Raw genomic sequence first — 57671 nt, forward strand, 5'->3', positions numbered from 1 at the left:
CGCTAACTCAAATTATTCGTTCCAAGCAGAAAGCGGCCCAGCAGGACGCCGATTTCCTTGCTTCTTAATGATGTAAAACTTTTTACTGTCCAGTGAGGCAAGTATGAATAAGAATATCCCTTTGCTCGAACAACTGAAGGGCGGACACGAACGGATTGCGATTATCGGTCTTGGTTACGTGGGACTGCCTATCGCCGTTTCCTTATCGAAGAAGATGAATGTCATCGGATTCGATATCGACATCCGCAAGATCGAATCTTACCGAAGCGGCATCGATGTTACCGGAGATTTGGGAGCTGGCGCCATCGCGGCAAGCAACGTTCTGTTCACTTCCGACGAAAGCGAGCTTGACCACGTGCAATGCTTTATCGTTGCCGTGCCAACACCGGTGCAGAGCGGCAATGTTCCGAACTTGAAATATTTGAAAAATGCCAGCCGCTTGATTGGCCGCAAGCTGAAACGCGGCGCTGTCGTCATCTATGAATCAACGGTCTATCCCGGGGTAACCGAGGATATCTGCATCCCGATTCTCGAATCCCAATCAGGATTAAGCGCAGGCTTCGACTTCAAAGTCGGCTATTCACCGGAACGCATTAATCCAGGCGATCGCGAGCATCGATTGGAAAGCGTTGTAAAAATCGTATCCGGTATCGATGAAGAAGCTCTCGAGATGATCGCTTCACTCTATGAGCTGATTGTCACGCCAGGCGTATATCGAGCAGAAAGCATCAAGGTAGCCGAGGCGGCCAAGGTTATCGAGAACGCGCAACGGGACATTAATATTGCCTTCATGAACGAGTTGTCCATGATATTCAACCACATGAACATCGATACCAGACAAGTGCTTGATGCGGCTCAAACCAAATGGAATTTCCTTCCTTTTACACCCGGACTGGTCGGTGGACATTGTATCGGCATTGACCCTTATTATCTGACCTTCAAAGCCGAAGACGCCGGCTTCCCGTCGAGACTCATTCTCTCCGGCAGACAAATCAACGATGGAATGAGTACGTATGTTGTCCAGCAATTAATGAAGCTGGCCGTACGTCTGCAGTTAGATATGAAGAGCATCCGTATCGGCATATTAGGCGTGACGTATAAAGAAAATTGTCCCGATACGCGAAATTCGAAAATAATCGACATGATCGATGAATTAAAGGATTACGGCATCTCTCCCATCGTCACAGATCCTGAAGCCGACAAATGGCAGTTGCGCGACGAACATGGCATAGAGTTAACCCCGCTTTCCGAGATCAACTCGCTTGATATCATTGTGGCAGCGGTGCCTCATCGGGTATTCGTTGAGATGAATGCTCAGCAATTCAAATCCTTGTGTCGCGATAACGCCAACAAGCTAATGATTGATATTAGGGGCGTGCTCCCGAAACGGGATTTCGAAAATATGGGGTTCCATTACTGGAGCTTGTAGAGGAAAGGGATAGCCATGGCGATTTGGAGAAAACACAAGCATGAAACGAAAGAGATTCTTACAGCCTCGCGCGAAGACCGTCGAGCCTTGCCTAACGTTCCAGACCCGAAGAAAACCAGATCGGCATCCGAACGCAGAGGTCAACGCTCCTTCGAAGAGAGCTCGGAAACCTCCGATGCATATTTGCAAGGCATTAGAGCCTTAAGTCTCCGGTATATCGCTGATTTTGAGGTTTTGATTTCGAGAAGAAGCATGAAGAAGGGATCAGCCATCAAGGCCAAGGCTGTCGATATCTCGACTACCGGTATCCTGCTGGAGCTGAATGCCGAATCGAACCCCTTCAGTCCAGGTAGCAACGTAACCGCCCGATTCAATATTCCTTCCGGAACGATGCCCGAAGGCTTCGAATCGGCCGTCAGAATAGACGCCAAGATCGTGCGGCAGTTTGCCCGCCCGAACGAAGACGGGGAAGAGAAGCAACTGATCGCCCTGGAATTTGAGCAGCCGCTCAACGAATATTTTCAGAAGAAAAGATGGAGCTATTCGGTCTACACCGCAAGCGCGCTCCTCTTCTTCTCAGCCTTCTTCATCATCCTGCTGCGGGCGGAGAGCGTTATCTACTTCAAATACAATATCACTCTCTACTTGTACAGCATTACAGCCGCAGCATTCCTGCTTTCCCGATACGGGTTCGGCGCACTGTACCGGGAAGTTCCTGTGGATCCCCTGTACACGCCGGGAGTCTCCATAGTCATTCCTTGCTTTAATGAGGAGATGTGGATCAAACGGACCATTCTTAGCTGCATGAATCAGGATTATCCGATCGATAAGCTGGAAGTCATTATCGTCGATGACCGTTCGACCGACCGTTCTATCGAACAGATTGAAGAAATTATCACCATTATTCATCAAGAGGCGGAACGGTTTCAAACGAAAGAGCGATTGAAGCTTGTCATTATGGAAGAAAACGGGGGCAAGCGGGAAGCCTTGGTGAAAGGCGTGCAGCTGGCCAAGCATAATCTGGTGGTTTTCGTCGATTCCGACAGCTTTCTGGAGCCTGACGCCATCAGGCATCTTGTTCAACCGTTTCAGGATCCGAGGATGGGAGGCGTCGCGGGCCGTACCGATGTAGAGAACAAATACACAAATGCGGTTACGAAGCTCCAGACCGTCCGTTATTATATCGCGTTTCGGATTATGAAGGCCGCGGAATCCTGGTTTGACTGCGTCACCTGTCTGTCGGGCCCCCTATCCTGCTATAGGAAGGAGCTTATTGTACAGCATACGGACGCATGGCTGAACCAGACCTTTCTAGGCCAGAAAGCAACCTTCGGCGATGATCGGAGTATGACGAATTTCATCCTGAGAACGCATCGAACCTCGTATCAAGATTCGGCGATTTGTTCAACGATCGTGCCGTCGGACATGTCGGTGTTCCTGAAGCAGCAGATGCGCTGGAAGCGCTCGTGGCTTCGAGAATCGCTTAGGGCGGGCCTGTTCATCTGGCGCAAGGAGCCGTTTATGTCTTTATTTTTCTACATCGGCATTCTCGTGCCCATCGCAGCTCCCGTCATCGTGGTCTATAACCTCGTCTATGTTCCGCTTTGGCATCATATCTTCCCAACCACCTTTCTGACAGGACTATTCATGATGGCGGCGCTCATGAGCCTGGCTCATCTCCTTTTGCGGAAGAGCAGATTGTGGGTGTACGGACTCGTATTCTGCCTTTTCTATGAATTGGTGCTGCTGTGGCAGATGCCGGTTGCCTGGGTAACCTTCTGGAAATCCACCTGGGGCACGAGAGAAACGCCGCAAGACGTTGAGGCCAATAATCGAAAGAAAGCGCGGAAGCAAAAAAAATTCCGTTTTCTTCGTTTCTAATTGACGCGTTCGATGAAGTGAAGGGAGTGAGAACATTTATGGCCAAGAGAAGCAAGGAGGCTGTGCTGGATCTGAATTATCGCAGAAAAAACAGAAGAAAAACGATTCGCAGCGGCATTCAACTGGCGATATTGCTTGCCGTCCTTCTTCTCATTGGCAACGCCGTCTTCCACGTTCAGCAGTATCAAGAGCCCCATAAATCAAGCTGGACGAGCAACGGCGGGTTCATCGCCTTATCCTACTTCGGCGTCGATCGAACGGGCACTGCGGCGCTTATTGCAAAAAAGCAATTGGAGAAGCAGCTTAAGGCGCTCTATGATCAAGGCTATGTAACGATCTCCCAGCAGGATATTATCGATTATTATACGCAGGGAGCGCTGCTTCCGGAGAAAGCTCTGTTCCTGGCCTTCGAAGACGGCCGCAATGATTCGAGCCTGTATGCTCAGCCGCTTCTTGAGAGATATAACGACAAAGCCACTTTTCTATCTTATGCGAACAATTTGGTCGACTCGGACCGAAAGTTCGTCAAGCCGGACGAGATGATGAAAATGATGAAGAGCGGCTATTGGGAGCTTGGCAGCAACGGCTACCGCTTGACCTATATTAATATCCATGAGAAGGACGGAGCATTCATCGGGATGCTGGACGAGAACAAGCTCCCGGATAAGTCGAAGCTGAGCGATTATAATCATTATCTCATGGATTTTCTTCGGGATGCGGACGGCATTCCCGTGGAGGATCGCGAGGAGATGGAGACGCGAATTGCTGCCGATTATTCCGCAATGCGCGAGGTTTACTCGGACAAATTAGGATACATGCCCAAGGTCTACATGATTATGCATGCCAACGCACTCCATAAGAGCATGAACAGGCTTGTTGATCATGCCAATGCGTCTGCCATTAAGAAGTTGTTCGCCATACACTTCAACCGGGAGGGCAATGCCTGCAATTCCGCCGACGGCAATCTCTATGATCTGACTAGAATTCAGCCTCAGCCCTATTGGCAGACGAATCATATGCTTATGAAGGTGCAGAAGGACTGCTCGCAGATAATGAGCTTCATCGTCGGGGACGAAGAACGGGCGAACGATTGGACGTCGCTAAGCGGCGTCGCTGAATTTGTCGATAATCGCATCGCTCTTACCTCCCCCGCAGGCGGTGCGGGAATCTACGCGCTGGAGAACAGCAGCGGCTACCGTGATGTATCGCTGCAAACAGAGCTTGCAGGCGATGAAATGGGCACGCAAGGCGTATATCTCCGATACAATCCGGCTCAGGCTTCCTTCCTGCGGGCGTCGATCGCCGATAACAAGCTCGTTATCGAGCAGAAGAAGCCCGAAGGAGAGGCGGAATCGCTCTTCTCCGCTCCGCTGAAGGAAGACCAGGTGGAGCATCACCTGACGATAAGAACATTAAAGGTTAGGGTTCAGGGAGAACGACTATCGGCGTGGGTCGACAATCAAGAGTGGGCGAAGGACATTAAGGTGGATGGAAGCATCGCGGATGGAGAAATCGCGATCTTCTCAGCGGCGAGCACGTTAAATGAAAAGGATGATATATACGACGGCGTGTTCGACAATTTCGAAGTAACAAGCCTGAGCTCGGGCGACCTCTTGTACAGCAATACCTTGACCGGAATAGAAGGCGCGCTCCATCGTCTCCAAGAAGCGTACAATCGCATTCTTGACTGGGCCATCGACACCTTCTAGGGCAGCAGCAGAAGAAAGCCCTCCATTGGCTTATCAGCCGGAGGGCTCCTCGCTTCCTGGACTCGCCTGGACTCGCTTAGTGTTCCTCGCTCACAGCGCCGGCTTCCTTCTTCCCAAGCCCCAGCTTCATGACCAGCGGCTTAATCGTCAGCCCTTGCACGAGCAGCGAGAACAGCACGACGCTGAAGGTCAACACGAGCACGTCCTCGCGCCCGTCGAAGGACGGCGGCAGGCTGAGCGCCAGCGCGATCGACAGGCTGCCCTTGAGTCCGCCCCAATTCAGCACGCTCTTCCAGGCTCGCGGGAAGGGCCTGATGAGCGATACACTGAGATAAAGCGCCGCGGTCCGACTGACCAGCACGACGAACACCGCTGCCAGCATGATCCACCATTTCTCATAGAAATCGACATTCTTGATCTCCAGCCCAATCATCAGGAAGATGAAGGAGTTGGCGATCAGCGTAATGACGTCCCAGAAGGAATTGATGTTCATCTTCGTCGTGGAGGACATGCCGATGCGCGCGCCGTAGCTGCCGAAGATCAGACCCGCCACCACTACCGCGATGACGCCGGACACCTCGAAATGCTCGGCGATGAAATAGCTGCCGAAGAAGAGCAGCATCGAGAAGCCGATTTCCAGCGGATAATCGTCATAGAAGCGAATGAGCTGCGAGAACAGGAAGCCCATGACCGCTCCCACGACAATGCCGCCAAGCCCGAATTGCAGGAAGAGCAGCACGCCCTTGCCGACGCCCGTCCAGCCCATCTCCATATAGGAGAGTAGATAGATCGACGAAATCTGGAAAAGCACGACCGCGATTCCGTCATTGAACAGCGACTCGCCTTCAATAATCGTCACCACCTGCTTCGGCACTCCCAGCGACTTGAAGATGGAAATCACGCTGATCGGATCCGTCGCGCTCATGAGCGCGGCGAAGGTGAAGGCCACTATAAGCGGCAGATCCATCACATAATGACCGATCAAGCCCACGAACAGGAAGGATAGAAGCGTCCCCCCGAACGCCAGCGCCAGCACAGGCTTGCGCTGCTCGATGAGATGCTTGACCGGCATCTTCAAGGTGGCGTCTCCAAGCAGAATCGGCAAGAACAGCGATATAATGACCGCCTGGAACACATGGGACTGCGTAATATAGGTTTCCGCCTCCTCCAGGAAGGGGATATGCGTAATGCCGAGCAGCAGCCCCACGATAACTAGCGCAATGGAATACGGCTGATTCACCTTCTTCGCAATCGCGATGACGAACATCGAGATCGCAAGCAAGACCAGGAGTTGAATAAATGTGTCGTTGAATAAATGCATGAGTCACCTCGTCGTAAAATGGTTTCCATCAAAAGTTTAATACAATTAAAACCATCTTACTTCATTGGCTATCAGCTTTCCATTCCAATTGACAAATTATGCGCTCATTTCTCCTCCCCAGGCAAAATTTCAAACTGCTCCAGCATCTGTCTGAATCTGGCGCCATGCCCTTCGGCCGCTTCGAGGAAATAATTCTCGGTCAGCACGAAGCTGCCCTCGCGTTCATTGCTTGTCACATAGACCGTAATGACCTTGCTGTTCCATTCCTGACCGTCGATTGCATGAATGCGATAGCCCTTCACCGGCTCCTCCACCTGTTCAATTTCGCGTACATCGGTATACTCTCCCTTGAGGCTCTCCGCGATTTCCCCCGCAAGCGCCTCGGGCTTCTCTCCCGTATTCTGCTCAATCGTAAGCGACACTGCGGGATAGCGCTCCGGCAAAGGCTCGATCGTCGTAATGACATCCTTATCCTGCCCCTCCACCAGCTTGTAGCGTTCTTTATCGTAATAGATGACATAGTGGCTCGCCTCGTCCTGATGCAGCTTCCCCTGCGTCTCCTCTTGCTGCCCTTCGATGGAGATGTCGATCTTCTTCTGCGGCGCGAACCACTGCTCTACGCTCTTCATCATCGCCGTGCCCGCCGGCATGGTCAGGAAGGCTGTCAACGCGACCGCCGCCGCAGCGGCTCCAGCCGTTATTTTCCACCCTGTATGGCGCTTCTTCTTACCTATTCTTCCTTGTCTGCTTGTTTCCATAGTACGCATATTCATGTCGGCTCCCCCTTGATGTTCGCTATTATTCAATTCATGCCCCGCCTCACGCGGCTCCTCTTCTTCATCCAGTCTGGCCTCTATCTCTTCCCATATGCTATCCTTCAGCTCTTGGGAATAGCCACTCTCTTCCATGAGATGCTCTCTAAGCTTCCGATCCATACGTCTCTCCTCCCAGCGCGCTTCTCATCAGCTCGCGCCCCTTCAGCAATCGCGACTTCAACGTGTTCACATTCAGCTCCAGCATTTCGGCAATCTCTTTCTCCGAGTAATTGTGCAAATATTTCAAAATAAACGGGATGCGGAATTTGTCTTGCAGCGCGTCAAGCGCCTGCCCGATATCGATGGCCGCCTCAGCATTGCCCGGATTAGATTCAAGCCGCTCCACATGCTCTCCAAGCGGGAAAGCCTTCTTCTCTTTCTCCATCACCCGAAAGCATTCACGCAGCAGAATGCTGTACAGCCAAGGCTTGAAGGGCTTGCCTTCATCATATTGCGCGATGCTCTTGTACACTCTGACGAACGTCTCCTGAACGACATCCTTGGCCCACTCCCTATTCCTGGTCACAAGCACGGCAGTCCGCATCGCATAATCGAAATGCGCGTTGTAGAGCTCCCGGAATGCCTGGCGATCGCCCTTCAGCATTCTGCGCTTGATTTCCATCTCCACCCTGTTCACCTCTTTCGCCGCCTTCTTACTAGGTATTACCCGATGAATCCCGAAAAAGTTTATTTTGTTTCAAAACAGAAATCCGTGCTAAACAAAAAATATACCTCCAAGACCAGCGAGGACGGCATAATTACATTCCTTGGCATGCAAAGAAGCAAGCTTTAGCAGCTTGCTTCTTCATTCTCATCCATTTTGTAACCAGAACGTAACTTATGAAATCATTATAGTTCGAGCTTCTCTACTGCTCTGCAAGCCCAGCTCAATCAATCTGACGGCGGCCGAGGCTTCCTCCGGCTTTACTGCCAGATCAGCTTTACCATGAATATGATCGGCTATATTTTGATAATAATGCTGATATCCGCCTGTCAAGGTTTGAATGCTTCCCTGTAATCGCAACTTACCTGCCATTGTATCAAGCTGTCCCCAATGCCCTTCTGAATCAACGGCATATCCAGCATCCTTTGGCGTAAGATCATTCATAAGCATATCCTCTTGCGGATCCTCACCATACTTCACGAATGAGCCTAATCTGCCGTGAATCGCATATCGCGGTCCCTTCTTGCGAGCAAGCAAAGAAGCATGAAGTCTAACCTTCAACTTGCTTGCATAACCAAGCGTAACCTCGAAGCCGTCATCCGCTTCTGCGCCTTCTCGCTGCGTACGAATATCAGCCGTGATGGAACTCGGCATGCCGAACAAACTGAGAGCTTGATCCATGAAGTGAACCCCAAGATCGTAGAATACGCCTGAACCAGGCAGTTCACCGTTATTCCTCCACTTGCCCGGTGCCGCATTCGGAGTGAAGCGATCCCAGCGAAATTCTGCTTCGACGATTTCCCCCAGCAACCCTTGCTCCAGCAATTGCTTGACGGTCATATAATCTCCATCCCAGCGCCGATTGTGGAATACACTAATAACCTTGCCCATATCTTTTGCCAGCGTTATAAGTTCTTCCGCTTCTTCGCTTGCTGCTGTGAACGGTTTCTCGACAATGACATGCTTGCCCGCAAGTAGTGCATCCTTAGCGAATGTGTAATGATTGGTGCTTGGTGTAGTAATCACTACAATATCAATAGCAGGATCCTTGTATAATGACTTCACATCTCTTTCAATTTCAATCCATGGATAACGTTCCTTCGAAAGCTCGGAGCTTCTCTCCACAACCTTCGCCAAGTACAAATCCGGCACTGCAGTTATAATCGGGGCATGGAATGTTTTTCCAGATAAGCCGTAGCCAATTAATCCTACTTTTAATGCACGATCTTGATTGTTCATGCTACATCTCCCTTTTATTCCCTCTTTTCTTCCATAAACCCTTGAGATACTTGGCAAAAGTCCGAATCGGGAGGTCGTCTCATGCCTCATCTCCGAGGAGTTCGTCCCCGCAATCGCGGGCCCAGCGGAACAAGGCTCCGCGCAGACGCGCCCTCACCGCCGCGAGGCGAGGCTCGCCAGCAAGGTTGTTCATCTCCAAAAGATCTTCCTGTAAATCGTACAGCTCATCATCGGCATGAGGATCATAGATATACTTATACCGCTTCGTAATGACGGCGCGGCGAATGTCACCGATGCCCGCGTTGCCGGAATATTGCGAGAAAACTGCCCGATCATCGTCCGGCGCGGGCCCGCCTCCAAGGGCGGATGCGAGTGACAAACCGTCCAGTTGATCCGCCGCCTTCAATCCGAGCAAGTCCAGCAAGGTCGGCAATACGTCCAGATGCGACATAACACCGTCGTACCAGCGGAGCCGCGCACCGGGCGTCTTGATCAGCATCGGTACCCGAACCGCTTGCTCGTACATCTCCATCTTCTGGTACATGGCGTGCTGGCCCAGGTGATCGCCATGATCGGACATGAACAGAATGATTGTGTTCTCGTATGCGCCGATCTCCTGCAGTGTCCGGATGATGCGGCCGACGCACGCGTCGGCCAGCTGCGTCAAGCCGAGATGTGCGGCCCAAGTTCTTCGCCACTGCTCCTCAGTGATGCCCTCTGCCAGTTGTGCCGGCACGCCCAGACGGCGGTTTCGAGGTTCGCCCGCTGCGGGAACACCGATATTGGAGGGGAGCTCAATGGCGGAAGGCCGGAAGCGCGATGCGTACGGTTCAGGCACGGCAAGCGGAGGATGCGGCGCCCAGATGTTTAGGAACAGAGCAAACGGGCGCTCTTCGGAAGCGCTTTTCCGAAGGAATGCCTCCGCCTGCCGCGTGAAGAAGACATCCTGATGCTTCTCTAGCGGACCGCTCCACACCGATGGCAGCGCACTGGAATAGCTTCTTCGTTCGTAAGCTCCGTTACGCATCTCCATCACCTCACGCTTGCTCTCTGGCGAAGGCGAAGACGCAGCCTCCGCCCCCCGTTCACCAGCGATGCGCTTGTAATCCGCCAAGTCCATGTACGCGTCGAATCGCGCACGCGCACGCAGCTCCGGACGGAGACGAATATGCTGAACGCCGAAGTGGCCAAGGCGATAACCCGCTTCACCCAAATATTCATGCATTGACCGATGGTCGCTTGCCGTTTCCCCACTCCAATCGTTTACGAGCACACCAGTGCGCGCCGGATACTTGCCGGTCGCCAGCGCCGTGCGCGCCGGTACACAGAGCGGCGTACTGCAGTAGGCTCGGGAGAACACACAGCTGTCTGCCGCCAGCCGATTCAGATGAGGCGTCACCTCCATCCCATCCTGTCGCATGAACAGCGTATCGGACCGCTGATGGTCGGTGGTGATCATCACGACATTAGGCTTGGCCACCGTGCCCACCGTCACTCCCAATCCTTCGTATTTTCCCGAACTGTCTCCGTTAGCTTCGCCAGGCCGACATCGTTCATTTCCTTGACGTACGTGTCCCAATCGGCGTCGATGTCTTTACGTCCGGTAACAAAGGCGATCTGCCAGTCGTCGAACTTCTGATCAATCGCCGGAATGAGCTCGGCCGCGTCCCCGTACGTTATATTCGTGATTGGCGGCGCGATGCCGTACTCCATCGTATAGTCGAAATGCTCCTTGAGCACTCCCTCCACGTTGCCTGCCGCCGCCGAATAATCAGTCGTCATGGCAGTCAGATGGCCGAGCGCCGGCAGAATATCCCTCTGGTAAGCGTCAGTTGTCACCATCTTGCCGTCCACCAAATTGTAGTGAATCCCCTCTATGCCAAAGTTCAAAATGTGAATGCCGTCATCGCTGTGCATCCAATCGAGCAATGCGGCGACGCGGGCCAGAAAATCTTCATCCCTTCCTTCCGCAACCGCCACGACCGGATCAACGTAATCAGCCGTCACTCCCGTCAACGGCCCCTTTGGTCCTGCCGGATTGGGGATCAGCACGGACACCTTCGCGTTCGGGTTGTTCTTCTCCAAGTCCTGTACCGTTTGGTTATACCGGTTCGCTCCAACCATGTACAGGCCGGACGCACCGCTGACGAACTTGGCCTTCTCCTGCGTCTCGTTCGCGGTAAAGATCTCTTTGTCGAGAAGTCCCGACTGGTATAAATCTGCGAGATACTTGAGGTAATCCTTGAATTCAGGCATCACCTCTACGTTGATCCACTCGCCGTTTGGCTTCGCCCAGACTTTCGCCCCCGTGAACGACGGCTGGATCGAGCCGATATCTGCCATGCCGAAATTGGCTGTTAGCGGAACCGTATTTTTCCCGCCGAGATTGTTGTCCTTGAAAGCCTGCAGCATCGTCTTTAATTCGTCCATCGTCGTCGGCTGTTGAAGTCCGAGCTGATCAAGCCAATCCTGCCGAACGACCATCATCGTCCCCTGCTTGCCCTTGTCCGACGGTAGTTGAAAGACGCCGTCCGGCTCCCTGAACTCCTCTGTCCCTTCTCGAGCGATATAGGACTTCAGGCCTTCCAGATTGTACTTTTCTGCATACTCCGCGAAGTTCATCAAGTAACCGTCTTCATACAAATGGTTGTAAATGTGTGCGGAGGCGAGCGGGTAGCGGAAGATGTCCGGCATATCGTCCGCCGCGATCTTGAGCTCCAGGTTCGTCGCGTATTCCTTGGCGAGAATCCGTTCGACCTTGAAATCAATGTTGAATTTCTCGTCGATGTACTTGATAATCTCATCGTTCGGGTCAATGTCCTTCGGTCCCCACTGGAACATCGTAATCGTGTAGTGCTTGTCGAAATTTACCTCGGAGCTTCCGTTCGCTGGTGAAGCCGGAATAGCCGACGAAGATGATGCGGTTGCGCTTTCCGAAGGTTCTGTTCCGGCGTTCCCGCTTGAACAGCCGACCGTTACGGCACCTAATGCGACGAGAAGAACCAAAGGATACAATCTGCTTTTCCAATTCAAAACAACCACCCTTTCCCTTGTACGTTAATGTGATCACTGTATTTCGGACCGAAGACATACTTAACAGCTTTGCAGCGATATGGAAAAGCCATTCACCTCCTTAACGGCGCGGACAGCTGCCGGACATGAGCATTACCCTTTTATTGCTCCGATCATCAGTCCCTTGACGAAGAAACGCTGAACGAATGGATAGATCGACACAATTGGTACCAGCGCGACGACAATGTTGGCGAGGCGCATCGTATCCGAGGAATAGCCCTGCTCGCCGGATTCCATCGCCATCAGACTCTCGAGATCCGAGCTGTCCGAGACGAGCCGTTGCAAATATTCCTGCACCGTCTTCAAGTGCTGATCCGTGATGAAGAACACCGACTGCATGTACGTGTTCCAGAATGAAACCGCATAGAACAGACCGATCGCGGCCAGAATCGGCTTTGACAGCGGAAGCACGATCGTGAAGAAAATGCGAAAGTCGTTGCATCCGTCGATCCGCGCGGCCTCCTCCACCTCCTTCGGGAACTCCAGAAAAGAGGTTCGCATAATGATCAAGTAGAAGGTATTGATCATGTATGGCAGGATATATACCGCGAAGTGATTAATTAGCCCCATGCTTCTGTAGTTCATGTAATCTGGAATAAGTCCCGCGTGCAGGAACATCGTCATGACGATGAGCGCCATTACGACAGAGGAGCCTCTGAATGGCTTGGACAGCCCATAAGCCGAATATGCGGTGAAGAGCAAGCCGACCGTCATGCCGACAATCGTGATCAGGACTGTGACGCGCAGATGAATGAAAATCGTGCCGTCGGTGAAAATTTGGACGTACGACGCCAGCGTCGGGTTCTTGACGAACAGCTTCAACTGCGAGGACAAGAATTCCGGCTCCGTCATGAAGGATGCGGCGACAGTCTGCCAGAACGGATACAGCATAACGATGCAGACCAAAGCGATAGCGGATGCATTGATGCCACCCCACAAGCGTTGTTTTTTCATATGCGTTATTCGCACTCCTCTCTCATATGATGCCTCGATGCCCGAGCGCCTTGGCCAGCCGATCCGCCCCGAACACCATAACGCCTGCGATCAGCGTCTTGAACAGGCCGGCAGCGGCGGCCAAGCTGTGATTGCCTTGCTGCAAGCCGACGCGATACACGTAAGTATCGATGATATCGGCCACGTGAATGACCATCGGATTGCTCAGCACCAGAATTTGCTCGAAGCCGACATCGAGCAGATGCCCAACGTTGATGATAAATAAAACGACTATCGTCGAGGAGATGCCGGGCAGCGTAATATGCCTGATGCGCTGCAATTTGGAGGCTCCGTCGACGTAGGCCGCCTCGTACAGCGTCGTATCAATTCTCGCCAGCGCCGCCAGGTACAGAATCGTGCCCCAGCCGGCCGTCTTCCAAACGTCCGAAGCGACGAGCAAGCTGCGGAAGTAATCCGTGCTTCCGGTGAAGTAAATCGGTTCATGGCCGAACGCGACAATCACATTGTTGATCAGGCCGTTGTGCACGGAGAACAGACTGTACACAATGCCGCCCAGCACAGCCCAGGAGATGAAGTGCGGCAAATAAAGAATCGATTGGCTGATGCGCAGAAAGACGTCGTTGCGGATTTCATTCAGCATAAGTGCGAGCAGAATCGGCGCCGGGAACCCGAATAGCAGCTTGTAAAAGCTGATGAGCACCGTATTGAGCATGGCCTGGTGGAAGTCCACCGATTGAAACAACTCCGTAAAGTGCGTGAATCCGACCCAGGAGCTGTCTGCGATCGGCCGCGTGATGCGAAAGTCCCGGAAAGCGATCTGGATGAAATAAAGCGGCCTGTATTTGAATACAACATAAAAAACGACAGCCGGCACGATAAAAAAGTAAATTTGACGCTTCGATAGCCATTGCCGAACGCCTGCAACGGTTGACCGCATAAGAAGAACCTCCCTTAATCTGTGAACGCTTTCAAGCAATGTCATTATTATAAGGGAGCAAAGCAGCAAAGAGTAGTAGGCGGTTATTGGTGAAAAGATGTCGTTTTCCGCACTCGTTTCCGCAGGCTTGCTTGTGAAAAACCGTCAGGACATAGCGTCCTGGCGGTATGTTGGGGTTTGAGCATATGGGGTTTACTTCGAGGTCCGGCTGGCCCGATATTCCCGGGGACCCTGCTTGCGGTGCTTCGTGAACAGCTTGCTGAAATGCCGTTCATCTGTATATCCGACCTGATTGGCGATTTCGTACACCTTCTTATCCGTCCCGACGAGCAACTCGCAGGCGATCTCAATCCGCTTGACGATCAAGTAATTGGAGAAGGACTTCCCGGTATATTCCTTGAACTTCGACGACAAATACCCCGGACTGAAGTGAAACCGCAACGCAACCTCCTCAAGACGCAAATTGGCGGCGAACATCTCGTCGACGTACTCCTTGACCGCCGCGATGCTCTTGTACTTCGCCTCTCGCACGCGCTCGTGAAGAAGCCGGCAGCGGCGCGTCACTGCGTCCAGCACGGCCTGCTCCAGATCGATCAGAGAGTCGATGCTGCCAAGCCGCTCGCTTTCCTCCGTACTTCGTCCACCGCCGCTGGTTTCGTCTTTCAACGCCTTGTCGAATTGCAGGAACAGCTCCAATGCGAACGCTTGCATATCCGCCACGGAGATATCCTTGCTGCCATACGCATCGGCGAATACCCTCTTGACCCATTCGGTCAGATGCGCTTCGTCTCCGGCGTAAACCCAGTTGATCCATCCGATTCGGCTGATCATCGCGTATTCGCCCTGTTGCCTGCCGTTCCATTCGCCATAGTGCAGGCAGCGACCGGGCTCGCCGCGGAAGTACAAATAGTCGATCGTCCGGAGCGCTTCTCGGCAGCCTTCCGGAATATCTGCGGCGGATGCCTTAACCCCGCTGATCCCGACGTAGAACCGCGTGCCCGGCTCACCGCCGCGCATCGCCTCCGCCATCGTCTCCATTGCGATGCACACCTGGCCGAGGAACGCTGTTCCGTCCGCATCTTCTGCCTCCTCTATGAAGATGAAGTGCAACGATTCGCGGCCGGCGCCCGCCACATAGCGGAGATCCGTATGGCCGGGTACAGCCCTGCACCCGTTCATCCGGGCCGGATCGTCAAAGCGCACGCTTGCGAAGCCGTACATCCGCTCCTTCGCGCCAGGCTCGGGCAGCGTCGGATCACGGCCTCGCAGCAGCTCCGCAAACTCATAGTTGCTCTTGTATTCCAGCAGCCGGCCGTACCGTTCGTTATCCTTCCGGCGCCGCTCCAGCAAGCTGCGCAGCCGGGACATCGCGGGCTCCAGCTCAGTGAGCATGTCGATCTTCAGAATGTAATCGAACGCCCCCTGCTTCAGTCCCTCCTTGGCGTACGAGAACTCGTCGAAGCCGCTGAGCAGTACGACCTCCGTATCCGGACGCTCGCGCTTAATCGTAGTCAGCAGTTCAAGTCCGCTCATGCCGGGCATCTTGATGTCGAGCAGCACGACGTCTGGCTCCAGCGCGCGGAATCTGGCCAACGCCTGCTCGCCGTCCTTCGCCACGCCGACCACCGCAAAGCCAAGCCCCGCCCAGTCCAGTGAACGAACAAGACCTTCGCGTATAATTTTTTCGTCGTCGGCGATCAACAACGTATATTCTTTCATTTTGGTTCCTCCCCTTCAGAGCCCAGCCGAGCTGTGATGGTCGTCCCTTCACCGGCCCGGCTTTCCAGCGTTAGGCCATAGCCGGGTCCGTATTCCAGCACGATTCGCTCATGCACGTTCGACAATCCGTAGTGAGCGGTCTGATATTGGCTGTTCATGCTCTCGACCGCTTCTTCCAGTGCATCCCCGCTCATCCCGAGCCCGTCATCCGCCACCATCAGCACGTAATCCGTCCCGTCCCGCCGCCCACCGATCCGTATCGTGAGCGGCCGGTCCTTGCGCATCGCGTGATGGATCGCGTTCTCGACAAGCGGCTGCAAAATAAACTTGGGCACCTTCCGGTTCAGGTCCGAATCGTCAATTTTCAGTAAGCAAATCAGTTGCCGGTCGAAGCGGATATTCTGAATACCGATATAATGGCGGACATGCTCCGCTTCCTCGCCAAGCGGCACGAGATCTTTTGTTCCGTATAGCCCCGTCTTCAGAAACTTCGCGGTCGCCACCAGCATTTCCGCAGCCTCCTGTGTTTTCCCTTGCCGCAGCTGGAGCAAAATTGACGTGAATATATTTTGCAGAAAATGCGGATTCACTTGCGCTTGCAACGCTTTGAGCAGCAGCTTTATGATCCGCTTGTCCATCTCCGCATTCTCTTCTTCCTTCGTGCGCAGCTCGTCCGACACATCCTCGAGCCGCTCCAGCATCAGATTAAACTTCCCCGCCAGCACGGTAAATTCAAAGTCCCGCTCCTTCCCTTCCAGACGGATCGACTGATCGTCCGTATACCGCTCCATCACCCGAATCGCCCGGCGGATCGGAGCAGTCATGCGCCGACCAAGCAAATTTGAAGCGAGGACCAGGACGCCCAGCATGCCGATCATCTCCAGCATGTACAATAGCACGATCTTGTATAACTCTGCCCCCCAGGAGACGGGCATGACGAAGCCGAGCGTCCAACTGCCCTCCTGCATGGGAATCATTGTAAGCAGTTGCCGGGCGCCGCCGCCCTCGATATAGGCCGAGCCCGGCGTCTCGCCTCCCATCGCTCCGAACCCCTGCAGCAGGCTGCCGATGTCCGGCACGCCGACCGGTCTCTCGACCAACCGCGGCTCGCCCCCCGCTTCCTTCAGCATCACTGCCGTTGCGGACGAACCCTCGCTGCCCGTGAACACATCCTCAATACCGAATTCAATATCGCCCAAATATTCGAACGCGTGCGACCTGTCCGCCGCACTGCTCAAATACCTCATGCTTCGCTTCATCCTTAGCAGCGGCCTCTCGGCAACGTCGATGACTTCCACCTTGCTGTTACGCCATGCTTGTTCTTCTTCCTCGGCGGGAAGTGCTCGGTTGGCGCTGGAGTACAGCAGCCGGTGCCCGGCGTCGTAAACCGCGATATAATTCAAACGCTTGTCCACAACCCCCTTGCGCATAAGCAGTTCCGCAAACTTGGCGTCGAGCCCGTCGACATCCTTGGATCGGTTGGCGGCGAAGGCCAGCGCCTGGAACTCGCGGTTGAGTGACAAATATTGAATATAGGCGTCATAAGCATTAATGTCGCTCTCGATCCCTTGCGCCGTCGTCTGGAACAAATTCATCGCGTCGATGCGCGAATCGGCCTCGGTCATCCCTTCAAATTCTCGGAAGGAGAGCAGAATCATCGCCATGACGGGCAGAATGATGATGCCGTAATAGAGAAAGATTTTTCGGTATACGGTCCCGTGTCCCTCATAGGTCGTCATGTAGCTTCGCAGCGGTTCGCGGTCTTCAAACCCCTTCACCAGACGCAGCCTGTCAATAAAATCGTAGATGGGCCGCAACATACGCCGGGTCAGGACAAGCGACAATAGAGTGAAGCCGATATAGATGACCCCGCCGATCCACGCCAGCCTCACGACGATGCGATGCAATCTGCCGTCCGCCTCATCCCCACTCTTGACAAAGGCATACCATTCGCCCTTCACGGTTTCCAGCGTGGACACGATATCGCCGTCCTGCACTGAAGTGACCGTCTGCCCGTTCCAGCCGGCTTGCGGCAGTCGGACGGATGCGAGCGGCCAGTCGCCACCGAAGAGAACTCGGCCGTTGCCATCCAGCTTGCTCAGCTTCAAGCCGTTCATCTCCAGCAGAGCTTGCTCATTCAGAACAGCGGCCATATAGACGCCTTTATCCGTCTTTTGTACGATAAGCCGCTGATGGTTCAGCCCGTCCCCATCGAATCGCCAGCTGTTCTGCAAATTTTGCAGCAGGAAGTCGGTCGCCTCTTCTTGGGAAGCATCCGGAGCCAGTTCTCCGGTGTAGGCAATCAACTCGTGCTGCAGCGAAGTTCCCAGCAGCAAGTATTTCTGGTAAAGAAATATAGCTTGAAACTCCTTATTCGAGTATAGAAAGGTGCTCAAATCCGGGTAAAATTCAAACGTATCTTTCAGCGCGGCCAAATTAACATCGTCTATGCCCCTGAAATTTTGCATAAAATCATCCACGAAAAATCGATACTTCTCTTCGCTCTTCGTCGTCAATTTCTCAAGCGTCTCGACGTTGACCGCCAGTTCGCTCTCGTTTGTGGTCATCATCTGCCGCAGAATGACATTCTTGGATACGGTAAAGCTGATTAGGGCCGCTAGTGACATGAAGACGGCCATCAGCAAGAGGAACAAGCCGTTCAATTTCGCCCGAAAAGTCACCTGCACCCGCTGTCCGCCTCCTTATGAAACCGATTTCAAATTTATACGAATTGGCTCATGTCGCAACTCATCCGAGTCAATCTTAACATGCGCGGTCTCATTCAACAATACTGCGCAGCCCATGTGAAAAACGTAGAATCCGCTTACAGGATGAACGAAAAAGAACCGACGGGTTACAACTCCGAACGGTCCTCTTTCGCAATCAAGAGCGGAAAGTCATCGCACACAATGCATTTATTTCAATGCATCGATAATCATTTTAAATATTTCCAAATCTTTCTTGAAATCCTCCGGTGATGTCTTCGGCGGTAAGTCCTTCGTGATTACGTTATACAAATAGTCCAATTCTAACGTATAAGGGTCTTTTAACGTCGGACGGATCACAGAAGTTGAGAACGTCTCCCCGATCGTTTCATTGACTGTTACTTTCGTTGGTAAATGTCGAATATAAGGCGTATCGTACTCTACTTTAACGGATTTATTGCTTGCATATACCTCCAAGTGGGCATCAAACCTCCCTTGCAGATCCGTTCCGGTTTCGAACGTAACTGCAAACTGTTCATAATCCAGAATAGCAGTCAGAAAAACACTCCCGTTGTTCGTCATTTTTGCCCCGACTACCCTGCTAGGCATGCCTAAAACTTCCCTCATCAACGACAAGTCATGGCTGGACAGCCCACAAAGCAAAAGATATAAACGGAAGTAAGGTGAACTACGCTCCAAGCCAGTCGCTTCCAGTACCATTTGTTCCGTGCGTTTCTGCTTGTCTGCCTTCAAAGCGTCTGGAATATCATCAAAAGACACTACGTGACTGGTCGGTTTTACAAAGCTTGAGTTCGGACCGATTATATCTCTGACCCGAACATATTGAATACTGTCCATCTCTTTAATTAACTGCACCGCTTCTAAGAAGGAAGCCGCGTATCTCCTCATGTAACCGACCATTACTTTGACATTGTTCCGGTCCCGGGCCGCAATAATCGCATCGGCTTCTTTCTCGGTCAGACACATCGGCTTTTCAATAAATACATGTTTATTGTTATTCGCAGCCGCAATGGCACATTCAGTATGGTATTCGTTGCTGTTTAATACGAAAACAACATCCAGATCGGCTTGCTTGACTAATTCCGAAGCGTTCGTATAGAGGTTCGTCACCCTATATTTTTCTCCCAAATAAGCAACCAGCTTAGGGGAAATATCGCATAATGCAGCAATCCGGTATTGATGAGGAAGCGCCTCCAGTACAGGTAAATGGATAACCTGAGCCACTTCGCCAAGTCCAATAACTCCTACATTTAAAATCTTTTGTGTCATATTCTGGTTTTCTCCTCTATTTTCACTTTTAAAAGTATAGTGCGGCGATAATAAGTGTCTAATTAATTTCCAGTAAAGGCTCCTCCGTCGGAAACTCTCTGCTGAACAGCGTAACACCTGTCTGAGAGTCCCCCACCTCGTGTACTTTGAGCAGGATCGAGATGACTTTATCGTTCATATGGCTATTTACATAATCAGTTATATCAAATTGATATTCCGCTTTGGCCGTAGTGCTCACATTCGGTATCTGTCCCAATAAAGTTCCTTCCTGCGGGGCATTATTCCATGTAATGGAGTTTTCATCCCACGTATTGTCTGATACGGCATACACATCAATCGTGCGCGAAGCAGCGGTTCCCGTATTTCTCACAAACAGCCTTAACATCGCTTTTGAGGTGCTTGATTCCTCATAATCGCCAAAATCAAATTTGATGTACGATTTCCGATTGTAATTAACGGAATCGTTTTTCAGCAACAATGAAGTTTCCGAACCAAAATTGGTATCCGAACTCGTGCCATCGCGTACAAAGGCGTCTGCTACTGGCGTTAAATGAGCAGGCGGTTTAATGGACAAATAAGGACGAGCGCCAACATTTTCATGGCTGCTAAAGCTGACTCCGGTTTGGCTGCCGCCGATTCCATCATTCTCAACAATAAAAGACGCGGTCTGACTATCCATATGATTGTTGATATAATCGGTGACATCAATGCTGTACCACTTTTCCGCCGTCGTATCAACCGTAAAGCTGGCAACTAGGCTGCCTTTTGGCGGAGCATTATTCCAGTTGACCAAAGGATCAGACCAACTCAGATCGTCGATGGCATATATATTTATCGTCTGCGAAGTGAGAGGGGCTGTCTTCACATACAGATTCAATGATGCCTGACCTGTTGTACCCGCATTGAGCGGGTTGAAATTGAATTTGAGCAGGGACTTTCGGTTATATCCTACCGAATCTTTTTTGACAGTTAATACATTGGATGAACCGAAATTCGTATCGGCATAGGAACCGTCTCGAATCGTAGAATCGTCCCTGGGATAAAATATTTGGTTGGCAGAAAGGTCATTTTGCTCAACGGCATAGATGTAATCTCCGCTTCTTGAATAGCCCGTGGTTGTCCCATTCAACTTGACATTGGTTACATTTGGCGCATAGATGGCTATTCCCGAAGTTGTGCTCGTAGTCGGTACAAGTCCTTCTCCCTGAATGGACAAAGTAGTTCCGTTCCAGGCGACTGCCATGTCTCTGATGACACTGCTGCCATAGTCCAGGATATTTGTCGTATTTTGCTTTAAAGTTGATCCGGATTTAATGATAGCGGATTTCAAAATGCCGTTGGCATCCTTTTGAACATAGGCCATCTTCCCATCAAACTCGAAGTCTCCAAAAACGTAAGACGATGTCGGTTTCACTTCATGGGATAAATAATAGTACCCGATGTCGCCGTTATTGCCGTTATCAAGATTAATTTGTATCGCCGTAGCGGTTGTGATCGAAACATCCGGCGATAATGTGAGCCGATTTACTGAGACATCCCGATCTGTATCCGTTGACGTCGTTGGATATAACACGGTGTCAAAGGTAATATCGCCGCTTGCATTTTTGACATAGGAACCGTAGACTGCGTTTGTCACAACAGCCAAATCGTCGGAATAATACCCCGTAGGCAAAGATGACGTCAAAGATGACGGATCTGCCGGTACGATCTGGATATTAGCAGAATCATTGAAATGTGTCGCGATTTTGGCCGTACTCGAATCTAGTGAAGCGTTTGCATTCGGCAACATATGCCAGGTCTGTTCATAATGATTGACGCCGGAGCCGCCTGAAATATAATCGGAGACAATCCAGAAAGAGGGCTTGATAAACAATACGCTTCGATCCGCATTGAACCCTGGATAAGCCGTTGTATTGTCGCCTTCGTAAAAATCAAAGGCCCCGTTGGAGTTCCAAGATTTAATCTGTCCTTGAGATACAATGGTTTGGCGGGTATTGTTGATCTCAATCGTGTTTTGAGCCTGTGTTGTTGTCCTGAGCCAGTTGGAAGCCTCGTCTCCGCTGTAATCTTTTCTTCCAGTATCGACAAGGAGACGTTGTCCATAAGCGTATGCGGTAAGCGCAAGATCATCCGGCTGGGAATGACTTCCCGAACCTGATCCGTTATTGATAGATAAATACAAATCATTATCGGACCAGCCTGTCCGCATGATGCCCATTCTCTGCAAATCGGGATATAAAATTGAAGTCCAATAGGGCTCCGTGCCACTGCTTCCGGCAGTTCCGAAATAAGTGAGATAATCATTGTTAAATCGTGTTCCAATACGATTCACCCGAGGCTTTTGGTCATTATAGTCCGAATCGCCATATTGCGGTTCATACCCGTTCGGCAAAGACAAATTGGCTAAATATTGAGCCATATTCTGCAACTGGGAATCAAATGTGGAGCTTAGTGTTTCATTGTTTAGATCGCTAAATGTGCGATAGTCCAAGAAATTGTCTGTCGTTGTGCCTGCGTATCCCGAACTCGCTTCGTGGTAACTGCCATCCGGATAATTCAAATTTTGAATCAGATCGTCCATTCTACTTTTTGCAGTATTTTTCCACTCGGCAGCATCCTGAAACTCCGGGAAATATCCCGCAATATAAAATAATCCCGTTGATTCGGCTACGCCCCAATTGTTCGTAGGATGATAGTGGGCCAGAAACCAATCATCTACATCTCTTGGGTACTCTTTATCATAGTTCAAGAAATCAGCCATACCCCAGAAATATTTTAAGATTGCGGTGTCGGCATCTGCATCCATGGATGAACTATTTTTGAGATAATGATAATCCTGTACCCAATTGGAGGCACGCGAGCCCGTGCTGAGACTGTTCGTATATCCTCCGCCATTTATATAATTGTCCGTAGAAGAAGCTCCTTTATCTTGTATAAAGTCCAACATCAGGCTGATAGCTCCTGAAGCGTATTGCTCATCCTCCCCTCTCAAGTATTCCGAAGTTATCGTATTCAGGAATCCGAACCTGATTACATCATTAATCCAGCCCGGAACAGAGCTATAATTGTTCCAATCGGTTCCTCCGCTCACTCCTTGCCAAGAGTAAGTCAATTGCATTTCATTGTTCCAGGTCATTCCCGCTTCCGACCATTGGGTATCCCCGGTCGTATAAACCATAATCTCCTTGTTGGCGGAATCCGACACGTTGCTTCCATACAAATTTAACGTCACAGAGCTGGGAGTTCCTGTGATTCCAGTTAAATCAAATTGCATATACGTTCTACGGGTATAATCGTCAAAAGGCACCCCGCTGTCTTTGACTTCCAGCAACGCACTGCTTCCATGGTTGATATCTCCATAAGCTCCCGGCCGGATGAATGTATCCTTTGTAGGAAAAATATGTTGTTCGACCCCGCCAACGGTTACCGCCAGATATGGCTTGTTCGATGCAGCTTCCTTACTGTAGAATTTAGCGAGTTCCGATTCTTTTTCTCTCGCCATAAGCAACAGAGTAATTTGACCTATCTTCAATTGATTATTGATCGTTTTCGTAACATCTACGGATGACCAGGCGGGGGTTCCGTTTACGGTAAACGTATTAGCCAACGACTCCCCATAATCGCTGAAAATATGGTCTATCGCAACGTCGGCTCTTTTCGTATTGAGCGAATCCGACGCCGCAGGCAGTTCAGGTAACTGAATTCCTGTGCGGTTTTTGAAATAAGTCAACAAATCTGCCTTTGCTGATGTATAGTCTCCTTGTTTGACATCGTTTTCAACCGAGGTCAAAGAACTGCTGTAGCTGTAGTTGATCTTAGAGGATGTCGTCCATGCTGAAGCCGCACTGTCCCATACGCCAAAGAAATCCTGGTCCGTCATGCTGCTGGTATCCGAGAAAGCATACACAGGTACATCGTTCGAAGAGAATCCAATCATTAGCATAACTAGAGTAATTGGCATCAAGAAAATCGATCTTTTTCCCACTATTCATTCTTCCTCCTTCGTCTTTAAATTCTTCCTCCTGCTTACAATTCGCTACCGATATTTCTTTATTATAAAAGGAAATTCCGCTAAGTACAGAGGGTGAATCAAAGGGAAAAACCGTACTTTTAAGCGCTTACATTATCTGCATACAGAAAGGAACGAGGCGTTGTCAACCGCCCCGTTCCTTTCTTTCCTTAGACACATCCTTCCCTCTCCTAATTCAAAACCCATTATCATCTCCTCTCTGGCAAACCTCCCCGCAAACGCCACTATCCCGGCTAATCCATGCTAGCTCACCGTCCTTGGCCGTTCCATCCGGTTCATGCCCGGCCAGCGGAAGGAGGTCCATTCCGGCAGATGCTTGTCGATGCGGGCGACAAGCACCGTCATATCATCCACAATTTCTCCGTCATGGTAGCGCACCACAGTGTCGAGGAGAGTATCCGCCATTTCCTGTGGATCGTCGGTCGCCAGCTCTCCGATAATTCGCTTCATCCACATCTCCTTGTTCACCGCATGCCCCGGCGCATCGAAGATGCCGTCGCTCATCATGACGAGCGTATCGCCCGGCAGCAGCTGCATGGATACGAAGTCGACGTCGATATCCTGAATGATGCCGATCGGCAGATTGTTCGCGGTAATCGGAATCACCTCCTTGCCTCGCTTGATGAAGCTTGGCGTCGATCCAATCTTCATGAAGGTGGTATAGGCTGTATATAAATCCACGATAGCCAGGTCTACCGTGGCGTACATCTCCTCCGCCGACCTGAGGAGCAGGACGGAATTGACCGATTTCACCGCCAGCTTCTCGTCCATTCCGGACTGCAGCAGCTGCTGCAGAATCGCCAGAGCGGCGCTGCTTTCCTGGAGCGCGCGCTCCCCGTTGCCCATGCCGTCGCTAATGGCGACTGCGAATTTCCCGTTACCGAGCTCCACGAGGCTGAAGCTGTCTCCCGACAGCAAATCGCCTCCCTTGGCGGCTCCGGCCACGCCCGTTTCCACTTCGAATTGCTTCGCCGATCCGAAGATCGCCTGCGTCGGCTCGCCGGGGCTTGTCGGCGACACCTCCGACTTGACCGCGATATGCTCTCCCAATATATCGCTTAGGAGCGGCGCTATTATTTTGCGGCATTCATCAAATCCCTTCTCGAACGAGTGATAGACTTCAATCTCGACATTGCCCTCCTCCAGATTAATAATATCGACGCCTTGCACGGATAATCCGAGGCCCTCCACCGCCTCCCGAATCTGCTCCTCCTGAAGATGCAGCGTCTGCCCCTCGCGCTTGATCTCTTTGGACAGGTCATCCATCACCTGAGACACGCCTGTTAATTGATCGGCAACAAGCTGCCGTGATTCGTAGATCTGCTTCTTCCAGTACTTATTGTTCTGATACAGCTCGTATTGATGGCTCATTATGGACATCACCTGCGGCGTCTTGATGCAATGGGTTGTCCATGCGCGCGGGAATTCCTTCGGAGAAGGCGCGCGTTTCTCCTCCACCGTGGTCATCATATCTGTCATCATCTTATACGTATGGAAGAACTTGTCCTCCCAGCAAGCGTTCTGGCGATGGCAATTCGCGCAGCTCTTCGCCGCGACCGCATTCATGAAATTCCCGATCTCCTCCTCCCGGCTCACCTCGGCCAAATTCTGATTGAGCTGACCGAAGCTGCTTGAGAGCTGCCGGAACACCTCCGAGAACTGGACAACCCGCTCCGCCGTCACCTCGCGAACCCGCTTCGCATAATCATGCTGCGACTTCACATGCTCATTCGTGCCCGGCACATATCTCGAGATGATTCGAATGACGCTTCTCGGGGTAAGAAGGAGCAACGTCGCCGCAGCGACCGACTCCCAGGTAGAGCTCATCACATCCGCCTGCGTGCCGATATAGATGGAGAGTATGGAGGTGCCTAGCAGCATCCCGAATGCCGCCGCCATCTTGCCTCCATCTCGGAGCAGGCCTGCCAGTAATCCGGCGAATGCCAACATGCTCATCTGCACAATTGCGCTGAAATCCGCAAGACTCAGGATTAAGCCAGCAACAACGCCAACCGATGCGCCAAGCGGCGCCCCGCCTGCCATGGCGAAGAGCAGCAGCATGTACCTGGACATAATATGCTCCGCCGACATCCCTTCAATCATCCAGCCTACCGCGCCCGTCATGACAGAAGCAAGCAGGATCATGACGCAGATAATCTCCTCATGCTTCAGAGCCGCCGACTTCTTCGTCATCGTCAGAACGGGTATCGCATGAATGAATACCAGAGTCAGCACGAACGATAGGGACGCCTCCACAACGACCATCATGAAGCTGTACCAGCTTAAGGTGTCTCCAATGAATACGCCGAACAACTGCACAAGCATCGTAGAGACGAATACGATAATCGGCGCGGTAGACAGCTCTGCCCGCTCATACGTCTCAAGCCCCTTCAGCAAGAGGAACACGACCGCAATCTCCATCGCGATCCACAGCGGAGCGGGATCCGATGCGAACCAGCTTCCCGCGACAAGGGACGCCGCCACCCATCCATACACATCTTTTCTCATGAAATAGATAACGGCGAAGTAGGCAACAGCGAACGGCATAAGCGACTCCAGAATGACAGCTCGTCCCAGCAGGAAAGCAATACTAACAAGCAGGAATGTCCATTTCTTCGCAAGCAGCGCATGACTTACGCTTTTGACTGGCTTCCAATTCATCCCTTTCTGCAACGCTGACTTCATAAAGCCGGTTCGTTCCAATCCGGGAATTCCAAGCGCACTCTCCTTCTTCACGAGCAAACACCACCATTTCCGAATGTATTGTGTGTCTCATTATAAAAGGCGGTTTCTATGAAGTTTGTCAGTTATCGTAGCTTGTCCAAAATTTTTTTCCGACAAAATGAAAGCGCTGCGCAGTCCTTGTCATGACAATGGCGATTGCAAGCCCCTCTTGGCTTTCGCATATGCGGGAAGCGCTGTTCATTGATCAATCCTTCTACAAAATAATCTGACATGGCGATGATCGAAATGACGAATGCTTGCGGTAACCTGTCGGTATTGGAGGAGGATGGGGGAAAACTATTTGTTCTAACTTCCGCTCGCAGGTTGCAGCTGAAAGAGGCGGCTTCTCCTGAGTTGCGTTCGACAAATGATCCGTTAAACAGCAAAAAAGCAGAGCCGGAAGGCTCTGCTTGAATCTATATGATCTATCTTAGCGTATTATACTCGCTTGGCTCCGCGGCCTCCGCGTTTGCCTTCTGTATTCTTCTTGAGAGAAGAAATCCGCTCTTCGCTGTCTTTCAAGAAGCGTGACATTTTATCCTCGAATGACGGTTTGCCGTAAGACGGTCTGCCAGACGATTGTTTGTTGAAGGGACGTCCGCCTCGGTCACTGCCTCCGCGGTTGAATCTTTCTCCACCGCCAGCACCCGGACCTCCTGTGCGTTCGCGATGTTCGCGTTGTGGCGGAGCTTGACCTTCCGGCCGGTCTACAGCTTGCTTAATCGATAATCCGATCTTCCCGTCCTTGTCGACGTTGATCACTTTGACCTTCACGATATCGTCAATCTTCAGATGATCCTTAACGTCCTTGACGTAGTTATCGGCAATCTCGGAAATGTGAACGAGACCTGTGACACCTCCCGACAAGTCGACAAATGCCCCGAAATGCGTAATTCCCGTTACTTTCCCTTCTAACTTGGCGCCCACTTCAATTGCCATAAAATAAAATGTTCCTCTCTCGAAAGTTTTATGCTGCTATCGTGATTATAACCGAACGGCCGAATGAAGGTCAACAGACTCCTGCCTGTTTCCCCGCGCTTATTGCAATTATTAAGGAATTATAATAGGTATTAATTGCTGAAGATCTGCTTTTCTCCTTCTTTCACCATGCCCTGCTCTTTGGTCGCGAGCTGTGAAATATATTCCGGGTCGTTCAATTTATCTATTTGACTCTGCAGGTCCTGGCTTTGCGCCCTTGCGGCCTCCAGCTGCGCTTGTGTCTCGATGTATTTCGTATGCGTTGTGTTCTTCTGCTGCATCTGGCCGAATAAAGTGTACGCAGCCCAGCCCATGAATATGACGATGAAAATCATCCACAGCTTGTACCTGCGCTTAGCGCCGGACACGACAGTAGATTTGTTAACCGTTGCAGTAGCCATTGACGCTAATCCCTCCTTAACCAATGCTTCCATTTGTTCACTGCCGCCGCTTTCAGCCTTCCTATTCCAGCGCGCAATTGCAGCTTGCTCCAGTAAGGCTTCAGCAAGCGCCAGAGCGGCTTAATCATCGGTCGCAACATCCACCAGAGCAATATGTAGATAGGACGAAGCAATTGTATCACAATTTTCATGAGGTAAATAGTGATTGCAGTCCCAAATCCTAGGCTCACAATGGCAATTTTATAGAGCAAAAGTATTGGTTTTACAACTATAATATGAAATACCTTCAAAACGAACCGTATCAATGCTTGCGCGGCTCTAATCATCCACCGGACGGACCTGATCACCGTCTTGCTCATGAACCAATGATAGATCAGAACGCCGATGGCAAGTCCCAGGAATACGTATGCCCGCACCTCGCCGTTGTTGCTGGCATACAACATTCGGAATACCACGACAGCCGCAGTCATCCAGTACAGGATATCGAGCACCGGCAGCCACCACCTGGGAAACCTCAGCTCATTCGACAACACCCGGTAGCCGTCGAACACAATGCCCATCCCGAGCCCGGATAGCAGCATAACCCCCATCGTCAGCCATTGTACGCTCAGCGTCACTTGAACAGCTTCCCGAACAAGCCCTTGGATTTGTTCGCGGCGGCGCCGTCGAGATAGGCGAGGGAGTGGACAACACCTTCAATCGCTACCAAGCCCTGATCGAGGCTCAGATGCTTGATATGCAGATTCTGTCCCGTTACGGTAAGAAAGCCAAGCTCCGTGTCGAGCAGAAATTCCTCGCTGTCGAAGCTCTCCACATTGGTCACGCCAGTAAGCTCAAGCAGCTTCCGATTGATCAACTTGATCTCTTGCCCTTTCGGCCCCTTGCCTTGTTCAGCCATAGACTCGTCCTCCGCTTCGTTAACGCGTAGAGGTACCGCGCTCTCATTATCCCTATTAGGTTATGAGGGGAGGACAAGGATTAGAACCGGCGGATCAGACGCATTGCCCGCTGAATTCGTTAGACACAGATAACAGGTAATAAACCGTCTGAACGATTATGAAACAGGCTAGGGTGGCGGAGGTCCATTCATGCTATAATAAGTTCACAATGATTTCTTACAAATTAGGTGAAACGACTGCATCATGAAACAGCTCCGTGTTCCTTTGGCGAGGCACCAAATTTTAAATAAAAATTGACAATTTCTTGCAAACCAAATAAAATAAACATACGCAAACAAATGTTCGCTTATCAAATTTTCTTTGTCGAAAGGAAGTGCGCCCGTGCAAGAGGAAATTCTGCAGCAAATCGTCGCAAAGTTGCATGCCATTGAATCAAGACTGGCTCATACGCCAACCCGGGATGACATTGCCAACATGGCAACCAAAGACGATATTGCCAACATGGCAACCAAGGACGATATCGCCAACATGGCTACCAAAGACGATATCGCCAACATGGCTACCAAAGACGATATCGCCAACATGGCTACCAAAGACGATATTGCCAACATGGCGACCAAAGACGATATTGCCAACATGGCTACCAAAGACGATATTGCCAACATGGCGACCAAAGACGATATCGCCAGAATTGAAGCCGAAATGTCTCGAATGAATGTCAAATTGGAGGCTACTTTCGAGCAGGTTGTCCGTAATTCGGAGTTAATCGCATCCTTTATGGAGACAGCCTCGACGGTCCAACGACATGAGATCGAAATCAAACTGCTTAAGAAAGCAGTGGCCAACTATTAAGGTTTAGAATAAGCTCGCAGCTTCTTAGTCGTTTGGATCTAAGAAGCGCGAGCTTTTTTCCATGCCAGAATTAATAAAATGTCGAGGGTCTTACCGAAGCAACCGCAGCATCTGCACGACGGGCCTGCCATCGCCGCTCAGCTTAGCTTCGCGCGTGCGAAGCTGCGAGGAGCCGTCGCCGTCGAGGAAGATGCCGTCCTCCAGCTTGCTGTCGCCGACTCGCTCAAGAATCGCTTCGCGGAACTGCGCAAGCGTGCCCTTCGTCGTGCTGACGACGAGATAGAGCACGCCCTCTGTATCGTAAACCGCGGCCGAGCGCAGACAATAATTGTCCGGTAGCGGCGCGTGCTCGAGCTCCGTCTGAACCAGCCATTCCTCTTCGCGATTCAGACTCATGCTGATGCCGCCTTGCGCCCAATAGTTGGCGGAATCGCTGACGACGAGCTGAGAGGCGCTGGATACGACCTGTATGCTGAGCCGGTCAAGCGCTCCATCCCAGACCAGCGTGCCTCGGTCATACTTGGCATTGACCCTGCCGCTGCCGTAGCTGCCTCCCTCCTCATTAACCGGGAGTCCGTTCCACATGGACATGCTGAGAACGCTGTCTTGATAGAAGAACCCTCCATTCACGCCGTAATAGGGTGCCCGGGCGACATTGTTCTCGATAAGCTCGGGCTTCACGTTATCCGGCAGCGTGGCAATGACATGCAGCTCCATCCCGTTCGAGGCCAGCAACGAAGCATAAGTATATTGCCGTGGCATATCCAGCTCCGGATCGGGCTCCCGCGCAGACGAATGGTTGGTCAGCAGCAGATACAAGCCTATGAAGAATGCAGCCGACATGAGCGTCAGCATGCCTATAATCGTTAGTTTCGTCCCATGAATTCTCATCCTTCTATTATAGGCACACCCTGCTCCCGCGTACAGCTTGTTCTACGCTCCGACAGGCGCTGACATCTCACTCACAACTCAAGCAGAAACGTCTTAATCTCGTAAGGCGCCAGCTCGAACGCGAGCTCCTGCGCATCCTCTTCTCTCTTGCCGATCGGGCGCTCCATGAGATCGCATTCCTGCCAGCTCATCAACCGGAAATCGCTTGACAGCGCAACTCGGCCCCTCACGCCCATATAGTCATGCAGCCTCACAACCAGTGCGTTGCCTTGCTCCGCCTTCTTGACCGCATCTATATGAATATGAATCGCATCCGTCTTCAGCAGCGATTGTCCTGCCAAGCCCGATGCTCCCTCCGCCGCATGCAGCGGATTATTCAACGACCAGGCTTCCCGCGCCGTGTTCGCTTCGGCCCAGTCCCCAACATGCGGATACAACGAGTAGGTGAACACATGCTCGCCCTGATCCTGAACAGGATCGGGGAAGATCGACGACTTGATCAAGGACAGCCGCATCACATGATCCTTGATATCGTAGCCGTATTTGCAATCGTTCAGAAGACTGACGCCGTAATTCCGCTCGGACAGATCCGCCCATTGATGGCCGACCGTTTCGAATCTCGCATAATCCCAGCTTGTATTCCAGTGCGTCGGCCGCCTCACGTTGCCGAACTGAATGTCGTAGACCGCTTCCGTCGCGCGCACATTGACCGGGAACGCCGCCTTCAGCAATTGCTGCCGCTCCCGCCAATCCGCCTTGCTGACAAAGTCGATTCTGCGGCTCGCGCTATACACAATAAGCTGCTGCTCAATCGTCGAAGCCCCGTATGTCCACGCCATGCGCAGAACCGCCCGATGCTTGCCGTTCTCCACGAGCTCCAGGCATTGCAGAGCATTCACTTCCCTCATCTTCTCCTGATAAAACAAATCGATATCCCAAGCCTCGAAGTTTTTCGGCTTGTCCTCGAACACCTGCAGCACGTTGGCGCATTCGCCCTGCGGCAGCACCTCGCGCTTCGCTTCCTTGTCGAACATTCGCGTCATTTGGCCCGCTTCGTTAAACGCAATCTCATAATACGGTGTGGACAACGTCTCGCCATTCCAATGGAAGCGTTCCTGCGACAAACGCTCCTCCGACACAATAGATTGTTGCCCTGGCTCGAATGTAAGGACAGCCGCACCCATGGACGGCATTGCCTTCACTTCCACCAGCCAGCCCCCATTCCTGTATTGGGCTTCAAGAGGTTCTCCTTCTGCCGACAGCCATAGACCTTCTGATTCCTCCAGCTCTATGCGGATAAGCTCGTCTCGTACATAGCCGGCGCTGTTAAAGAGGGTGTACGCTACGGACTGTCGACCGTTAGTCAAAGCGAGCTTATCGTGCCTCGTCGATGGACTCGACGATAAACCCGCCGATGCGATCAGCCACTCCTCAGCCTCCGAGCAAGCCTTCATGCCGATGCGCTCCGCTTCCTCGTATTCCAATCGGCAGTCCTCATATACTTCTGTAATCGACGAACCGGGAATGATATCGTGGAACTGGTTGCGAAGAATAATCTCCCATCCGGCGCGAAGCTGTTCTGCGGGGTACATCGACCACCCGCCCTCAACTGCCGCGCGCAGCGATTGCAGCCATTCCGCTTCGCGGTACAGCAGCTCCAGCTTGCGGTTCATGCGCTTGTTATAAGCCTGGCTCGTATAGGTGCCGCGATGGTATTCGAGATACAGCTCGCCATCCCAGGTATGAACATACCGATCCGTTCCATCAACCGCTTCGTGAAGCTTTTCAAAATAGTCGTCGGCGCGGCCCGGCACAATCTTCGGCAGACCCGGCATCTCATTGAGTCGCCTGCGCATCTCGAGCATAGGACGGTTCACTCCGCCGCCTCCGTCGCCATAACCGTAGGACAGCAGCAAATCCCGATTGAAGTCCTTGTTGCGGTATTGATCCCATATGCCTTTGACCGAATAAGGCTCGATTAGTCCGTTGTAGGTGTACCAAGGGGCATGCGCGTCCGGCATATCCGGCGTCGTGATGAAATGCGTCAAAATTTCCGTGCCGTCTATGCCCCGCCATTTGAAGGTGTCATGCGGCATCCGGTTATATTGATTCCAGCTGATCTTCGTCGTCATGAAGGTCTTAATGCCGGATTTGCGCAAAATTTGCGGGAGCGCCCAGCTATAGCCGAACACATCCGGCAGCCACAAATAATCGCATTCCACGCCGAATTCCTCGCGAAAAAATTGCGTGCCGTGCAAAATTTGCCGCACAAGCGATTCGCCGCTCGTCAGATTGCAATCCGCTTCGAGCCACATCGCGCCGCCAGCTTCCCAGCGATTCTCCCGAATCCGTTCCTTGATGCCCTCGTAGATTTGGGGATAATCCTTCTTGATATACGCATACAATTGCGGCTGAGTCTGAAGAAACACATATTCCGGGAACTGCTCCATCAACCGCAGCACCGTCGAGAACGAGCGGGCCGACTTCTCTCTTGTATGCTGCAGCCGCCAGAGCCACGCCACATCGATATGCGTATGCCCAAGCGCGTGAACCGTAACCGGATGCTGCTTCTCTTGCTTTGAGATTGCGTCTTTCAGGCTGACCGCCGCCGCTTCCACCGAGTCATAGAACGACTCCGAGCCCGGATGCGACCAATCCACGAGCAGGAAGGCTCGATCTAGGGCAGTCAGCAAATCCTGCTTGGCCGGATGCGACTCCTCGAGCAGCTTCGCCGTTTCAAGCGCCGCGATTCCCGTAAAATAAAGATCATCCGCGAATGCGTCCAGCACCGCAAGATCCGCTCGCTTGAAGGCATGCTCCTGCTCAGAGGGCTTCCCACCGCCCTCGAGGCCCGACCATAGCCGGAAGGTCAGCTCCAGCGTCTTCCCTGCCGCATCCTCAGGGAAGAACACCTCCTGATGATTCGTGTCCACGCCTTGATAAGGAAATCCGTCCACATAAAGCAGAGATTCGAAGGCAGAATTATTGCCGCCCCCGGTCCGGCCGAAATCGAATAAACCAACGACTCTCTCTCCCTGCCAATCCGAAGGAACGGATACTGCTCGCTGCAGCCAAACATAACGGTCGCGGCCCTTCCACCGGTCATCCTTGCTCAGATACGTCTCTCCGCCGAGGCGAGGAGCTCGCTGAACGCCGTTCGCCTTCCCGGCATCCTCCTCCATCAGCCACTCGTCAAGCCCAATAATTCTTTTGTAACGAAGCGGCTCGAGCTCCTTCAATCTCTCTTGCATCTTCTCGACAATCCAAAACATAAGCGTCCTCCTTTGTAATAACACGTGTTATAAACAGGCGATTGGAGAGACCGCAAAGGATCTCCCTCACCAGTTAGCCGTCCCTCTTCGACAAAATCGCGCTTTCGCCCGGAAAAATGCTTCCTTCGAGCCACAGCTTCTTCGTCTTGTACCTGGTGCTCCGCTCCATTTGGTCGAACAATTCCCGAACCGCCGCCTCGCCCATAAGGCTATAGGGGACTTGAACAGAGCTTAGGGCGGGCGCCATCTGCGCGTTGCCGCGATTCGTATCGTCTCCGGCCATCAGAAGCACATCCCGGCCGACCGTCAATCCGAGCCGCCATGCCGCGCGGTAGAGATAAACCGCGCTGACGGACCAGTTGATCAGAATAGGGGGCAGGGGCTCCTCGACGCTTAGCCGTTTTTGCAAAAATCGCATTGCCCAGGCCTCATCGTACGCTTCCATCGTATAGAACTCGGGCAGTTCCCCATGCTCCTTGCACCAATTCGCATAAGCGTCTTTGCGATCCCGCTCAGCCCAGTTCGTCGAGGCGCCCTCCAGATAAGCTTCGATATATATCGGCTTCGCGCCCGCCGACCTTCTCATGAACCGAAGCGCGTCTGTCATGCTTTTGCGATAATTCATAAGAATGGATGTAACGCCTGCCGTATCCGCGTAGCCTTCAATCGAAATATACGGGACGCGAACGAGTTTAATTGCCTCGAGCCACTGCGCATCCCCGTAAGAAGTCGCATCAAGCGTAATAATGCCGTCAATACTGCGCTGGCGATACAGATCAAGCAGCTCGTAGCGATCCGTATCCTCCGAGCTCTTGCCGCTGATCAGAATTTGATAGCCGCGCTCGGCGCAGGCCTTCTGCATGCCTTCCATCACCTGAAGGAACAAAGGATTATGCATATTGCCGAAGGCTGCGATACAACGGCTTACGCCAGTCTTCATGGCGCGGGCCCCGGCATCCACATGATAATGGAGCTCTTCAATGGCCCGAAGCACCTTCTCCCTTGTCTCCTGGCTCACGCCGATGCCCGGCGTTCCGTTAATAACCGCCGATACCACGCTTCGCGATACGCCTGCCGCCTTGGCCACATCAAAGCTCGTCACTCTTTTTTCCTTCATAATCTTCACACCTCTCTTCCAATATAACACGTGTTATAATGAAGGGGCAATCTATCAAGTCGCTTCTCCAATTGCTATAATGACAAGGTGAATATCTCCAAGCTCTATGTGGAATTGGAAGATTTGCGAAACAAGAAACCCAATAAAAGGTGTGACTATTGATGAACACGATTGAAAAGAGGATACTGGAGCTTCATCACTTCCAGCCCAGCGCAACAATACCGGAAAATGTGGACGAGTACTGGGACTCCGAGCTGGAAACCTTCCGAAAGAAGCCTCTACAAGCCACGCGAGAACGTATCGAATCGCCTCTGCGGGATGTCGACGTCTATCATATTTCCTTCCAAGGCTTCGACGAAACGCCGGTGCATGGCTGGTATCTCCTTCCGAGGAATCACGGCAACGAGCCGCTTCCTTGCGTCGTAACCTTCCCCGGCTACTGGAACGGCACGCGCCATCCCGAAGCAAGCAGCATCTGGACCAGCATGGGCTATGCGACTCTAGCCGTTCATGTGAGGGGACAGATGGGCTCGACGGGCAATCAGCTTGCGAGCGATGGAGGATATGCGAAGGGCTTCGTCTCGCAAAATATTATCGATCGGGACCGCAGCTACTATAAAGCGGTGGCGATCGATTGCGTGAAGGCGCTCGACTGGATCGCGGAGCAGCCCGAGCTTGCCTCAGATCGCATTGCGCTGGCCGGAGGCAGCCAAGGCGGCGGACTCGCGCTTCAGATCGCGGCGCTGGCAAAGCCGGGAACGATCAAGGCCGTCGTCGCCGATATTCCGAATATGTGCCATATGGATTACGGCGTGCTGCATTCGACCGGCTCCCTGTCGGAGATTGCGGACTACTGCAAAAAGTTTCCCGAGCAGCTCGGCTCCGTGCTGCACACGCTAAGCTACTTCGACAACCTGCATCTGGCGAAGCGCATTGACGCCCCCGTGCTGATGTCGGTCGGCCTGAAGGACACTATTTGTCCGCCGGAGACGATCTTCCCCGTCTACCATCGCATCACGACGGAGAAGGACTTCGACATCTTCCCGTTCTGCGGGCATGAAGTGCCGGTTTCGCAGCAGCGGAAGGCGTTGTTTTACATCAAAGAGAGACTCTAGCAGCGGAAGAAGAACGCCTCACAGCGTCGTTTGAGAACAGCGACCTGTTCTAAAACACCTTAATACCAGAGGGACGGACATTTTGTCCTCTTAGACAGTGTTTTTCAATACCCACTTGCTCTAACGAACATTTTGTCCTCTTAGACAGCCGAGCGAGCGAAAAAACAACGGGATTACCCCGCTAAGGTGATTAAATGTCCGTTAAAGATCTGGGCTAGCTAAAAAGAGCTTCTAAAGGTCGTAAAAGTCCGTTACAGTTGCAGTCTGAGCAGCCTGTCGCTCATTCGGCTTCCTTCAAAGCCACTTATCGAGATCTTTCCATAATGTTCGATCTACCGTTTTGTAAGCAAAAAACCGGCTGTTCCCGTCACAAGACGGAAACAGCCGGTTTGCATGATGGAGAACAAATCTCCTTATGTGTTCGCGTTGTTGTCCCAATCGAGAATATTCTCCTTGGGGCGCTGCTCTTCTTTCACCAAGGTATACAGCTCTCCAGCCTCATCCTTGCGGGTCGTCTCGGCGAGACGCTCCACGCGAACGGTTACGATCTTCTGACCGTACTGAATCTGGAGCTCGTCGCCAACCTTAACGGCGCTGCTCGCTTTCGCTTCGCGACCGTTAATCCAGACGCGGCCTTGCTCGGAGACATCCTTCGCCACCGTGCGCCGTTTGATCAGCCTGGATACCTTGAGAAACTTGTCTAAACGCATAGACTACTTAATCGCTTCTTTCAGCTTGTTGCCCGCTTTGAACGCAGGAACCTTGGATTCTGGAATTTCAATTTCTTTGCCCGTTTGCGGGTTGCGGCCGATACGGCCGGAACGCTTGCGAGTCTCGAAAGTTCCGAAGCCAATCAGTTGTACTTTGTCTCCGCCGGCAAGCGCGTCTGTCACTTCGCCAAGAAAACCATTCAGCACGGACTCTACGTCGCGCTTAGTCAAACCACTTTTTTCTGCAATGTTGTTGATCAGATCCGTTTTGTTCATTATTCATTTCCTCCTAAATTGTCGTTTCATTCCTAGTTAGCTGCCACCCTTCGGCGTCAGCACTCTGGCAGAAATTGCTCTCACGAAGAATACATATTCTGCTTAAGAGCACAAATTCCTGCCGTGGGTATCATTTTTTTTGGAATAGTGCTGAAAAAAGGCGAATTTGGTCGAAAATCAGCGTAATCCTTGTTGTTTAGCCTCTTCCCACCATTTATCCATCTCTAGTAAATCAGTTTGGTCAAAAGTTTTGCCGTTTATACGAAGCTGCTCTTCGATATATTCGAATCTACCTTTGAACTTGCGATTGGTGCGAGAGAGCGCCTCTTCCGGGTCGACTCCGATGAATCTGGCCGCATTGACGATGGCGAACAACATATCCCCCAGCTCGCCTGCTTGCTCTTCCGGGTCGCCCGTGCCGATCGCTTCATTAAGCTCGCGCAGCTCTTCCTCGATCTTCGCCATGACCGGAGCGAGATCATCCCAGTCAAAGCCAACCTTCGAAGCTTTCTTCTGAAGCTTGTACGCCTTCATAAGAGCAGGCAAATCCGGCGGGATGCCGTCAAGCTGCGACTTGCGGGACTCTGCCGTTCCGTTCAATCGTTTCTCTTCCGCCTTCATCTGCTCCCAGTTCACTAAAGCTTCCTCAGAATCGCCTGCGCGCCGATCGCCGAACACATGCGGATGACGGAAGATCAGCTTCTCGTTCAACGTCTGCAGCACATCGTAGACGGAGAACATGCCGGCTTCTTCTTCCATCTGGCTGTGCAGCATCACCTGAAGAATGACGTCGCCGAACTCCTCCTGCATGCCGACCGGATCATCGTTATCGAGCGCTTCAAGCGCTTCATAGAGCTCTTCGATAAAATTCTTGCGAATGGACTGATGCGTCTGCTCGCGATCCCACGGACAGCCCTCGGGACTGCGCAGGATAGAAACGATTTCATGCAAACGGTCGAAGCTGCGGTTCTGCAGCGCCGGATCCAGGGAGCGAGGCACATAGATCAGTGACAAGTTGCCATAGCTCTGGCCGCGGTCGAGATCATGAAGCGGCACCTTCTCAATCCGTTGCTCGCCGGCGACGCCGAGCGCATGCCCTACGACAACCTCGTAATCGTCGGGATAACGCTCCATTAGCGCAAGCTTCACATCAGATGCGGTAAAGTCATCATACACTTGTCCGATAAGCGTATGCAACTTCGGCTGCAGCAAGGCTGCTTGCAGCTCGGCCGCGTCCAGAAGCGCGAAGCCTTCGATCGGATCGATGCCAAGGCTTGTGAAGGCCGCGTCCAGAAAGCTTTCTCCGCCAATAATCTGCAGCTCCACGCCCGCTTCCGGACAGCGCTCGCGAAGCAGTTGAACCGTGCGTTCCGCAACCATGGGATGCCCGGGAACAGCATAACAGATTGCCGCGCCTTCTTCAAAGGGGACTGAAGTCCCAGAAACAGCGGAAGCGCGGGTTTCGGATGCGCCATGCGAGGCTGCGTTTAATCCGGAGTGCTGAGCCGTCGACGGCTCAGCAGCGGCAAGCCCGGATACGCCCGTTGCCGCCGATTGCAGCGCCTCCTCCAGCAAGGCGGACGCGATCGCTTCGTACACATCCGGGAAGGATTCATGCTGCTCGTACAAGTAATCGAATGAACGGTAGTTCACGCTATTTTCACGCAGCATGGACATCATCGGATGCTTCTCCGTTCGCACGAACAAACGCCGAGCGGCTTGCAGCCTGCGCCATACGCCTAGCGTGAGCTGTTCCGGATCGCCGGAGCCAAGGCCAAGTATGACGATAGTTGCTTTTGACAATAGGATCAACCTCCTTCATGGTTTGTGGCAATCAATTGAGCCTTTCAAGTTAAATTCCCCTTAGGACGTGTATGCAAACTCCGAAGGGAACAGATTATGCCGAAATTTCGTTCCATAGCAAGGCGCTTTTTCGAAGGTGTTACCTAAGGATACATCAGGAAAAACAACGCAGCAGGGGCCGAAAAGGCACTATAAGATGCCCCCTAAGCGGGCTTGCAAAAACGTCCTAAGCCGCTTGGGGATGAGAGACGGCTCTCAGAAGCGATTCAGGGCTCTAATCGCGTTCGCGCATGTATGACTAAGCATTGCGAAGCGATGCATCGTCATGCCGGAGCATACAACGGCAGCCATCCTGTCTTGCCGTGCAACGGAGCATGACGGAGCCCCCCCCCTCCTCGCGCCGACGCAGCAGGCGAGAGTTAGTCCCGAGGCGGCTGCTCCCGCGGAAGCAAGCGCAGCCGCATCAGCCGGGCGGCCACGCCCTCGCCGCCCGGCAGCGCGCGCATGTCGCGCGCCGGGATAACGCCGCTGCGCACAGCCGCGGCGGCAAAAACGCAAGCGCCGACGGCAACGCCCGTCAGCGCAAGCACCGCCGCCGCGGCCCTCGGCGGCAGCGCGTCCCCGAGCGCGGCGGTCAGCGCGCGCTCGGTCAGCAGCAGCGCGGCGGCCATGCACGCCAGCGCGAGCGCAGTGCCGGCGGCGGCGCGGACGGCTCGCCGCTGGACGCGCGCATGCGGCGGCGGACGGAGCTTCGCAGCCGCATGGCGCAGCGCCGCCGCGCCGAGCAGAGCGGCGGCGCTTAGCGCGACAACGCCGGAGAGCGCCCCGCCCTCTATGCCGAGGGCGGGTACGAGAGCGGCGTTGAGCGCGCCCTTGAGCAGCGCTGCGAGCAGCAGCAGCGCGATTGGTACGCGCGCGGAGCCGAGCGCCTGCAGCGCGGGAGCGACGGCCGCGCTGACGCAGCCCGCCAGCGCGGTGCAGCCCATCAAAGCAAAGGTCGCCGTGCCTTGCGCATCCTTGTACAGCAGCATGTTGATCGGCCTTGCCAGCAGCACGAGACCGAGAGCCGCAGCAGCGCCGATCATCCACGTCAGCCGCGCGAGAAGCGACAGCCGCAGCCGCAGCTGTTCATCGTCATTCGCAAGCTTGGCCTTCACCAAGCCCGGCACGAGAGCCGCCGCGGCCGCCCCCGCAACCATAACGAGCAATTGAACAAGAGGCTGGGCGCGGTTGTAGACGCCGAACAAGCTCATCGCCTCATGGGCCGCTGCGGCATAACCGCTGCCGGTCAGCATTCTCGGCATCGTGAAAGCGTCGACAACCCCTACAGCCGGCACGACAATGGCCGCCAGCGCCGCGGGCAGCGCAAGCGTCGACAGCTCCTTCAGCTCCGTACCGAGCGTTCTGCGCAGCGGGCCTCCTTTGCCATCTTCAAGCAACGGCTCCTCCGCTGTCGATTCGGCCTGGCCTCCTGAACTGCGCCCGGCCCTCAAGTCGCACGCCGAACCGGCAGTCCCTCTCGCCGAACCGCCAATAAGGCGAGCCGTGCGCGCCTTGCTCTCCCGTTCCTTCTTCGACAGAATAGGCTTATTCTCCAGCTTCTCCATCTCCGGCAAGCTTATAACCGTGCCGACCTTCTTGCTCTTCTTGCCGCCCGACACGCCTCGCCCTGCGGTCAGAAGCAAGCAAGCGGCGGCCGCAGCGCCGAAAGCGGATCCGCTCATCACGCTTGCGGCAAGCTTGGCATCGCTCCATCCGGCCCTCAGCCCAATGCCAAGCGCCAGCACCATCACGGCTACGCGGACAAGCTGCTCGGCTAGCTGCGAGGAGGCAGAAACGCCCATCTGCCGGCTCCCTTGCCGGAAGCCCCTCAGCGCCGCAGCCGCCGGCGCAGCCAGCAAAGCAAGCGACAACGCTCTGATAGAGGAAGCGGCAGACCCATCGCCAATCCATTCCGCCGTCCAATCCGCGCTAAGCCACATGACGATGAAGGAAAGCGCGCCCGTTACACCTAGCAGGAGGAGCGCTGCCGACAAAGTCGATCTCGCCGCCGCTTCGCCGTCCGCTTCCTCCAAACGCCTCGCAATGACAATCGAGACCGCCGTCGGCAAGCCTGCCGCAGCCAGCACCATCACAAGCTGGTAGAATGGATACACCGCATTATAGATGCCGAAGACCCGGTCTCCGGCCAAATTTTGAAGAGGAATCTTCTGGAATGCCCCCAGCAGCTTGGACAACAATGCCGCTCCCCCCATCAGCACGACGCCGTTGCCGAGCAATCCCAGCTTCTCCTTCCTCCCCTTTCCTTCCTTACTCATCCGCTTCACCCTTATTCCAAGCTCCCATTTCTCCGCCAAACGATTGCCTCGCCTAATCTTTCTTAAGTATACATGAATCGGCCTCTGCCCCATAGAGCCGCCTTCCAATGTTCATGCCGCCCACCCCGGGAGGTGCAAAGGAAAGTCCGCTCATCAGCCCTCTAAGCAAAAAGCCCCCTTTCCCGCATATCGCAAGAAAAGGAGCCGCCGCCATCAGCTAATAGGTTTGTTCTCGTTTGCCTCAAGCTTCATGTGTTTCACGTATCCGCTATTGCTCCATCTGCTTCGCCAGGAAGCCCGCTGCCGTCTCCGCCATCTTCGTCTCCATCTGGGACATCTTCATGGACTCGTCCTTGCTAAGCAGCACGACCGTGCCAATCGGATCGCCGCCCGCGATAATCGGAGCGATAACGAAGGAGCTGTACGTATCCTGCACATCCTTCACGATTTCATAATTGCCGCTGTTTGATTCCGCCATCGTCTTGCGATTGTCCATGCAGGCTTCAAGCGCGGAGCCGATGGACTTGTCCATCAATTCCTTCTTCGACGCTCCGGCTACCGTAATAATCGTATCTCGATCCGAGATTAACGTAATATGGCCCGTGCTTTCGTACAGCGATTCCGCATATTCCTTCGCGAAGTCGCCAAGCTCGCCGATTGGCGAATATTTCTTCAGGATAACCTCGCCGTCGCGGTCGACGAATATTTCGAGCGGATCTCCTTCGCGTATCCGCAAAGTGCGGCGAATTTCCTTCGGGATGACGACACGACCGAGATCATCAATACGACGTACTATTCCAGTTGCTTTCATTTCTTGTTGCCCCGCTTTCCTAGAGGATATTGAATCGACTGGATATTCATCACTGCTTGCACCGTTATGGTTATCTCTGCGGCGCGCTGCTCATTTCCGGCACCGAAGAGTTATTAACCTTTAGAAGGTGATTTTGAATCTGACCATAGTATTCATCCGCTCCCATTATCTTATACACGTCTCCAAAGGAGCCCTCTTTTCCATGCTTCATCCTGCCCGCCTCCATCCTGTGCTTCAATCCTGAAATCCCGCTCCGACAATTAACGAAAACTTTCTTAACCATAACTTATCCTTACCTTGTCCTTATTCGCACATGCGGACTCATTATGAGCGGAGCAACCGCTTTTTATTGCAAATCTCCTTCGCTTCTTCCTGCACTTCCTTTGGAGACTCAGACAAACCGTTCGGGTTCCATGCTGCAGCGACTGCTATTTCATCCATTCAGTGACAACACATAACAAGATAAGAAACACCAATAACGAACTGGAATTTCTCCAGCATATTCTCTATTCTCGGACTAAAATTCCACTTATGTTGGAATTTCTCCAGCATATCTCTGCGAAACGACCTCCAATGCGTGAACAGCATGAAATAAGCAGGAGATATTCCAGTACAATTGCTAAATTTGCGTTTATAGAGGGAATAAACTGGAGATATTCCAGCACAACTGCCTCCATCGCTTTCATCCGGCCATATACTGGAGATATTCCCATACAACTGTCCCCATCGCTTTCATCCGGCCATTAAGCCGGAGATTCTCCGGTCAACAAACGCCTTGCCTTCCTCAAACGCGAACGATTCCGCATCTTCCAGAATAGAAACAAAAAGCGCGGTTTCCCGCGCCTCTCCTGCTTCTTCCTGATTATGCCGTTGTTCTTCCTGATTATGCCATTGCTTCTTCCTGATTATACCGTCAAATAACGCCGGACAACCTCGTCGTCCAGCGCTTCGAGATTCCCTTCCCAGGCAATCGCGCCCTTGTCGAGAATATAGAAATAATCGCCCACGCTCTTCACGAATTCGAGGCTCTGCTCCACGAGAAGAATCGCCGTCTTGCCCTCCTCCTTGATGCCGCGGATGACATCCCTGATATCATCGACAATAGAGGGCTGAATGCCTTCACACGGCTCGTCGAGCAGAAGCACCTCCGGTTTGGACGCAAGCGCCCTGGCGAAGGCCAATTGCTGCTGCTGCCCGCCGCTCAGGTCGCCGCCGCGCCGCTCATACATCGTGGGCAGCACCGGAAATTTCTCAATCGCCTCCGGGGGAATCTGATCCGCCTTGCTCTTCGTCTTCAGAGCCTCGAGGCCGAGAAGCAAATTCTCATACACGGACAGTTGCGCGAAGATCTCCCTGCCCTGAGGCACATAGCCGATGCCGCTCCTCGCTCGTAATCCAGGCGCTTTCTTCGTCAGATTCTCGCCCTTATAGCTGACCGCGCCCGCTCTAGCCCGCAGCAAGCCCATAACGCTCTTCATGAGCGTCGTCTTGCCGACGCCGTTGCGCCCGAGCAGACATACGACCTGCCCCGGCCTGACCTCAAGCGTTACATTTCGCAAAATAATGCTCTCCCCATAGCCCGACTCAAGCTGTTGAACGGCCAGCATGCGCATCCCTCCGCTTCCCGAGATAGACCTCCGCAACGCGGTCGTCGCCCTGCACGTCCTCCATAGAGCCTTCCTTGAGGAGCTTGCCCTCATGCATGACCGTCACCAGACTTGCGAAGTTACGCACGAAATCCATGTCATGCTCCACGACAACCACCGACCGCTTTGTCGCGATTTGCACAAGCAATTCGCCCGTCTTATCCGTTTCCTTGTCCGTCATGCCGGCTACCGGCTCGTCGAGCAGCAGCACCTCCGGCTCCTGCAGCAGCATCATCCCAATCTCGAGCCATTGCTTCTCGCCATGGGACAATCCGCCGGAGCGCCAATGCGCCTTCTCTTCCAGACCGATCATCCGCAGCTGCTGATGAAGCCGATCCTGCTCCTCGACCTTCATTCGCGCAAACAACGTCGCGGCCACCGTCCGTTTCTGACGCATGGCGATTTCCAGATTTTCCATGACGGTCATGGAAGGGAAGATCGACGGCGCCTGGAATTTGCGCCCGATGCCAAGCTCCGCAATCTGATGCTCCCGCTTTCTCGTAATATCCACCTTGTCGCCGAAGGTCACCTTGCCCGCCGTCGGCTTCACCTTGCCGCAGATCACGTCCAGCATCGTCGTCTTGCCCGCTCCGTTCGGGCCGATCAAGAATCGAAGCTCCGCCTTGGCAAGCGCCAGATTCATCCCTTGCACTGCCTTGAATCCGTCAAATTCCACCGTTACATCCCGACATTCCAGAATAGCCGCTTCCGCAACGCCCATAACACATTCCCTCCTTCTTATTCTCCGCTTTGCTCCTCGGCTCGCAGTCATTCTCCGTACCTCGACAATGCCTCGCGCCACGCTGACAACGTCTCACGCCCGCTCTCCAACCCTCATACTCCTCTTTCGCTCTCTTTCTCTCTTCCCCTTTATCTCTCTCACTCTCGATCAACAGCCTTCCGCAACCATGCTTCCCGCTTATCAGCCCTGCTTCAAACTGCCGTCCCCTTCCTTCGGAGATACCAGCTTACCTCGCTGCGATAGAAAGGCCGGCATGAAGCGGCGAAGCTTCTCCTTGCGAATATGGAACAGCCCTGCGATGCCCTTCGGCAGGAAAACAACCACGACGACGAACAGGCCTCCCATGAAGAACAGCCATCCTTCCGGATACGCCGTGCTGAATTCGCTCTTCGCCCAGTTCATCGCAACCGCTCCGAGCGCCGCGCCGATCAAGGTCCCCCGACCCCCGATCGCAACCCACAGCACCATCTCGATCGACGGCACAATGCCAAGCATGGATGGCGAAATAATGCCGACATGCAGCACGAACAGCATGCCCGCAAGGCCGGCTATGCCAGCGGAAATCGTGAAGATGACCATCTGATACATCGCCGGATTATAGCCGATGAACCGCACGCGATTCTCTCCGTCTCTAATGGCGCGCAGCACCTTGCCGAACCGGCTGGCCGTAATATAGCGGCATAACACGAAGATGCCCAGCATGACTGCTGCCGTAATCCAGTAGAGCACCCGCTTCGTGTCCGGCGAGCCCAGGGAATAGCCCAGAATCGTCGTATAACCGGTAACGCCGTTCGTCCCGCCCGTGACCGCTTGCTGGCCGACGATCAAGGTTGTCGTAATGATGACGAGCGCCTGCGTCAGAATCGTGAAATATACGCCGCGAATCCGATTGCGGAAGGTGAAATAACCAAGCGCCAGCGCAAGCAACGCGGGGATGAGAATGCCCATCGCCAGCGCGAAGGGGAAGGATTCGAACGGCCTCCAGAACAGCGGCAGCTCCTTCAGGCCGCTCCAGCCCATGAAATCCGGCAGCTTCCCATGCGTGGATTCCAGCTTCAAGTACATCGCCATCGCATAAGCACCGAGACCGAAGAAGATGCCGTGGCCCAGACTCAGAATGCCTGTGTAGCCCCATATCAGATCAAGGCCGAGCGCTACAATGGCGAAGGCCAGAAATTTCGCTAGCAAATTAAGCCGAAAATCGCTTATAAACATCGGAGCGGAGAACAAGACAGCCGCTGCGGCCGCATAACCCGCCAGTATCGCGATTTTTTTTGCGTTCCATGATTTTAATGCCATACCCTCACCGCTTTCCTCTTCCATCTCAGTTCTCTTGCCTCTTGCCTGAAGCCCTTTCTCCACAGCTGTCTCATGCGCCGCTTACGCCTAATCCAGAGAACGAGAGCGCATGGCCACGAATCCCGATGGCTTCCACTGCAGGAAGGCGACGATGCAGACGAACACAAGCACCTTGCCGAGTGACGCATCCGTCCAATATTCGAACATCGTATTGAACATGCCGATTCCGGTCGCGCCAAGCACGGTTCCGACAAGCTTGCCGACTCCGCCCAGCACCACGACCATGAAGGCGTCCACGATATAATACGTGCCCAGCGACGGACCAATGGGACCCATCAGCGTCAAAGCGCAGCCGGCTATGCCCGCAATGCCGGAGCCGATGGCGAACGTTACGGCGTCGACCCGTCTCGTCGAGATGCCGAGACATGCGGCCATATCGCGATTTTGCATGACGGCGCGCATGTTTCTTCCCGCATGGCTGCGATAGATATACAGGTACATTGCAAGCAAGCAAACCAGCACAAGCGCGATAATGAACAATCGTTTGTATGGCAGAATCGTGCCGCTCATCACATGAATGCCGCCATCGAGCCAGGATGGGCTTGTAACCGCCACGTTCGGCGCTCCGAATATCGTTCGCGCGAGCTGCTGCAGCACAAGGCCGACGCCCCAAGTGGCAAGAAGACTGTCAAGCGGTCTGCCGTACAGAAATCGGATCAGGGACAGCTCCAGAATATAGCCGATGCAGAACGCCACCGCGAAGCTTGCGGGAATCGCAAGCGCGAAATACCAATCGAACATGGAATGAGGCAAATAATCCTTGAACAAATTTTGCGTCAAATACGTGCTATACGCCCCAATCATAATGAGCTCGCCATGCGCCATATTGATGACCTTCATCAGACCGAAGGTAATCGACAGTCCGAGCGCGACCAGCAGCAGGATCGAGCTGATGCTCAGACCGTTGAACAACTGCAGTACATATAACTCCATCTCATCACCCCTTAGCCTTAACCTCTCCGGCTTAACGACAGAAAGGAAGCATTCGATCGACCGAATACCTCCTTCTGCCCTTTCCTTACTTCATGAATGTCATTCGCTTAAGGCTGGATGCTGGCCGCCCAATCGTAGCCCTTCAGGAATGGATCCGGCTTAATCGCCTCGCCCGAATTCCATAGCTCCTTGAACTGGCCGTCCGCTTGAACCTCGCCGATTCGAGCTGTTTTGTAGATGTGCTGGGTTTCGCCGTCGATCGTAACCTTGCCGCTCGGAGCGTCCCACTCCAGCCCCTTCGCCGCTTCCTTCACTTTGTCCACGTCGGTCGAACCCGCTTTCTCGACTGCAGCAGCCCATAGATATACGGCCGTATAACCTGCCTCGATCGGGTCGGCCGTTACGCGGTCCGCTCCGTACTTCGCCTTGTAATCCTCCACGAACTTCGGATTCGTAGGCGTATCCGTCGTTTCGAAATAGTTCCAAGCCGCCAGATGACCCGTCAGCACATCCGCGCCAATGCCGCGAATCTCTTCCTCTGCGACGGACACCGACAAGGTAGTCAAATCCTGCGCCGAAATGCCCGCATCCTTCAATTGCTTGAAGAACGCTACATTGCTGTCTCCGTTGAGCGTATTGTAGACAATATCCGGATCAGCCGCTTTGATCTTGCTGATGATTGTGCTGTAGTCCGTATGTCCAAGCGGCGTATACTCCTCGCCTACAAGCTCTCCGCCCTCCGCCTTCAATTGTTCCTTGATAATAAGGTTGGCTGTTCTCGGGAACACATAATCCGAGCCGAGCAAGAAGAACTTCTTGCCGCGATTCTCAAGCAGCCAGGTGACCGAAGGCACGATCTGTTGATTCGTGGTCGCTCCCGTGTAGAAGATATTCGGGGAAGCCTCGAGTCCCTCGTATTGAACCGGGTACCAAAGCAAGCCGTTCAGCTCTTCGAATACCGGAAGCATCGCTTTACGGCTCGCGGAGGTCCATCCTCCGAATACCGTCGCGACTTTATCCTCCGACAACAGCTTGCGCGCTTTCTCCGCGAAGGTCGGCCAATCCGAAGCGCCGTCCTCGAGCACCGGCACGATCTTCTTGCCCATCACGCCGCCCGCCGCGTTAATCTCGTCAATTGCCATCATTTCCGAATCGATAACCGATGTTTCGCTGATTGCCATCGTTCCGCTCTGCGAATGCAGAATGCCTACTTTGATTTCTCCGCCAGACGACCCCTCTGTATCATTCGTGTCCGTACTCGTGTTTGCATTCGTGTTGGTGTTCGTGTTTGATGATGCCGGTTCATTGTTGTTCCCCCCGCAGCCGCTGAGCACAAGACTTACCGTGATCAACAGCAACCCCAATTGATAGAACAAGCTTTTCTTCATCCTTCCACTCCCCATCTCTATAATAACTTCCTTTATTTCCGAACGTTTACATGGAATGTTCTGTCAACGTTCGTGAGCCTATTATAGATTGAGGCATTAACTTGTGTCAATATAGTTGACATTAATTCATTCAATTTGAGACGATTTAGCGTCTAAAGTCCTATTTTTCATTTAAATTAACATATTTATGTTAGTTTATGTTACACAATATGCATGCAAAAGTCTGATTATGTATGCCCTTATTTCTTCCGGCATAGGCATTTGCACCAATTGGATCGCTCTGTAATAGGCTATCTAGAGCTGTCATATCTACACACCTGGAGGCGATCCGTTTGACCGCAAAACTGGAAGACACCAAGAAACGCACGCAGAAGCTTTCCACCGCTGCCGTGCAAGCCACAGCGGCCTATATGCTGCCCTTCTACCGCAAAGCGGCGAAAAATGAAGCGTTTGCGAAGGCATGGTCCGCAGCGGTTCGCAAAGGGAATATCGACGCCATGCAGAAGCTGCTTTCAACCGTATTGCCCCAACATATCCGGCTTGCCGAGCTTGGCTCGAACGGCATCGGCTTCTTCATCGGCTTCACCTTCCCTTACGACGACTACCCTTATGTCAATTCGACCTCGATCAGACCGGGCGAGACTCAGAACACATTCAGCGACGAGATGTTCAGACTCATTTCGAAGGACATTCTTCGATTCTACGCCGCGCTCGTCAGCAGCAAGGCTTTCGCCGAGGCGCTGGTGAAAGCCGTCAATCTCGGACATACAAAGCGACTCAAGCAGTACATTAAGATGTTCATCCCATCCTGCGCCTTGAAGAAGATCGAAAGCGACGATTCCGGCTTCTACCTCGGCTTCGAGTCCGCCGAGAGCAAATATACGTACTACAATCAGTTTTTCCGCGAGAAGGTTTTGTAAGGCACTGCTTCTCTTTGCAAATGTTACGGATAAAACTAAAGAAGGAACCCCCGTATCAGGAGGTTCCTTCTTTGTTATTCTTTTGGCGGTCGAGGCGGCTTCAAGCGGCCGGCTTTGCCCAGCGCTTCCCGGAGCAGAAATTCGATATGGCCGTTGACGCTGCGGAATTCGTCATTCGCCCATTGCTCCAGCGCCCGGTGAATGTCCGGATCGAGTCGAAGCGGGAAAGCTTTCTTCTCTTTGGCCATTATCGGCTTACCCTAACTGTACAGCGAGCCTGTATTAATGACCGGCTGGGCCGCTCGGTCCGATACGATGGACACCATCAGATTATTAACCATCGCCGCCCGCCGTTCCGCATCAAGCTCAATTCCGTTTTCTTCCAATTGTTTCTGCGCGGCGTCCACCATGCCGACCGCGCCTTCCACAATCTTCTGACGCGCGGCCACGATGGCTATTGCTTGCTGTCGCTGCAGCATCGCGCTGGCAATCTCCGGCGAATACGCCAGATGCGTAATACGCGTCTCCAGCAGCTCGACGCCCGCAACCTCCAGCCGTCTCTGCAAGTCTTGCTGAAGATCGCTGGCTACTTCATCGGCATTGCCGCGAAGAGATACCCCGTCTTCGCTGCCGAAGATATCATACGGGTATTGCGCCGCAATATGGCGAATCGCCGATTCGCTCTGAATTTCCACGAAGCGCTCGTATTGATCCACATCGAAGGTCGATTTCGCCGTGTCGAACACCTTGAACACGATAACAGCGCCGATTTCAATCGGATTGCCCTCCGCGTCGTTCACCTTCAGCTTCTGGCTGTTGAAATTGCGCACCTTCAACGATACCGAGGTTTTCACCGTCAGCGGCAGCACCATCCACAAGCCGCTCTCGACGACCGTTCCGATATACGTACCGAAGAACGTGATGACCTTCGCTTGATTCGGCTGTACGATGACCAGCGAAGTCATTATGACGAATCCAAGGAGCACAATTACAATTCCCAGCGCGATTAACAAGCCAGACGGCTCTGCCGCCGCTATCGACATCGCCGCCATCCATATGCCGCAGACCACTGCGATAAGCGCAATGAAAAGCGCCAAATACCCGCTAATATACAACGCTTTTTTCTCTGTCATCTCGCACACTCCCATATCGATTTAATATTAATATGATATCACTTTTTCAAAATAAAGTAAATTAAATTCGCATGCCCCCGATGTTAACACGATTCAAAACCAACCTTCATTTTAACACTTGAAACTTACGTGACGGATTTCTTATAATCAAACCCACCGGCCGGCATAAAGATATAACGAATCCACTCTCTACGAAGATGCCCTCCAACTGAAACATAGCGACATCCTTTGAACGCAGCGCCTGCTCTAACGGACTTTTTATCCTCTTAGCCAACGTTTTTCAATTCCCTATTGCTCTAACGGACTTTTTGTCCTCTTAGCCAACCAAACGAGCGAAAAAACAACGGGATTAACCCGCTAAGAGGCGAAAATGTCCGTTAAAAATCTGCGCTGGCTAAATAGAGCTTCTAAGGGTCGAAAAAGTCCGTTACAGTTGCAGGAATTACTCCCAAACCCCATACTTTCGGCCTTTCAGAGTCGGTGACCTAAAGCTTTGCAGTTCAAAGCAGCCTCGTACGCACATTAAGATTTTATTTGTCATTTCCTATGACCCAAAATCTTATAAATTCTATAATTATCAAAAAAGGAACCGACTGTCTGCAAATTAATTTGCAAAACAGTCGGTTCCTTTGTTTTCATACAACTCTGACTAGACTTGAATCTAGCTCGCGGAAGGAGCCACAGGCGCATCGGTTGCTGCGGGAGTATCCGTTGCCTCCGCATCCGAAGGACTAGGCGAAGCTTCCGCATCGCCATCCGCACCTTCGCTTGGCGACGGGGACGGCAATGTAATATTAACGTCCATATCCGTCATTTCATTATTCGTGAAGTCATCGAGATACGTATAAGCGGCCGCATTTTTTACTTCCGCCTTGTCGTCATCCGACAATTGATCATACGTTTGCAAATCGCGTTTCTCAACCAGAATCACATGATAGCCATAGTCGGATTGAACCGGATCGCCGATTTTGCCGAGCTCTTGGCTAAGCAAGGCTTGCTTGAACTCTTCCACAAACGATTTGCCTTCTTGTTCCTCATATTGGCCACCATTGTCGGCAGAGCCCGGGTCGTCGGAATATTCCTTCGCCAGTTCGTCCCAGCTTCCGCCGGCATCAAGCTTCGCTTTTACTTCTTTGGCGCGGGCTAGAGCCTCTTCATCGGTGCGAAGCTCCTTTGACTCGCCTGTCGTCTGGTCCTGCTGTGTTGTCGCGACCAGGATATGGCGGAAGGTCGTCTTCGCATAATCGGCCGTCATGCCGTCGAACGCCTTCTCTATATCCTCGTCCGTAACAAGCGAATTCACATGAGCGACAACCGCGGAGGTCAGCATGAGGAAGGTCGCCATATCTTCATCCGAGATGCCCTTCTCTTTCACTTGCGCTTGAAGATCGGCGTCGGACTCCTTGTATTGCTTGTATTGATCGAGCTGCTCGTCCACATCCGCGCTCGCCGTCTTCAGCGCATCCTCGGATGCACGGGCGCTCAATATTTTGTACGAGATATATTGCTGCAGAATCATCTCTTGGAATTGCGGAATTTCGATGATCGAAGCGTAGCTTGGTTGTGCGACAGCAAAAATATCGAGATATTTGTCGAACTCGTCTTGCGTAACCTCGCCGTCTTTGTAGGTGGCGACCACATCTCCGCCGTCAACGCCTTTGAATTCGAGCGAGTGCCCCTTACTGCCGCCATTGCTGTTATTGCCGCATGCCGCCATCACCGTCATGACGAGCACTGCTGCAATAACGAGCAGCGCGCTTCTGCGCCATGCCGATTTGCGTGTACTATGCAACATGTTGAATCCCCTTTCAATAACTCACTATTTTCTTTACGCATTTAAACGTATTGTATCAGATTGCAATGCCAAAAAGCGAATTTCGCTACATGCTGGCCTTCTGCAGCTCTTCGGTCTTCTGCAGCGCATCCCGGAAGCCGTCCAGGAATTTCTCGGACAGATGCAGCTTCTGCTCCATGTTCAGCCCTTTGCCGCGCAGCAACACCGTAGGGGCCGCATCGCCCGCAGGACCCTGCTTGAAGCGATTCTCCAGCGCCAGACAGAGCTGATCAACCTTCTTGCGAATCATATTGCCCTTCTGCGAATCGTCGAATTTGAAGAGGAGATCATCCCCTTGCTGACTAATCGCCGCTATGCGATAGAGCGCGCCGTACATCTTCAGTCGCGCCACGGACATTAAGTTCAGAACCGCCTGCGGCAGATCGCCGAACCTGTCGATCAGCTCATCGATGAGATCATCCGCCTCCTCGAAGGATTTCACCGAAGCGACCTTCTTGTAGATCTCGATCTTCTGAATGCTGTCATAGATATAGTCGGACGGCAGATACGCATCCACGTTAATATCGATATTCGTAACAAGCGGCTTCTCTTCCTGCGCTTCCTCGCCGCTCATCTCCGCCTTCCGGCTCTTGATCTCGTCCGCCAGCATCTGCGAATACATGTCGAAGCCGACAGAGGCGATGAAGCCGTGCTGCTCGGCGCCGAGCAGATTGCCCGCTCCCCGGATCGACAGATCGCGCATCGCGATCTTGAAGCCCGACCCCAGCTCGGTGAACTCCTTAATCGATTGCAGCCGCTTCTCCGCTACCTCGGTGAGCACCTTGTCCCGCTGATAGGTGAAATACGCGTAAGCGATCCGGTTGGAGCGTCCAACCCTGCCCCGCAGCTGATAGAGCTGGGAAAGCCCCATTTTGTCCGCGTCATGCACGATCAAGGTATTCACGTTGGGAATGTCCACGCCCGTCTCGATAATGCTTGTGCTCACAAGTACATCCGATTCGCCGTCCAGGAAGTCCAGAATGGTCTTCTCGAGCTCCTGCTCCGACATCTGCCCATGGCCGACGGACACTCTCGCATCCGGCACGAGCATATTGATCTGCTCCGCCATCTGATGAATGCCCTGCACGCGATTGAACAGATAATACACCTGGCCGCCGCGGGCCAGCTCCCGCTCTATCGATTCGCGCACCAGGGCGGGACTGTACTCCACCACATAAGTCTGCACGGGAAACCGATTCTCGGGCGGCGTCTCGATAACCGACAAATCGCGCACGCCAAGCATGGACATATGCAGCGTTCGCGGAATCGGCGTCGCCGTCAAGGTCAGCACGTCGACATTCGTCTTGAGCTTCTTCAGCTTCTCCTTGTGCGATACGCCGAAGCGCTGTTCTTCATCCACAATAAGCAAGCCCAGCGATTTGAAAATAACATCCTGAGAAAGCAACCGATGCGTTCCGATGACAACATCGACGGAGCCGTTCTTCAGCCCCTTCATCGTCTCGTTCTGCTCCTTGCGGGAGCGGAACCGGCTGAGAACCTGCACATTAATTGGATAACCGGCGAAGCGTTCCCGGAATGTCTCGTAATGCTGCTGAGCGAGAATCGTCGTCGGCACAAGCACAGCGACCTGCTTGCTGTCCATGGCGGCTTTGAAGGCCGCCCGTACCGCAACCTCCGTCTTGCCGTAGCCTACGTCGCCGCAGAGCAAGCGATCCATCGGCTGCTCCTTCTCCATATCCTTCTTGATCTCGCCGATCGCCCGAAGCTGGTCCCGCGTCTCGTCATAGGGGAACATCGCCTCGAATTCCTGCTGATAACTGGTATCCTCGGAGAAGGCATAGCCGGGCGTCGCCTGGCGCTGCGCGTACAGCTTGATCAGGTCGTCCGCGATATCCTTGACGGAAGCCCTGGCCTTGCTCTTCGCCTTGGTCCATTCGCTTCCGCCCAGCTTGTTGACCTTCGGCTCCTTCTCTTCATTGCCGACATACTTCTGAATCATGTCGATCTGCTCGATCGGTACCGACAGCTTGTCGCCGCCGGCGTACATAATATGCAGATAATCGCGGTGAATGCCGCCGATTTCCAGCGTCCCGATGCCTACGTATTTGCCGATGCCGTGATTGTAATGCACGACATGATCGCCGATTTTAAGCTCCGTATAGCTCTTGATGCGCTCGGCGTTATCGAGCTTCTTGTCCATGCGGCGTACCTTGCGCTGCTTCTGGGAGAACATCTCGCCTTCCGTGATGACGACCAGATGCGAGGAGGGCAGCTCGAAGCCTTGCTGAAGATTGCCTTCCAGCAGAATGGGAACCTCTATGCTGTAATCATCCAGCACTCGCCGCATTCGCTCCATGCGCTCGGCATTGCCTGCCAGCATCATGATTGTCGCGCCGATTTTCTTCCAGCGCTCCATCTCTGATTTAAGCACATTCATCTGACCATGAAAGCTTTGCATGGATCGGCTTGTCATGTTCAATATATTTTGCGGCTGCGAATGCGGGATTTGTCTCAAGAATAAGGATAGGAACAAGGTCGGGAACGGACGATGATGCAGAATTTCCTCCGAATCGCGAGCCAGCGAAAGACCCGGCAAGGACTTGCCGTTCTGAAGCAGATGTACCGCCCATTCACCCTCGTCGCGTTCCAGTTGCTTCGCCGTCTCTATCAATCTTGTCGGCTCGTCTAGTATGAGGAGCGTATCGCTGGGCATATAATCCATAATCGTTTGGCGCTCCGGATAGAGCAAGGCAATATATTGATAGATTTCCGGGAAGTACATATGCTCGCGGAGCTTCTCCAGATCGCTCCCGATTTCGGCTCGCAGCCGCTCTTTGGCGGTTCGGTCCGTCATTTTGTCAAGCTGGCGCTCCAGCAGACCTTCGGCTTGACTCGCAGCTGATACCATACGCGCGGCATCCGCTATAATCTCCTGGCATGGAGGAATGACATACGATTCAAGTCGGTCTAACGAACGCTGATCGCCAGGGTCGAAGGTACGAATCGAGTCGATATCATCGCCGAACCACTCGATCCGATACGCTTCCGTCGCGGTTAGCGGATAGAAATCGACAATGCCTCCTCTGACACTCATCTCCCCTTTGGCCTCGACGCGATCCGCTCGAACATAGCCAAGCGCCGTCATTTGCTTCAGGAAGGCATCCAGCGGCAAGGAGTCGCCAACCGCCACCTTAAGCTGCGCCTCCGCCATCACTTCACTGATTGGCAAATAGCGCCGAACGCCGGAGAAAGGCACAACAACAATCCCGCGATAGCCCTTGGACAGTTGGATAAGCACATCCATCCGCTGCGCGAGCGTCTCGGGACTGGATATGGCCGCTTCCGCCGCTACCAGCTCATTGGCGGGATAGAGCAGCACTTGCTCCGGCGACAAGCATTCCTGCAAGTCCTCGGCAATCTTCTGCGCGGCGAACATATTGTGGGTAACAACCAGCATCGGTCGTTCAACCGCTCCTTCAAGAGCAGCGATCAAGACTTGGCGGGAAGAGCCCGCGAGACCGGATATCATCTGCTCCCGCATCCCCTTGCGAATACCGGACAGAATCGACTGCACGTCCGAGTCCGCGGAAAAAGCTTCAATTAGCGCTTTCATCTTTCCAGGCACCTCATTTCTACTTGCAAATCCTGAGCATGTGAAAATGGCTTTCGCCGCTCTACGGCGGCAAAAGCTGATTCAATGTTTGCATGCGGTAAGCAGCCCCGACGATATAGCCGGGGCGCATTGCCATGCTTCGTATATTCGATTCAAGGTGAAACAAAGCGCCTTATTGAAGCGGATTATTAACAAGCATCAGTTCAGGATTCGAGTTAAGCGCTTCATTGCAATAATCGCAAGCAACCTTGACCGTAACATCTCCGTTTGATTCATACGTAATTATATCGCTGCGCTCATCGGGGGTCAAGAAATGGAAGCCGAGCTGCTGCTCGGTAATCAGAGACCCTTCGATGCTCCCCATGTTCGTCTTGCAGTGCCTGCATATATAATTTACAGCCATATGTATGCCTCCCGAGAGTGAGTTATTACCCTCAGTATGCCCATTTTAACGAAATTTATCGTCTGCTGATTAAATGATTCCAGGCTGTTCGGACTCATTTAACAGTCTACCGATTAAACTTGGCTTTGTTCCATATCCCAAGTTTAACGGTCTACTGATTAAATGATTCCAGGCCGTTCGGAATCATTTAACAGACTACCGATTAAACTTGGCTTTGTTCCATAACCCAAGTTTAACGGTCTACCCATTAAATTTCGCCATCGTCTGCTCGAATGTCGCTGTAAGCGCGAATTCGGCGGCGTCGCAGGCTTGCTCGACCATCGCGGTCAGCTTCTCCCGCTCCGCCTTCGGAAAGCCCGACAGCACGTAATCCGAGATCACCATGCCCGGCTGAGGACGCGATATGCCCATTCGGATCCGATTGAAGGTCTGTGTATGCAAATGCTGAATCAGCGATTTGATGCCGTTATGACCGCCGGCACTGCCTTGATACCTAAGCCGCAGCTTGCCAATCTCGGTATCGAGATCATCATAGACAACGATGCCGTCGGCTACCTCCGCTTTGAAATAATCCAGGAACGAACGCACCGACTCCCCAGACAAATTCATGTACGTCATCGGCTTGATCAACACAACCTTCGTTCCGCCCACGTTGCCTTCTCCAATCAACGCCTTGCATTTGTTCTGCGTCACTTGAATCCCCCATCGCTTCGCCAGCTCGTCTACCACCATGAATCCGACATTATGCCGGGTATCCTTGTATTGCGACCCGGGATTGCCGAGTCCCACAATCCATTTCATTCCACTCTCCACTCCTTCACACGGTTGAACAGGAACACTACGCACATAATGTAGCATAATCCCTTGCAAAAAGCGAAGCAAACATCGCCCTCTCCTTAGCGAGTCGATAAAAAGACCGCACACCAGGCATCAGCCCAAGCATGCGGTCTTGTTTGATAGAATAATGTAAACCAACTAAGAGCTGGTCGACATCTCTTCATGATTCGCTTCGTCGGAACGAGACTCCGCTTCCTCCGCAGCCACATCCTGAGCTTCCTTCTCCTCTTCGGAAATTTCCTTCTGAGGAGCAAGCACGGTCACGACGACTTGCTGCGCTTCCGACTTCGCTTCGACGCCTTCAGGCAGGTCAATGTCGCTGACATGCAAGCTCTCGCCTACAGCCAGTTCGGATATATCGACCGTTACCATATCCGGAATGCTTCCTGGAAGACATTGAACCTCCATATCATGCATGATGATCTGCAGAACACCGCCCTCGCGAACGCCGACCGAGTCGCCGACAGCTTCGATGCGAATATGAGCCTTCACCTTCTCGTTCATATTCACCTGATGGAAGTCAACATGGAGCAGCTGCTGCTGGTTCAGAGAATGACGCTGAACATCCGCCACCATCACCGACTGCTTGCCGCTATTCGCAACATCGAGCTCCAGCACCGCATTCGGATGCGACCTGAGCAACGCGCTCAGATCCTTCTCGCTTACGCTTACCGCGGATGCTTCGCCCATATTTTTGCCATATACAATGCCCGGTATTCTACCGTTTTGCCTCAATTGTCGCAGATCGCTCTTGCGCTTCGGAACGCGTTCCTCCGCTTTCATTGCCGTTGCCATATGGAATCCTCCTAAAATAGATTTGGAATTCCATATCACTTTACCCTTTATTGCCTCACTTTAAACACCTGACGGCTCAAGATTCCTTCGAGCGTTCCTTCTTCGCCTTCGCTCTTGCCCGAATCTTGTCCGCATAGCCCGATTTGTTCACTTGACGCTCCCTTGCGATAGCCAG

The 57671-nt window shown here is 52.9% G+C and carries 45 protein-coding genes (1 of these 45 running past the window's edge); 6 read left to right on the forward strand and 39 right to left on the reverse strand.

What is annotated here, in order from left to right:
* The first annotated feature begins 115 nt into the window (after window positions 1-115).
* From HFP08_RS24790 to HFP08_RS24800, 3 genes are read left to right on the forward strand one after another with little or no spacing between them, the layout of a single operon-like run.
* Window positions 116-1429, forward strand: coding sequence for a nucleotide sugar dehydrogenase (locus HFP08_RS24790; protein ID WP_481856609.1), 1314 nt, complete (start codon window positions 116-118; stop codon window positions 1427-1429).
* A 15-nt stretch (window positions 1430-1444) separates the two neighbouring features.
* Window positions 1445-3310, forward strand: coding sequence for a glycosyltransferase family 2 protein (locus HFP08_RS24795; protein ID WP_168123324.1), 1866 nt, complete (start codon window positions 1445-1447; stop codon window positions 3308-3310).
* A gap of 38 nt (window positions 3311-3348) precedes the next feature.
* Window positions 3349-5019: a polysaccharide deacetylase family protein gene (locus HFP08_RS24800; protein ID WP_168123325.1), complete on the forward strand. Its 1671-nt coding sequence runs from the start codon at window positions 3349-3351 to the stop codon at window positions 5017-5019.
* Window positions 5020-5095: 76 nt separating this feature from the next.
* Here the strand turns inward: HFP08_RS24800 and HFP08_RS24805 are convergent, their stop codons facing one another.
* The 17 genes from HFP08_RS24805 to yabP all read right to left on the reverse strand — a co-directional run bounded on the left by HFP08_RS24805 (window position 5096) and on the right by yabP (window position 28766).
* Entirely contained in the window at window positions 5096-6340 is a 1245-nt protein-coding gene (locus HFP08_RS24805; RefSeq protein WP_168123326.1) for a cation:proton antiporter, read from the reverse strand.
* Between the two features lie 104 nt (window positions 6341-6444).
* Entirely contained in the window at window positions 6445-7275 is an 831-nt protein-coding gene (locus HFP08_RS24810) for a hypothetical protein (protein WP_168123327.1), read from the reverse strand.
* Window positions 7259-7792 (reverse strand): RNA polymerase sigma factor, encoded by a 534-nt coding sequence (locus HFP08_RS24815; RefSeq protein ID WP_168123328.1) that lies wholly within the window; start codon window positions 7790-7792, stop codon window positions 7259-7261. The genes HFP08_RS24810 and HFP08_RS24815 overlap by 17 nt, the downstream gene beginning before the upstream one ends.
* A gap of 201 nt (window positions 7793-7993) precedes the next feature.
* Complete coding sequence (locus HFP08_RS24820) at window positions 7994-9058, reverse strand: oxidoreductase (protein WP_168123329.1); 1065 nt, start codon at window positions 9056-9058, stop codon at window positions 7994-7996.
* Window positions 9059-9137: 79 nt separating this feature from the next.
* Window positions 9138-10637 carry a sulfatase-like hydrolase/transferase gene (locus tag HFP08_RS24825; RefSeq protein WP_206109315.1) on the reverse strand — a complete coding sequence of 500 codons (1500 nt, stop codon included), beginning with the start codon at window positions 10635-10637 and terminating at the stop codon, window positions 9138-9140.
* A complete protein-coding gene (locus tag HFP08_RS24830; protein ID WP_168123331.1) occupies window positions 10550-12091 on the reverse strand; it encodes a type 2 periplasmic-binding domain-containing protein in 1542 nt (513 codons plus the stop codon). The genes HFP08_RS24825 and HFP08_RS24830 overlap by 88 nt, the downstream gene beginning before the upstream one ends.
* A 132-nt stretch (window positions 12092-12223) precedes the next feature.
* Complete coding sequence (locus HFP08_RS24835; protein ID WP_168123332.1) at window positions 12224-13084, reverse strand: carbohydrate ABC transporter permease; 861 nt, start codon at window positions 13082-13084, stop codon at window positions 12224-12226.
* Window positions 13085-13106: 22 nt separating this feature from the next.
* Complete coding sequence (locus HFP08_RS24840) at window positions 13107-14021, reverse strand: ABC transporter permease (protein ID WP_168123333.1); 915 nt, start codon at window positions 14019-14021, stop codon at window positions 13107-13109.
* A gap of 192 nt (window positions 14022-14213) precedes the next feature.
* Window positions 14214-15740, reverse strand: coding sequence for a response regulator transcription factor (locus HFP08_RS24845; RefSeq protein ID WP_168123334.1), 1527 nt, complete (start codon window positions 15738-15740; stop codon window positions 14214-14216).
* Entirely contained in the window at window positions 15737-18427 is a 2691-nt protein-coding gene (locus HFP08_RS24850) for a sensor histidine kinase (protein ID WP_168123335.1), read from the reverse strand. The genes HFP08_RS24845 and HFP08_RS24850 overlap by 4 nt, the downstream gene beginning before the upstream one ends.
* A gap of 228 nt (window positions 18428-18655) precedes the next feature.
* The gene (locus HFP08_RS24855; RefSeq protein ID WP_168123336.1) at window positions 18656-19735 is read right to left on the reverse strand and encodes a Gfo/Idh/MocA family protein; all 1080 of its coding nucleotides are present in this window, start codon (window positions 19733-19735) and stop codon (window positions 18656-18658) included.
* Window positions 19736-19793: 58 nt separating this feature from the next.
* A complete protein-coding gene (locus HFP08_RS24860; RefSeq protein WP_168123337.1) occupies window positions 19794-23720 on the reverse strand; it encodes a CBM96 family carbohydrate-binding protein in 3927 nt (1308 codons plus the stop codon).
* Between the two features lie 288 nt (window positions 23721-24008).
* Window positions 24009-26450, reverse strand: a complete 2442-nt coding sequence (spoIIE, locus tag HFP08_RS24865; protein WP_168123385.1) for a stage II sporulation protein E — start codon at window positions 26448-26450, stop codon at window positions 24009-24011.
* 477 nt (window positions 26451-26927) lie between these two features.
* Window positions 26928-27428, reverse strand: coding sequence for a S1 domain-containing RNA-binding protein (locus HFP08_RS24870; protein WP_168123338.1), 501 nt, complete (start codon window positions 27426-27428; stop codon window positions 26928-26930).
* A gap of 131 nt (window positions 27429-27559) precedes the next feature.
* Window positions 27560-27868, reverse strand: coding sequence for an FtsB family cell division protein (locus tag HFP08_RS24875; protein ID WP_168123339.1), 309 nt, complete (start codon window positions 27866-27868; stop codon window positions 27560-27562).
* A gap of 5 nt (window positions 27869-27873) precedes the next feature.
* Complete coding sequence (gene yabQ, locus HFP08_RS24880) at window positions 27874-28485, reverse strand: spore cortex biosynthesis protein YabQ (protein ID WP_240941851.1); 612 nt, start codon at window positions 28483-28485, stop codon at window positions 27874-27876.
* Entirely contained in the window at window positions 28482-28766 is a 285-nt protein-coding gene (gene yabP / locus HFP08_RS24885; RefSeq protein WP_168123340.1) for a sporulation protein YabP, read from the reverse strand. The genes yabQ and yabP overlap by 4 nt, the downstream gene beginning before the upstream one ends.
* Window positions 28767-29148: 382 nt before the next feature.
* Here yabP and HFP08_RS29385 point away from each other — a divergent pair, with 382 nt between their 5' ends.
* Window positions 29149-29619, forward strand: coding sequence for a hypothetical protein (locus HFP08_RS29385; RefSeq protein WP_240941853.1), 471 nt, complete (start codon window positions 29149-29151; stop codon window positions 29617-29619).
* A gap of 90 nt (window positions 29620-29709) precedes the next feature.
* On the opposite strand, the gene HFP08_RS24895 is transcribed toward HFP08_RS29385, so the two are convergent.
* From HFP08_RS24895 to HFP08_RS24905, 3 genes are all read right to left on the reverse strand, one after another.
* Window positions 29710-30510 carry a hypothetical protein gene (locus HFP08_RS24895; protein ID WP_168123341.1) on the reverse strand — a complete coding sequence of 267 codons (801 nt, stop codon included), beginning with the start codon at window positions 30508-30510 and terminating at the stop codon, window positions 29710-29712.
* 71 nt (window positions 30511-30581) lie between these two features.
* Window positions 30582-33782 (reverse strand): alpha-mannosidase, encoded by a 3201-nt coding sequence (locus HFP08_RS24900; protein ID WP_168123342.1) that lies wholly within the window; start codon window positions 33780-33782, stop codon window positions 30582-30584.
* A 73-nt stretch (window positions 33783-33855) separates the two neighbouring features.
* Complete coding sequence (locus HFP08_RS24905; protein ID WP_168123343.1) at window positions 33856-34899, reverse strand: LacI family DNA-binding transcriptional regulator; 1044 nt, start codon at window positions 34897-34899, stop codon at window positions 33856-33858.
* Between the two features lie 161 nt (window positions 34900-35060).
* Here HFP08_RS24905 and HFP08_RS24910 point away from each other — a divergent pair, with 161 nt between their 5' ends.
* Window positions 35061-36014, forward strand: coding sequence for an acetylxylan esterase (locus HFP08_RS24910; RefSeq protein WP_168123344.1), 954 nt, complete (start codon window positions 35061-35063; stop codon window positions 36012-36014).
* Window positions 36015-36427: 413 nt separating this feature from the next.
* Here the strand turns inward: HFP08_RS24910 and HFP08_RS24915 are convergent, their stop codons facing one another.
* The 11 genes from HFP08_RS24915 to urtA all read right to left on the reverse strand — a co-directional run bounded on the left by HFP08_RS24915 (window position 36428) and on the right by urtA (window position 48000).
* Complete coding sequence (locus tag HFP08_RS24915) at window positions 36428-36724, reverse strand: RNA-binding S4 domain-containing protein (RefSeq protein WP_168123345.1); 297 nt, start codon at window positions 36722-36724, stop codon at window positions 36428-36430.
* A gap of 3 nt (window positions 36725-36727) precedes the next feature.
* The gene (locus HFP08_RS24920; RefSeq protein WP_168123346.1) at window positions 36728-37000 is read right to left on the reverse strand and encodes an HU family DNA-binding protein; all 273 of its coding nucleotides are present in this window, start codon (window positions 36998-37000) and stop codon (window positions 36728-36730) included.
* 177 nt (window positions 37001-37177) lie between these two features.
* Window positions 37178-38803, reverse strand: coding sequence for a bifunctional methyltransferase/pyrophosphohydrolase YabN (gene yabN, locus HFP08_RS24925; protein ID WP_240941855.1), 1626 nt, complete (start codon window positions 38801-38803; stop codon window positions 37178-37180).
* A gap of 419 nt (window positions 38804-39222) precedes the next feature.
* On the reverse strand, window positions 39223-41214 hold the full coding sequence (locus HFP08_RS24930) for an oligosaccharide flippase family protein (protein WP_168123347.1): 1992 nt from the start codon (window positions 41212-41214) through the stop codon (window positions 39223-39225).
* A gap of 175 nt (window positions 41215-41389) precedes the next feature.
* Entirely contained in the window at window positions 41390-41932 is a 543-nt protein-coding gene (gene spoVT / locus HFP08_RS24935) for a stage V sporulation protein T (protein ID WP_168123348.1), read from the reverse strand.
* Between the two features lie 70 nt (window positions 41933-42002).
* Entirely contained in the window at window positions 42003-42143 is a 141-nt protein-coding gene (locus tag HFP08_RS24940) for a hypothetical protein (protein WP_168123349.1), read from the reverse strand.
* Between the two features lie 694 nt (window positions 42144-42837).
* Window positions 42838-43539, reverse strand: a complete 702-nt coding sequence (gene urtE, locus HFP08_RS24945; RefSeq protein WP_168123350.1) for an urea ABC transporter ATP-binding subunit UrtE — start codon at window positions 43537-43539, stop codon at window positions 42838-42840.
* Window positions 43517-44299, reverse strand: a complete 783-nt coding sequence (urtD, locus tag HFP08_RS24950; RefSeq protein WP_168123351.1) for an urea ABC transporter ATP-binding protein UrtD — start codon at window positions 44297-44299, stop codon at window positions 43517-43519. The genes urtE and urtD overlap by 23 nt, the downstream gene beginning before the upstream one ends.
* A gap of 201 nt (window positions 44300-44500) precedes the next feature.
* The gene (gene urtC, locus HFP08_RS24955) at window positions 44501-45619 is read right to left on the reverse strand and encodes an urea ABC transporter permease subunit UrtC (RefSeq protein ID WP_168123352.1); all 1119 of its coding nucleotides are present in this window, start codon (window positions 45617-45619) and stop codon (window positions 44501-44503) included.
* Between the two features lie 87 nt (window positions 45620-45706).
* Entirely contained in the window at window positions 45707-46612 is a 906-nt protein-coding gene (gene urtB / locus HFP08_RS24960; protein ID WP_168123353.1) for an urea ABC transporter permease subunit UrtB, read from the reverse strand.
* Between the two features lie 107 nt (window positions 46613-46719).
* Window positions 46720-48000, reverse strand: coding sequence for an urea ABC transporter substrate-binding protein (urtA, locus tag HFP08_RS24965; RefSeq protein ID WP_168123354.1), 1281 nt, complete (start codon window positions 47998-48000; stop codon window positions 46720-46722).
* A gap of 332 nt (window positions 48001-48332) precedes the next feature.
* On the opposite strand from urtA, the gene HFP08_RS24970 reads away from it, so the two are divergent.
* A complete protein-coding gene (locus HFP08_RS24970; RefSeq protein WP_168123355.1) occupies window positions 48333-48920 on the forward strand; it encodes a hypothetical protein in 588 nt (195 codons plus the stop codon).
* Window positions 48921-48994: 74 nt separating this feature from the next.
* On the opposite strand, the gene HFP08_RS24975 is transcribed toward HFP08_RS24970, so the two are convergent.
* From HFP08_RS24975 to glmU, 8 genes are all read right to left on the reverse strand, one after another.
* On the reverse strand, window positions 48995-49168 hold the full coding sequence (locus tag HFP08_RS24975; protein WP_168123356.1) for a type II toxin-antitoxin system antitoxin: 174 nt from the start codon (window positions 49166-49168) through the stop codon (window positions 48995-48997).
* 12 nt (window positions 49169-49180) lie between these two features.
* Window positions 49181-50053 carry an SPFH domain-containing protein gene (locus HFP08_RS24980; RefSeq protein ID WP_168123357.1) on the reverse strand — a complete coding sequence of 291 codons (873 nt, stop codon included), beginning with the start codon at window positions 50051-50053 and terminating at the stop codon, window positions 49181-49183.
* Window positions 50054-50714: 661 nt separating this feature from the next.
* Window positions 50715-51848: a peptidylprolyl isomerase gene (locus HFP08_RS24985; protein ID WP_168123358.1), complete on the reverse strand. Its 1134-nt coding sequence runs from the start codon at window positions 51846-51848 to the stop codon at window positions 50715-50717.
* 85 nt (window positions 51849-51933) lie between these two features.
* Window positions 51934-55461 (reverse strand): transcription-repair coupling factor, encoded by a 3528-nt coding sequence (gene mfd / locus HFP08_RS24990; RefSeq protein WP_168123359.1) that lies wholly within the window; start codon window positions 55459-55461, stop codon window positions 51934-51936.
* A gap of 172 nt (window positions 55462-55633) precedes the next feature.
* Window positions 55634-55864: an anti-sigma-F factor Fin gene (gene fin, locus HFP08_RS24995; RefSeq protein ID WP_168123360.1), complete on the reverse strand. Its 231-nt coding sequence runs from the start codon at window positions 55862-55864 to the stop codon at window positions 55634-55636.
* A 240-nt stretch (window positions 55865-56104) separates the two neighbouring features.
* Window positions 56105-56665, reverse strand: a complete 561-nt coding sequence (gene pth, locus HFP08_RS25000; RefSeq protein ID WP_168123361.1) for an aminoacyl-tRNA hydrolase — start codon at window positions 56663-56665, stop codon at window positions 56105-56107.
* A gap of 174 nt (window positions 56666-56839) precedes the next feature.
* Window positions 56840-57496, reverse strand: a complete 657-nt coding sequence (locus tag HFP08_RS25005) for a 50S ribosomal protein L25 (protein WP_168123362.1) — start codon at window positions 57494-57496, stop codon at window positions 56840-56842.
* A 76-nt stretch (window positions 57497-57572) separates the two neighbouring features.
* Window positions 57573-57671: the end of a bifunctional UDP-N-acetylglucosamine diphosphorylase/glucosamine-1-phosphate N-acetyltransferase GlmU gene (gene glmU, locus HFP08_RS25010; RefSeq protein ID WP_277345888.1), read on the reverse strand. The gene runs 1302 nt beyond the window's last position; only the last 99 of its 1401 coding nucleotides appear in the window; the start codon falls outside the window, past its right edge; it ends in the stop codon at window positions 57573-57575.

The organism is Paenibacillus sp. HB172176, from assembly GCF_011947265.1.
Taxonomy (GTDB): domain Bacteria; phylum Bacillota; class Bacilli; order Paenibacillales; family Paenibacillaceae; genus Pristimantibacillus.

Excerpts from the sequence above, each read along its gene's own strand:
- HFP08_RS24810 (WP_168123327.1), bottom strand. The coding sequence starts at position 7,275 with ATGGATCGGAAGCTTAGAGAGCATCTCATGGAAGAGAGTGGCTATTCC.
- HFP08_RS24845 (WP_168123334.1), bottom strand. The coding sequence starts at position 15,740 with ATGAAAGAATATACGTTGTTGATCGCCGACGACGAAAAAATTATACGC.
- HFP08_RS24895 (WP_168123341.1), bottom strand. The coding sequence starts at position 30,510 with ATGAGAATTCATGGGACGAAACTAACGATTATAGGCATGCTGACGCTC.
- HFP08_RS24905 (WP_168123343.1), bottom strand. The coding sequence starts at position 34,899 with ATGAAGGAAAAAAGAGTGACGAGCTTTGATGTGGCCAAGGCGGCAGGC.
- yabP (WP_168123340.1), bottom strand. The coding sequence starts at position 28,766 with ATGGCTGAACAAGGCAAGGGGCCGAAAGGGCAAGAGATCAAGTTGATC.
- mfd (WP_168123359.1), bottom strand. The coding sequence starts at position 55,461 with ATGAAAGCGCTAATTGAAGCTTTTTCCGCGGACTCGGACGTGCAGTCG.
- HFP08_RS24920 (WP_168123346.1), bottom strand. The coding sequence starts at position 37,000 with ATGAACAAAACGGATCTGATCAACAACATTGCAGAAAAAAGTGGTTTG.
- HFP08_RS24910 (WP_168123344.1), top strand. The coding sequence starts at position 35,061 with ATGAACACGATTGAAAAGAGGATACTGGAGCTTCATCACTTCCAGCCC.
- pth (WP_168123361.1), bottom strand. The coding sequence starts at position 56,665 with ATGAAATGGATTGTGGGACTCGGCAATCCCGGGTCGCAATACAAGGAT.
- urtD (WP_168123351.1), bottom strand. The coding sequence starts at position 44,299 with ATGGGCGTTGCGGAAGCGGCTATTCTGGAATGTCGGGATGTAACGGTG.
- HFP08_RS24975 (WP_168123356.1), bottom strand. The coding sequence starts at position 49,168 with ATGGCCAAAGAGAAGAAAGCTTTCCCGCTTCGACTCGATCCGGACATT.
- HFP08_RS24980 (WP_168123357.1), bottom strand. The coding sequence starts at position 50,053 with ATGACAGAGAAAAAAGCGTTGTATATTAGCGGGTATTTGGCGCTTTTC.
- spoIIE (WP_168123385.1), bottom strand. The coding sequence starts at position 26,450 with ATGAAGTCAGCGTTGCAGAAAGGGATGAATTGGAAGCCAGTCAAAAGC.
- urtE (WP_168123350.1), bottom strand. The coding sequence starts at position 43,539 with ATGCTGGCCGTTCAACAGCTTGAGTCGGGCTATGGGGAGAGCATTATT.
- urtA (WP_168123354.1), bottom strand. The coding sequence starts at position 48,000 with ATGAAGAAAAGCTTGTTCTATCAATTGGGGTTGCTGTTGATCACGGTA.
- HFP08_RS24875 (WP_168123339.1), bottom strand. The coding sequence starts at position 27,868 with ATGGCTACTGCAACGGTTAACAAATCTACTGTCGTGTCCGGCGCTAAG.
- HFP08_RS24930 (WP_168123347.1), bottom strand. The coding sequence starts at position 41,214 with ATGGGGCAGAGGCCGATTCATGTATACTTAAGAAAGATTAGGCGAGGC.
- HFP08_RS24805 (WP_168123326.1), bottom strand. The coding sequence starts at position 6,340 with ATGCATTTATTCAACGACACATTTATTCAACTCCTGGTCTTGCTTGCG.
- HFP08_RS24985 (WP_168123358.1), bottom strand. The coding sequence starts at position 51,848 with ATGTTGCATAGTACACGCAAATCGGCATGGCGCAGAAGCGCGCTGCTC.
- HFP08_RS24835 (WP_168123332.1), bottom strand. The coding sequence starts at position 13,084 with ATGAAAAAACAACGCTTGTGGGGTGGCATCAATGCATCCGCTATCGCT.
- spoVT (WP_168123348.1), bottom strand. The coding sequence starts at position 41,932 with ATGAAAGCAACTGGAATAGTACGTCGTATTGATGATCTCGGTCGTGTC.
- HFP08_RS24855 (WP_168123336.1), bottom strand. The coding sequence starts at position 19,735 with ATGACACAAAAGATTTTAAATGTAGGAGTTATTGGACTTGGCGAAGTG.
- HFP08_RS24800 (WP_168123325.1), top strand. The coding sequence starts at position 3,349 with ATGGCCAAGAGAAGCAAGGAGGCTGTGCTGGATCTGAATTATCGCAGA.
- HFP08_RS24915 (WP_168123345.1), bottom strand. The coding sequence starts at position 36,724 with ATGCGTTTAGACAAGTTTCTCAAGGTATCCAGGCTGATCAAACGGCGC.
- urtC (WP_168123352.1), bottom strand. The coding sequence starts at position 45,619 with ATGGCATTAAAATCATGGAACGCAAAAAAAATCGCGATACTGGCGGGT.
- HFP08_RS25005 (WP_168123362.1), bottom strand. The coding sequence starts at position 57,496 with ATGGCAACGGCAATGAAAGCGGAGGAACGCGTTCCGAAGCGCAAGAGC.
- HFP08_RS24870 (WP_168123338.1), bottom strand. The coding sequence starts at position 27,428 with ATGGCAATTGAAGTGGGCGCCAAGTTAGAAGGGAAAGTAACGGGAATT.
- HFP08_RS24900 (WP_168123342.1), bottom strand. The coding sequence starts at position 33,782 with ATGTTTTGGATTGTCGAGAAGATGCAAGAGAGATTGAAGGAGCTCGAG.
- urtB (WP_168123353.1), bottom strand. The coding sequence starts at position 46,612 with ATGGAGTTATATGTACTGCAGTTGTTCAACGGTCTGAGCATCAGCTCG.
- fin (WP_168123360.1), bottom strand. The coding sequence starts at position 55,864 with ATGGCTGTAAATTATATATGCAGGCACTGCAAGACGAACATGGGGAGC.
- HFP08_RS24820 (WP_168123329.1), bottom strand. The coding sequence starts at position 9,058 with ATGAACAATCAAGATCGTGCATTAAAAGTAGGATTAATTGGCTACGGC.
- HFP08_RS24840 (WP_168123333.1), bottom strand. The coding sequence starts at position 14,021 with ATGCGGTCAACCGTTGCAGGCGTTCGGCAATGGCTATCGAAGCGTCAA.
- HFP08_RS24795 (WP_168123324.1), top strand. The coding sequence starts at position 1,445 with ATGGCGATTTGGAGAAAACACAAGCATGAAACGAAAGAGATTCTTACA.
- HFP08_RS24940 (WP_168123349.1), bottom strand. The coding sequence starts at position 42,143 with ATGAAGCATGGAAAAGAGGGCTCCTTTGGAGACGTGTATAAGATAATG.